55 protein-coding genes, 1 tRNA gene, 2 pseudogenes and 3 riboswitches (1 of these 61 running past the window's edge) are annotated in these 57,671 nt (G+C 35.4%); of the genes and pseudogenes, 36 read left to right on the forward strand and 22 right to left on the reverse strand.

What is annotated here, in order from left to right; translation table 11 throughout:
- Position 1 precedes the first annotated feature (1 nt).
- The 9 genes and pseudogenes from BAU23_RS24420 to BAU23_RS24455 all read left to right on the forward strand — a co-directional run bounded on the left by BAU23_RS24420 (position 2) and on the right by BAU23_RS24455 (position 10,935).
- A tRNA-Ala gene (locus BAU23_RS24420) sits at positions 2-68 on the forward strand.
- Between the two features lie 128 nt (positions 69-196).
- Positions 197-1,342: a glycerate kinase gene (locus tag BAU23_RS24425; protein WP_071735295.1), complete on the forward strand. Its 1,146-nt coding sequence runs from the start codon at positions 197-199 to the stop codon at positions 1,340-1,342.
- 268 nt (positions 1,343-1,610) lie between these two features.
- A complete protein-coding gene (gene rocF / locus BAU23_RS24430) occupies positions 1,611-2,504 on the forward strand; it encodes an arginase (RefSeq protein ID WP_000711584.1) in 894 nt (297 codons plus the stop codon).
- Between the two features lie 247 nt (positions 2,505-2,751).
- A complete protein-coding gene (gene cdaA, locus BAU23_RS24435; RefSeq protein ID WP_001115705.1) occupies positions 2,752-3,573 on the forward strand; it encodes a diadenylate cyclase CdaA in 822 nt (273 codons plus the stop codon).
- The gene (locus tag BAU23_RS24440) at positions 3,566-5,059 is read left to right on the forward strand and encodes a CdaR family protein (RefSeq protein ID WP_000359611.1); all 1,494 of its coding nucleotides are present in this window, start codon (positions 3,566-3,568) and stop codon (positions 5,057-5,059) included. The genes cdaA and BAU23_RS24440 overlap by 8 nt, the downstream gene beginning before the upstream one ends.
- On the forward strand, positions 5,052-6,398 hold the full coding sequence (glmM, locus tag BAU23_RS24445; protein WP_000521477.1) for a phosphoglucosamine mutase: 1,347 nt from the start codon (positions 5,052-5,054) through the stop codon (positions 6,396-6,398). Before BAU23_RS24440 ends, glmM begins: the two co-directional genes overlap by 8 nt.
- Positions 6,399-6,684: 286 nt before the next feature.
- Positions 6,685-6,869 (forward strand): annotated as a pseudogene (locus tag BAU23_RS31060) (hypothetical protein).
- Positions 6,870-6,881: 12 nt separating this feature from the next.
- Complete coding sequence (gene glmS / locus BAU23_RS24450) at positions 6,882-8,684, forward strand: glutamine--fructose-6-phosphate transaminase (isomerizing) (protein WP_000334146.1); 1,803 nt, start codon at positions 6,882-6,884, stop codon at positions 8,682-8,684.
- Between the two features lie 286 nt (positions 8,685-8,970).
- Positions 8,971-10,935 carry a S9 family peptidase gene (locus BAU23_RS24455; RefSeq protein WP_000864885.1) on the forward strand — a complete coding sequence of 655 codons (1,965 nt, stop codon included), beginning with the start codon at positions 8,971-8,973 and terminating at the stop codon, positions 10,933-10,935.
- 181 nt (positions 10,936-11,116) lie between these two features.
- Here BAU23_RS24455 and BAU23_RS24460 read toward each other — a convergent pair whose 3' ends face one another.
- Together BAU23_RS24460 and BAU23_RS24465 are read right to left on the reverse strand one after the other, a co-directional pair.
- Positions 11,117-11,623, reverse strand: coding sequence for a DoxX family membrane protein (locus BAU23_RS24460; protein ID WP_000236347.1), 507 nt, complete (start codon positions 11,621-11,623; stop codon positions 11,117-11,119).
- Between the two features lie 159 nt (positions 11,624-11,782).
- Positions 11,783-13,099, reverse strand: a complete 1,317-nt coding sequence (locus BAU23_RS24465) for a DUF5068 domain-containing protein (RefSeq protein WP_071735297.1) — start codon at positions 13,097-13,099, stop codon at positions 11,783-11,785.
- 500 nt (positions 13,100-13,599) lie between these two features.
- Between BAU23_RS24465 and BAU23_RS24470 the strand changes: the two genes are divergently transcribed.
- Positions 13,600-14,376: an SDR family oxidoreductase gene (locus tag BAU23_RS24470; RefSeq protein ID WP_071735299.1), complete on the forward strand. Its 777-nt coding sequence runs from the start codon at positions 13,600-13,602 to the stop codon at positions 14,374-14,376.
- Positions 14,377-14,424: 48 nt separating this feature from the next.
- On the opposite strand, the gene BAU23_RS24475 is transcribed toward BAU23_RS24470, so the two are convergent.
- The 4 genes from BAU23_RS24475 to BAU23_RS24490 all read right to left on the reverse strand — a co-directional run bounded on the left by BAU23_RS24475 (position 14,425) and on the right by BAU23_RS24490 (position 18,121).
- Positions 14,425-15,093, reverse strand: a complete 669-nt coding sequence (locus tag BAU23_RS24475) for a methionine ABC transporter permease (RefSeq protein WP_000527158.1) — start codon at positions 15,091-15,093, stop codon at positions 14,425-14,427.
- Positions 15,068-16,108, reverse strand: coding sequence for a methionine ABC transporter ATP-binding protein (locus BAU23_RS24480; RefSeq protein ID WP_071735301.1), 1,041 nt, complete (start codon positions 16,106-16,108; stop codon positions 15,068-15,070). The genes BAU23_RS24475 and BAU23_RS24480 overlap by 26 nt, the downstream gene beginning before the upstream one ends.
- Before the next feature lie 12 nt (positions 16,109-16,120).
- Positions 16,121-16,933, reverse strand: a complete 813-nt coding sequence (locus BAU23_RS24485; RefSeq protein ID WP_000756967.1) for a MetQ/NlpA family ABC transporter substrate-binding protein — start codon at positions 16,931-16,933, stop codon at positions 16,121-16,123.
- Positions 16,934-17,018: 85 nt separating this feature from the next.
- A riboswitch (SAM riboswitch) is annotated at positions 17,019-17,132 on the reverse strand.
- An 80-nt stretch (positions 17,133-17,212) separates the two neighbouring features.
- Positions 17,213-18,121, reverse strand: a complete 909-nt coding sequence (locus BAU23_RS24490; protein WP_000643845.1) for an NAD(P)-dependent alcohol dehydrogenase — start codon at positions 18,119-18,121, stop codon at positions 17,213-17,215.
- Positions 18,122-18,277: 156 nt separating this feature from the next.
- Here BAU23_RS24490 and BAU23_RS24495 point away from each other — a divergent pair, with 156 nt between their 5' ends.
- The 6 genes from BAU23_RS24495 (at position 18,278) to BAU23_RS24520 (ending at position 25,037) form a co-directional block, all read left to right on the forward strand.
- Positions 18,278-19,042, forward strand: a complete 765-nt coding sequence (locus BAU23_RS24495) for a hypothetical protein (protein ID WP_071735303.1) — start codon at positions 18,278-18,280, stop codon at positions 19,040-19,042.
- Positions 19,043-19,159: 117 nt separating this feature from the next.
- Positions 19,160-20,596, forward strand: coding sequence for an FAD-binding oxidoreductase (locus tag BAU23_RS24500; RefSeq protein ID WP_071735305.1), 1,437 nt, complete (start codon positions 19,160-19,162; stop codon positions 20,594-20,596).
- Positions 20,593-21,126: an MFS transporter gene (locus BAU23_RS24505; protein ID WP_000222371.1), complete on the forward strand. Its 534-nt coding sequence runs from the start codon at positions 20,593-20,595 to the stop codon at positions 21,124-21,126. Before BAU23_RS24500 ends, BAU23_RS24505 begins: the two co-directional genes overlap by 4 nt.
- A gap of 78 nt (positions 21,127-21,204) precedes the next feature.
- The gene (locus tag BAU23_RS24510; protein WP_000668929.1) at positions 21,205-22,923 is read left to right on the forward strand and encodes a DUF3981 domain-containing protein; all 1,719 of its coding nucleotides are present in this window, start codon (positions 21,205-21,207) and stop codon (positions 22,921-22,923) included.
- A 117-nt stretch (positions 22,924-23,040) separates the two neighbouring features.
- Entirely contained in the window at positions 23,041-24,300 is a 1,260-nt protein-coding gene (locus BAU23_RS24515; protein WP_000757491.1) for a multidrug effflux MFS transporter, read from the forward strand.
- A gap of 233 nt (positions 24,301-24,533) precedes the next feature.
- Entirely contained in the window at positions 24,534-25,037 is a 504-nt protein-coding gene (locus tag BAU23_RS24520) for a hypothetical protein (RefSeq protein ID WP_000756513.1), read from the forward strand.
- Positions 25,038-25,055: 18 nt separating this feature from the next.
- Here BAU23_RS24520 and BAU23_RS24525 read toward each other — a convergent pair whose 3' ends face one another.
- On the reverse strand, positions 25,056-25,271 hold the full coding sequence (locus BAU23_RS24525; protein ID WP_000371400.1) for a DUF3951 domain-containing protein: 216 nt from the start codon (positions 25,269-25,271) through the stop codon (positions 25,056-25,058).
- A 172-nt stretch (positions 25,272-25,443) separates the two neighbouring features.
- Positions 25,444-25,549, forward strand: a riboswitch (SAM riboswitch).
- A gap of 137 nt (positions 25,550-25,686) precedes the next feature.
- Between BAU23_RS24525 and BAU23_RS24530 the strand changes: the two genes are divergently transcribed.
- From BAU23_RS24530 to BAU23_RS24550, 5 genes are read left to right on the forward strand one after another with little or no spacing between them, the layout of a single operon-like run.
- Positions 25,687-26,604: an ABC transporter permease gene (locus tag BAU23_RS24530; protein ID WP_000289323.1), complete on the forward strand. Its 918-nt coding sequence runs from the start codon at positions 25,687-25,689 to the stop codon at positions 26,602-26,604.
- 16 nt (positions 26,605-26,620) lie between these two features.
- Positions 26,621-27,625 (forward strand): ABC transporter permease, encoded by a 1,005-nt coding sequence (locus tag BAU23_RS24535; RefSeq protein WP_000501527.1) that lies wholly within the window; start codon positions 26,621-26,623, stop codon positions 27,623-27,625.
- Positions 27,582-28,592, forward strand: a complete 1,011-nt coding sequence (locus BAU23_RS24540; RefSeq protein ID WP_000057275.1) for an ABC transporter ATP-binding protein — start codon at positions 27,582-27,584, stop codon at positions 28,590-28,592. Before BAU23_RS24535 ends, BAU23_RS24540 begins: the two co-directional genes overlap by 44 nt.
- Complete coding sequence (locus BAU23_RS24545; RefSeq protein WP_000205657.1) at positions 28,589-29,362, forward strand: ABC transporter ATP-binding protein; 774 nt, start codon at positions 28,589-28,591, stop codon at positions 29,360-29,362. Before BAU23_RS24540 ends, BAU23_RS24545 begins: the two co-directional genes overlap by 4 nt.
- Before the next feature lie 13 nt (positions 29,363-29,375).
- A complete protein-coding gene (locus BAU23_RS24550; RefSeq protein WP_000714124.1) occupies positions 29,376-30,986 on the forward strand; it encodes a peptide ABC transporter substrate-binding protein in 1,611 nt (536 codons plus the stop codon).
- 16 nt (positions 30,987-31,002) lie between these two features.
- Here the strand turns inward: BAU23_RS24550 and BAU23_RS24555 are convergent, their stop codons facing one another.
- Entirely contained in the window at positions 31,003-31,470 is a 468-nt protein-coding gene (locus tag BAU23_RS24555) for a YusW family protein (RefSeq protein WP_001221528.1), read from the reverse strand.
- A gap of 144 nt (positions 31,471-31,614) precedes the next feature.
- On the opposite strand from BAU23_RS24555, the pseudogene BAU23_RS30975 reads away from it, so the two are divergent.
- Positions 31,615-31,812: pseudogene (locus BAU23_RS30975) on the forward strand (ABC-2 transporter permease); the annotation flags it as partial.
- Between the two features lie 45 nt (positions 31,813-31,857).
- On the opposite strand, the gene BAU23_RS24565 reads toward BAU23_RS30975, so the two are convergent.
- From BAU23_RS24565 to proC, 4 genes are all read right to left on the reverse strand, one after another.
- Positions 31,858-33,498, reverse strand: coding sequence for a peptide ABC transporter substrate-binding protein (locus BAU23_RS24565; protein WP_071735308.1), 1,641 nt, complete (start codon positions 33,496-33,498; stop codon positions 31,858-31,860).
- Between the two features lie 407 nt (positions 33,499-33,905).
- Positions 33,906-35,546, reverse strand: a complete 1,641-nt coding sequence (locus BAU23_RS24570; protein ID WP_000726457.1) for a peptide ABC transporter substrate-binding protein — start codon at positions 35,544-35,546, stop codon at positions 33,906-33,908.
- Positions 35,547-35,678: 132 nt separating this feature from the next.
- A riboswitch (SAM riboswitch) is annotated at positions 35,679-35,783 on the reverse strand.
- Between the two features lie 154 nt (positions 35,784-35,937).
- Entirely contained in the window at positions 35,938-36,771 is an 834-nt protein-coding gene (locus BAU23_RS24575) for an aldo/keto reductase (protein WP_071735310.1), read from the reverse strand.
- A 1-nt stretch (position 36,772) separates the two neighbouring features.
- Positions 36,773-37,576 (reverse strand): pyrroline-5-carboxylate reductase, encoded by an 804-nt coding sequence (gene proC, locus BAU23_RS24580; RefSeq protein WP_071735312.1) that lies wholly within the window; start codon positions 37,574-37,576, stop codon positions 36,773-36,775.
- Between the two features lie 187 nt (positions 37,577-37,763).
- Here proC and pnuC point away from each other — a divergent pair, with 187 nt between their 5' ends.
- Positions 37,764-38,414, forward strand: a complete 651-nt coding sequence (gene pnuC, locus BAU23_RS24585; RefSeq protein ID WP_071735314.1) for a nicotinamide riboside transporter PnuC — start codon at positions 37,764-37,766, stop codon at positions 38,412-38,414.
- Positions 38,415-38,481: 67 nt separating this feature from the next.
- Here the strand turns inward: pnuC and BAU23_RS24590 are convergent, their stop codons facing one another.
- From BAU23_RS24590 to modA, 3 genes are all read right to left on the reverse strand, one after another.
- On the reverse strand, positions 38,482-39,333 hold the full coding sequence (locus BAU23_RS24590) for a GRP family sugar transporter (RefSeq protein ID WP_000353556.1): 852 nt from the start codon (positions 39,331-39,333) through the stop codon (positions 38,482-38,484).
- A gap of 300 nt (positions 39,334-39,633) precedes the next feature.
- Positions 39,634-40,308, reverse strand: coding sequence for a molybdate ABC transporter permease subunit (modB, locus tag BAU23_RS24595; RefSeq protein ID WP_002070208.1), 675 nt, complete (start codon positions 40,306-40,308; stop codon positions 39,634-39,636).
- Between the two features lie 5 nt (positions 40,309-40,313).
- Positions 40,314-41,120 carry a molybdate ABC transporter substrate-binding protein gene (gene modA / locus BAU23_RS24600; protein ID WP_001032234.1) on the reverse strand — a complete coding sequence of 269 codons (807 nt, stop codon included), beginning with the start codon at positions 41,118-41,120 and terminating at the stop codon, positions 40,314-40,316.
- 133 nt (positions 41,121-41,253) lie between these two features.
- On the opposite strand from modA, the gene BAU23_RS24605 reads away from it, so the two are divergent.
- Entirely contained in the window at positions 41,254-42,201 is a 948-nt protein-coding gene (locus BAU23_RS24605; RefSeq protein WP_000657119.1) for a helix-turn-helix transcriptional regulator, read from the forward strand.
- Between the two features lie 65 nt (positions 42,202-42,266).
- Here BAU23_RS24605 and BAU23_RS24610 read toward each other — a convergent pair whose 3' ends face one another.
- Positions 42,267-42,368 carry a DUF3948 family protein gene (locus BAU23_RS24610; RefSeq protein WP_001021632.1) on the reverse strand — a complete coding sequence of 34 codons (102 nt, stop codon included), beginning with the start codon at positions 42,366-42,368 and terminating at the stop codon, positions 42,267-42,269.
- A gap of 255 nt (positions 42,369-42,623) precedes the next feature.
- A complete protein-coding gene (locus BAU23_RS24615) occupies positions 42,624-43,490 on the reverse strand; it encodes a LysR family transcriptional regulator (RefSeq protein WP_000423045.1) in 867 nt (288 codons plus the stop codon).
- Between the two features lie 128 nt (positions 43,491-43,618).
- Here BAU23_RS24615 and BAU23_RS24620 point away from each other — a divergent pair, with 128 nt between their 5' ends.
- Both BAU23_RS24620 and BAU23_RS24625 read left to right on the forward strand, forming a co-directional pair.
- Entirely contained in the window at positions 43,619-44,587 is a 969-nt protein-coding gene (locus BAU23_RS24620) for a DMT family transporter (RefSeq protein ID WP_016128214.1), read from the forward strand.
- A 21-nt stretch (positions 44,588-44,608) separates the two neighbouring features.
- The gene (locus BAU23_RS24625) at positions 44,609-44,749 is read left to right on the forward strand and encodes a YrzO family protein (RefSeq protein WP_000894059.1); all 141 of its coding nucleotides are present in this window, start codon (positions 44,609-44,611) and stop codon (positions 44,747-44,749) included.
- Positions 44,750-44,809: 60 nt separating this feature from the next.
- On the opposite strand, the gene BAU23_RS24630 is transcribed toward BAU23_RS24625, so the two are convergent.
- Positions 44,810-44,905, reverse strand: coding sequence for a DUF3948 family protein (locus tag BAU23_RS24630; protein WP_001061781.1), 96 nt, complete (start codon positions 44,903-44,905; stop codon positions 44,810-44,812).
- Positions 44,906-45,241: 336 nt separating this feature from the next.
- Here BAU23_RS24630 and BAU23_RS24635 point away from each other — a divergent pair, with 336 nt between their 5' ends.
- On the forward strand, positions 45,242-45,847 hold the full coding sequence (locus tag BAU23_RS24635) for a lysophospholipid acyltransferase family protein (protein ID WP_000277793.1): 606 nt from the start codon (positions 45,242-45,244) through the stop codon (positions 45,845-45,847).
- 223 nt (positions 45,848-46,070) lie between these two features.
- Here BAU23_RS24635 and BAU23_RS24640 read toward each other — a convergent pair whose 3' ends face one another.
- Positions 46,071-46,166, reverse strand: coding sequence for a DUF3948 family protein (locus BAU23_RS24640; RefSeq protein WP_001060010.1), 96 nt, complete (start codon positions 46,164-46,166; stop codon positions 46,071-46,073).
- Positions 46,167-46,472: 306 nt separating this feature from the next.
- Here BAU23_RS24640 and BAU23_RS24645 point away from each other — a divergent pair, with 306 nt between their 5' ends.
- The 6 genes from BAU23_RS24645 (at position 46,473) to BAU23_RS24675 (ending at position 52,664) form a co-directional block, all read left to right on the forward strand.
- The gene (locus tag BAU23_RS24645; protein ID WP_071735316.1) at positions 46,473-47,450 is read left to right on the forward strand and encodes a LacI family DNA-binding transcriptional regulator; all 978 of its coding nucleotides are present in this window, start codon (positions 46,473-46,475) and stop codon (positions 47,448-47,450) included.
- 160 nt (positions 47,451-47,610) lie between these two features.
- Positions 47,611-47,940 carry a PH domain-containing protein gene (locus BAU23_RS24650; protein ID WP_071735318.1) on the forward strand — a complete coding sequence of 110 codons (330 nt, stop codon included), beginning with the start codon at positions 47,611-47,613 and terminating at the stop codon, positions 47,938-47,940.
- A gap of 117 nt (positions 47,941-48,057) precedes the next feature.
- Entirely contained in the window at positions 48,058-48,894 is an 837-nt protein-coding gene (locus tag BAU23_RS24655; protein WP_000248057.1) for a YitT family protein, read from the forward strand.
- Positions 48,895-49,032: 138 nt separating this feature from the next.
- Positions 49,033-49,389, forward strand: a complete 357-nt coding sequence (locus tag BAU23_RS24660; RefSeq protein ID WP_000728425.1) for a YxeA family protein — start codon at positions 49,033-49,035, stop codon at positions 49,387-49,389.
- A 746-nt stretch (positions 49,390-50,135) separates the two neighbouring features.
- Positions 50,136-50,969, forward strand: coding sequence for a TatD family hydrolase (locus tag BAU23_RS24670; protein ID WP_000871058.1), 834 nt, complete (start codon positions 50,136-50,138; stop codon positions 50,967-50,969).
- Between the two features lie 180 nt (positions 50,970-51,149).
- The gene (locus BAU23_RS24675; protein ID WP_071735320.1) at positions 51,150-52,664 is read left to right on the forward strand and encodes a DL-endopeptidase inhibitor IseA family protein; all 1,515 of its coding nucleotides are present in this window, start codon (positions 51,150-51,152) and stop codon (positions 52,662-52,664) included.
- Here the strand turns inward: BAU23_RS24675 and BAU23_RS24680 are convergent.
- A complete protein-coding gene (locus BAU23_RS24680; protein ID WP_071735321.1) occupies positions 52,653-54,302 on the reverse strand; it encodes a DUF2334 domain-containing protein in 1,650 nt (549 codons plus the stop codon). The two genes, BAU23_RS24675 and BAU23_RS24680, sit on opposite strands and share 12 nt — an antisense overlap.
- A 247-nt stretch (positions 54,303-54,549) precedes the next feature.
- Here BAU23_RS24680 and BAU23_RS24685 point away from each other — a divergent pair, with 247 nt between their 5' ends.
- On the forward strand, positions 54,550-55,083 hold the full coding sequence (locus BAU23_RS24685; protein ID WP_000713240.1) for a transglycosylase SLT domain-containing protein: 534 nt from the start codon (positions 54,550-54,552) through the stop codon (positions 55,081-55,083).
- An 11-nt stretch (positions 55,084-55,094) separates the two neighbouring features.
- Here BAU23_RS24685 and BAU23_RS24690 read toward each other — a convergent pair whose 3' ends face one another.
- Complete coding sequence (locus tag BAU23_RS24690) at positions 55,095-55,889, reverse strand: DUF4931 domain-containing protein (protein WP_000381032.1); 795 nt, start codon at positions 55,887-55,889, stop codon at positions 55,095-55,097.
- Between the two features lie 135 nt (positions 55,890-56,024).
- A complete protein-coding gene (locus BAU23_RS30000) occupies positions 56,025-56,153 on the reverse strand; it encodes a hypothetical protein (protein WP_002074188.1) in 129 nt (42 codons plus the stop codon).
- A gap of 420 nt (positions 56,154-56,573) precedes the next feature.
- Here BAU23_RS30000 and BAU23_RS30850 point away from each other — a divergent pair, with 420 nt between their 5' ends.
- Positions 56,574-56,708 carry an RAxF-45 family protein gene (locus tag BAU23_RS30850; RefSeq protein ID WP_079999070.1) on the forward strand — a complete coding sequence of 45 codons (135 nt, stop codon included), beginning with the start codon at positions 56,574-56,576 and terminating at the stop codon, positions 56,706-56,708.
- Between the two features lie 124 nt (positions 56,709-56,832).
- Positions 56,833-57,671, forward strand: partial view of a ribosomal protection-like ABC-F family protein gene (gene abc-f / locus BAU23_RS24700; protein ID WP_071735323.1) — the start only. Its footprint extends 1,048 nt past the window's final position; only the first 839 of its 1,887 coding nucleotides appear in the window; the start codon lies at positions 56,833-56,835; its stop codon lies off the right edge, out of view.

Genomic DNA, 57,671 nt, shown 5'->3' on the forward strand with positions numbered 1-57,671 from the left:
CTTAGCTCAGCTGGGAGAGCGCCTGCCTTGCACGCAGGAGGTCAGCGGTTCGATCCCGCTAGGCTCCATATAAATAGGGAAAGCTTACATCAAATGATGTAAGCTTTTTTTGTGTTTAAATTTTATTAGGAAAGGCAACTTTCATATTTGTCGTTTAAAATGAAGAAAAGGTGTAAATAAGGAACGGGGGATAATTATGAAAGTTGTCATTGCATCTGATTCATATAAAGAAAGTTTGAAAGCTATGGAGGTATGTGGAGCTATTGAAAGAGGTTTTGCAGCAGTTTTTCCTGAAGCAGAGTACGTTAAAGTACCAATTGGAGATGGAGGTGAAGGAACGGTCGAATCTCTTGTTGGTGCTACAATGGGGGAAATTATATCACTTAATGTGACAGGGCCGCTTGGAGAGAGCGTGCAAGCCTTTTATGGTATGTCTAAGGATAAGAAGACAGCATTTATTGAAATGGCAGCAGCGTCAGGATTACAACACGTTCCAATTGAAAAGAGAAACCCACTTATTACAACGACAAAAGGGACAGGTGAACTTATATTACATGCATTAGATCAAGGAGCGAAACACATTATTTTAGGACTTGGAGGAAGTGCTACAAATGATGGTGGGGCTGGTATGCTATCTGCTTTAGGTGCAAGGTTTATAAACAGGAAAGGTGAAGTAATAGAACCCTCTGGAGGGACATTACATTTGATTACTACTGTTGAACTTTCTAGGGTTGATTCACGCCTAAAGGATCTAAAGTTAGAAGCGGCGTGTGATGTAGATAACCCTTTAGTTGGAGCTAGCGGGGCATCTTTTGTATTTGCGAGACAAAAGGGTGCAAATGTAGAGATGATGAAAGAGCTAGATGAGAATTTAAAACATTATGCTAATATACTTAAACAACATGTGTCTTTAGATGCATCTGAAATACCAGGGGCGGGGGCAGCTGGAGGAATGGGAGCAGCTGTCGTTGCGGTGCTCAAGGGGCAGTTAAGAAAAGGAATTGAAATTGTATTAGATTATACAAATTTTGACAAGTGTATAGAGGGCGCCGATCTGGTTGTAACTGGTGAAGGAAGAATAGATGAACAAACAGCGTATGGAAAAGCTCCTGTTGGTGTCGCGAAGCGGGCGAAATGTCGTCATATTCCTGTAATTGCTATTGGTGGATCTGTATCCTCGAATTATACGACTGTTTACGAAAAGGGAATTGATGCAGTGTTTAGTATTACAGCGAGTCCAATGACATTAGAAGAAGCATATAAAAGGGCAGAAGAGAATATCGAAATGACAGCAAGAAATATTGCAGCAGTGTGGAAACTAGCATCAGAAAAACGCTTCTAAATGTAGAAGTGTTTTTTAATTCATTTATTTGATGATATTTTGCGTAATCCTGAGTGATGATGGAGAAAAGTGCGGATAAAAATATTGGCTGATAGAAAGGTCAGTTGTTTCATTAAGTTAACTTTATACATAGAATAGTCTTAAAATTTAGGTTTCAATGAGTGTACAATTGAATATATTGTATATCCATGCAGAAAAATGTCGAGTTGAGTCAGACTATATAAAAGATTTAAAATATTTAGGAAGGCATAAAAGGGGGATACTATCTATGAAAAAAGAAATCTCAGTTATTGGAGTTCCAATGGATTTAGGACAGATGCGTCGCGGGGTCGATATGGGACCAAGCGCGATCCGTTATGCAGGGGTAATTGAAAGAATTGAACAAATTGGATATGACGTTAAAGATTTGGGAGATATATGTATTGAGAGAGAAAAAGAAGTAGATGAAAATACAAAATTAAGAAACCTTACACAAGTTGCAACTGTATGTAATGAATTAGCAAGTAAGGTTGATCATATTATAGAAGAAGGTCGTTTTCCGCTTGTATTAGGCGGTGACCATAGTATTGCTATCGGTACGCTAGCTGGTGTAGCGAAACATTATAAAAATTTAGGTGTTATTTGGTATGATGCACATGGTGATTTAAATACAGAAGAGACTTCACCATCTGGGAATATTCACGGTATGTCACTTGCTGCAAGTTTAGGCTATGGACATCCGACGCTTGTAGACTTATATGAAGCATATCCAAAGGTGAAGAAAGAGAACGTTGTAATTATCGGTGCACGTGCATTGGATGAAGGAGAAAAAGACTTTATTCGCGATGAAGGCATTAAAGTATTCTCAATGCATGAAATCGATCGTATGGGCATGACGGCTGTTATGGAAGAAACAATTGCGTATTTATCTCATACGGATGGCGTTCATTTATCATTAGATCTAGATGGGCTTGATCCTCATGACGCACCAGGAGTTGGAACACCTGTAATTGGTGGTCTATCTTATCGTGAAAGCCACTTAGCGATGGAGATGTTAGCAGAAGCTGATATTGTTACATCTGCTGAGTTTGTTGAAGTAAATACAATTTTAGATGAGAGAAACAGAACAGCAACAACAGCGGTTGCTTTAATGGGTTCTTTATTCGGTGAAAAACTGAAATAAATGTAAGAAAAGCAACTGTGAAGTTGCTTTTTTTATTGGAAAATAGGCGTATAATAATGACTTATATTATACTGTAGGGTAAGAAAGTTTGACATCTTACCAATTTAAGCTAAAGGGGGCGTTTGTAATTGTCGTTTGTTTCATGTATGGTATAATTAACTAGTTGTTGGAAATACATACAGATAGAGCATAAAACAATATTTCAATATATGGATAGAATTGCTCGTAAGTAGGAGGAAGGGTTAGCATGCCTTTTGAAGATACGACCATTTTGAAATATCTTAGTACGGCATTAGATATTGCTGTTGTATGGTTTATTATATATAAGCTAATTCTTATAATCCGGGGCACGAAGGCTGTTCAACTTTTAAAAGGTATTACAGTTATTATTGTCGTCCGGATGATTAGTATTTTACTTGAATTGCATACGCTATATTGGCTAACGGAACAAGTATTAACGTGGGGATTCTTAGCTGTTATTATTATCTTCCAGCCAGAATTGCGAAGAGCACTTGAGCAGCTAGGACGAGGTAGCCTGTTTTCGCGTGTGGGAACTCACGAGGAAGATGAACCTGAAATTGTTGCAACAGCGATAGCGAAAGCTACGGAATATATGGGAAAACGTAGAATAGGTGCATTAATCACGTTGTCAAAAGAGACTGGGATGGGTGACTATGTGGAAACGGGTATTCCGCTGAACGCAAATGTGTCATCAGAATTACTCATTAATATTTTTATCCCTAATACGCCTCTTCATGATGGAGCAGTAATTATGCAGGGAAGTACAATTAAAGCAGCAGCATGTTATCTTCCGCTATCAGAAAGTCCGTTTATTTCTAAGGAGTTAGGAACAAGGCATCGCGCTGCAATGGGAGTTAGTGAAGTTACTGATAGTATTACAGTAGTTGTGTCGGAAGAAACGGGTCAAATTTCTTTAACGAAAAACGGTGAGTTACATCGTGATTTGAAGACAGAGCAGCTGAAGGATATGTTGTTAGCAGAATTTAGTAGGAACGAAAAAACGACTTCTTCGTCTTTATGGAATTGGAGGAGAAAGCGTCATGGATAAGTTAATGGAGAATCATTGGTTTTTAAAAGGAATCTCATTACTATTGGCGTGTATGCTTTTCATGTCAGCAACTTTAACTGAAAAAAATACGACATCGAGTATATTACCTTTCGTAAATGAAACGAAAGAAACATTAACTGATTATCCTATTACCCTTAAGTATGATGAAGAGAAATATATTGTAAGTGGTATTCCATCAGGTGGAGTCAAGGTGAAGTTGGAAGGTCCAAAATCAGCAGTTGCTACAGCAAAAGCAAAAAAACAATTTGATATACCAGTTGATTTGAGAGATAGCGAAAAAGGAACTTATGAAGTTTCTTTGAAAACGAACGGGCTTCCAGATGATGTGAAAGGAACAGTTCAGCCATCAACAATTAAAATTACTCTACATGAAAAAGCGAGAAAATACGTTCATGTAGACTTAAAATTATCAAATGAGGATCAAATGCCAGCGGGTTCTACTCTCGAAAAATCAAACATTAAACCTGATACTGTTGAGGTAGTTGGGACGAAAGAAGAAATCGAAAGTATTTCATCTGCTAAGGCGTATATTGATTTGAAAGGTGTTAATAAAACTGTTACAAAAACACCCGAAGTTACATTATACAATAAAGAAGGAAAACGTTTAAATGTAAGAACAAGTCCATCTAAAATTAGTGTAACGTTGAATGTGGCGACGCAAGCTACAGCAAATAACGTCGAAAAAACAGTTCCTTTAACATATTCGAAAAAAGGTAATTTACCAGAAGGTTTAGCTGTTACAAATATTAGTGTTGAACCAAAAGAAGTAACGATAGCAGGTCCAAAAGACATTTTGGATAATATACAATCTATAGAGGGGGTCGAGGTAGATCTTAGTCAATTGACGGATTCTACAACATTCGATGCCTCTGTTTTATTGCCAAAAGGTGTGACAAGTGCAAAACCAAATCAAGTGAAGGTTTCTGTAGGGGTACAAAAGGTAAAACAAACGAAAAGTAAAACTATAGATGGTATCCCGATTCAAAAAAATGGAATTCCGAATGATGTTACTGCTCAGCTACTTTCGCCACAAGATGGAAAGATAAGCGTTGATATTTCAGGAGAAGCAAGTATAGTAGATAAAATAACAGCTGCTCAAATAACAGCTGCGATTAATCTGCAAAATGTATCTCCGGGGACGAAGGATGTTTCTATTCAAGTGAGTGGTCCTGGTAATATTTCGATAGAACCAAAACAAAAAAGTGCTAAAGTCACAATTGTGAAGAAAGAAAAGCCAGATAAAGAAGTACAGGGTAATATTGAACAACCAGATCCAGCAAACGATAAAGAAAATCAAACTGAAAAACCAAAAAATCCTGAACCGGATCCAGAAAAGGATCAGGAAAAAGATAAAGACAAAGAAAAAGACAAAGACAAAGAAAAAGAAAATGGCCAAGAAACGAGCCAAGAACCAACAGTAGATAATCAAAAAGAGCACGAAAAAGGAGCGAATAATAATGGGTAAATATTTTGGTACAGACGGAGTACGCGGGGTTGCAAATAAGGAATTAACACCTGAATTAGCATTCAAAATTGGACGTTTTGGCGGCTATGTATTAACAAAAGATACAGATCGTCCAAAAGTAATTATTGGCCGTGATACACGTGTATCTGGACATATGTTAGAAGGAGCTTTAGTAGCAGGTCTATTATCAACTGGAGCAGAAGTAATGCGTCTTGGTGTTATTTCTACACCAGGTGTGGCGTATTTAACAAAAGCTTTAGATGCACAAGCGGGTGTTATGATTTCTGCATCTCATAATCCAGTACAAGATAATGGTATTAAGTTCTTTGGTTCAGATGGTTTCAAATTAACAGATGAGCAAGAAGCTGAAATTGAAGCATTATTAGACAAAGAAGTTGACGAGTTACCACGTCCAACAGGTACTAACCTTGGCCAAGTGAGTGATTACTTTGAAGGTGGACAAAAGTATTTACAATACATTAAACAAACTGTAGAGGAAGATTTCTCTGGTTTACATATTGCTTTAGATTGCGCACACGGTGCGACTTCTTCTTTAGCTCCATACTTATTTGCAGACTTAGAAGCTGATATTTCAACGATGGGGACTTCTCCAAACGGTATGAATATTAACGAAGGCGTAGGATCTACACATCCAGAAGTCTTAGCTGAATTAGTAAAAGAAAAAGGTGCTGATATCGGACTTGCTTTTGATGGTGATGGCGACCGTTTAATCGCAGTAGACGAAAAAGGAAACATCGTTGATGGCGATCAAATTATGTTTATTTGTGCGAAGTATATGAAAGAAACTGGTCAATTGAAACATAATACAGTTGTTTCAACAGTTATGAGTAACTTAGGATTCTACAAAGCACTTGAAGCAAACAATATTACAAGTGATAAAACAGCAGTTGGTGACCGCTACGTAATGGAAGAAATGAAACGCGGTGGATATAACCTGGGCGGAGAACAATCAGGTCACATTATCTTACTTGATTACATTACAACTGGTGATGGAATGTTAAGTGCACTTCAACTTGTAAACATCATGAAAATGACGAAAAAGCCATTATCTGAGCTTGCAGGCGAGATGACAAAATTCCCACAATTACTAGTAAACGTTCGTGTAACAGATAAAAAACTAGCATTAGAAAATGAGAAAATTAAAGAAATTATTCGTGTTGTAGAGGAAGAAATGAACGGAGACGGTCGTATTCTTGTTCGTCCATCTGGAACAGAACCACTTATTCGTGTAATGGCAGAAGCACCGACACAAGAAATTTGTGATGGGTATGTACATCGTATTGTAGAAGTTGTGAAAGCGGAAGTTGGAGCTGAATAATTTACCAAATTTGTTTTAAAAGGAGCACAAGAAGTGCTCCTTTTTCATATGTTTTATAGACAATGAAAAAAATTTCATTGACGATTTATATTGTTTGTTATAAGATTGTCTTGTTCTTTTTCTCAAAGGAAATATTGTAAATTATAAAAGCGCCAGAACTACAAGTAGTGTAGTTGACGAGGTGGAGTTTATCGAGATTTCGGCGGATGACTCCCGGTTGTTCATCACAACCGCAATCTTTTACTTAAAACATTAAGGTGACTTAGTGGACAAAGGTGAAAGTGTGATGAGAGAAAAGGAACGGATGAATACTAGCTGTATAAGTATATACGGACTTTAACCCAATCGAGAGGAAGGTGAAAGCCGTTACAAGCTTACAGGGCTAGCAATATGTAATCCGTTTTTTTAATATAAATAAATGGTATCGGACTATGTCGTTACATGTTCGCAAAGCAGTGTAAGCATTTGTAACGGCGACTAAACATGTGTGGAATCGTAGGATTTATTGGAGAGCAAGATGCAAAGGAAATTTTATTAAAAGGTTTAGAAAAGCTAGAATATCGCGGATATGATTCAGCAGGTATTGCAGTACAAGCAGAGAACGGTGTTATTGTATACAAAGAAAAAGGCCGTATTGCAAAACTTCGCGAAGTCGTAGAAGAGAATGTAGCAGCAAGCGTGGGAATCGGTCACACACGCTGGGCTACACACGGTGTTCCAAGCAAAGTAAACGCGCATCCGCATCAAAGTACATCAAAACGCTTTACACTAGTTCATAATGGTGTAATTGAAAACTATGAGTTAGTGAAAAAGGAATATTTACAAGATGTAACGTTCGTAAGTGAGACAGATACAGAAGTTATCGTACAGCTTATGGAACAACAAGTGAGCACAGGACTAAGTGTAGAAGAAGCGTTCCGTAATACGCTATCTCTTTTACATGGCTCTTATGCAATCGGATTACTTGATGCTGAAAATCCAAACATGATTTATGTTGCTAAAAACAAAAGCCCGCTATTAGTAGGTGCTGGTGATAACTTTAACGTTATTGCAAGCGACGCTATGGCGATGTTACAAGTTACAGATCAATTTATCGAGTTAATGGATAAAGAAATGGTAATCGTAACGAAAGAAAGTATTACAATTAAAAACTTACAAGGTGAAACGATTGAACGTGCACCGTTTACAGCGGAATTAGACGCAAGTGATATTGAAAAGGGAACGTATCCTCATTTCATGCTAAAAGAAATCGACGAGCAACCACTTGTAATCCGTAATATTATTCAAAAGTACCAAGATGAAAATGGCGAAATTGAATTAGATCAAGATATCCGTAACGCAATTTTAGATAGCGATCGCATTTACATCATTGCATGTGGAACAAGTTATCATGCAGGTCTTGTTGGAAAGCAATTCATTGAGAAATTTGCGAAAGTACCAGTTGAAGTACATGTAGCAAGTGAATTCTCTTACAACATGCCATTATTAACAGAAAGACCATTCTTCATTTACATTTCACAAAGTGGTGAAACAGCTGATAGCCGTGCAGTACTTGTGCAAACAAATGAAATGGGTCATAAAGCATTAACAATTACAAACGTACCTGGTTCTACGCTTTCTCGTGAAGCTGATTATACACTTCCGTTATATGCGGGACCGGAAATCGCAGTTGCATCGACGAAAGCATACACAGCACAGCTTGCAGTACTTTCAATCTTAGCGGCTGACATTGCAAAAGCAAAAGGTGAGGTTCTTGATTTCGATTTAACACACGAATTAGGACTTGTAGCAAATGCAATGGTAGTACTTTGTGATCAAAAAGAAGAAATGGACGCATTAGCAAAACAATTTTTAGCAACAACGCGTAACTGCTTCTTCATCGGACGTAGCGTAGACTTCTTCGTAGGTTTAGAAGGTGCGTTAAAACTAAAAGAAATCTCTTACATCCAAGCAGAAGGATTTGCTGGAGGAGAATTAAAACACGGTACAATCGCCTTAATCGAAAACGGTACACCAGTTATCGCACTTGCTACACAAGAGCACGTAAACCTTGGAATTCGTGGTAACGTGAAAGAAGTAGTAGCACGCGGAGCTAACCCATGTATCATCTCAATGAAAGGCTTAGAAATGGAAGGTGACAGCTTCGTATTACCAGCTGTACACGAAGCACTAGCACCGCTAGTAGCAGTTATTCCATTCCAACTTATCTCATACTACGCAGCACTTCACCGCGAGTGTGACGTTGATAAGCCACGTAACTTAGCTAAGTCTGTTACTGTTGAGTAGGAGATTGGTAGGTTAATAAATATAGTTGTGGATTTGAAATAAATTTACGAATTTGTATCCCTTTAGATATGTAATCTAAAGGGATATTTTTGTGTCGAAAAAGAACATCTAAAATTGCTAAGTGGATGGCACTCTACTAATGAAAGGTTTACTTTATCGGCTTTAGAACGGAACTACTTTTATTTATCTGAATTTTCCGTTACTATTTTAAGTATCCGTGAACAATTTTCTTTATTACGACAAAAAGAGACGATAGATTCATGGACATTACAAGGGGGCTTATTATATGAAAGTGAAAGCAAAAACATATTTAAGTATAGAAGAGATTATTTCATTACCGTCCTTATCAAGTGCAAACGTAAGTGATGATGGCAAAAACGTAGCATTTGTAAAAAAGTCAGCTAACTGGGAAGACAATACGTATAGAAATCATGTATGGATATATGAGAAAGATAAAGGGCAGAGTTACCCACTAACAGATGGGGATATAGATAGTACACATCCATTATGGTCTCCAGATTCTAAGACTATTGCATACCTTAGCCCAGGCGGTGACGGAGCTAATACAAATCAGATCTTTGTTAAGTCAATAGACGGTTGTAGTGAGGTTCAAATGACTGGTGAGGAAGAAGGGATTAGTACATTTAAATGGGATCCCATGGGTAAAGGTTTTTATTATGTTGCACAGTCAAAAGAATGTGAGGAAATACAGAAACGTAAGGAACGATATGGAGATTTCCATCATGTAGGTAAGGAACATCGGAATAATTGTTTATACTACATTGAAATAGAAAAAGTGAAACAAAATGATAAACAGGAACGGAAGGTTAGCGGTCTTTATCAATTAACGGAGGGTAAGGATTTTTATATACATAACTTTGATATTTCAAATGATGGGACAAAGGTTGTATTTATAGCTACACCAAGCCTAAACGATTATATGAATGGTGATCTATACATATTAGATGTTGAAGCTGAGGAACTACAAAAGATGAATGTAGATAAGTTGTTGGGCGGGAGCGTTTGCTTTTCTCCTGAGGGCAGCAAAATATGTTACTCAGCAAGCATAAGGGAGAAGGAGTACTATAGAAACCATATACAAGAAAGTATATTAGAGATATATGATATGAATACTGGGGAGGTAATTCAGCCTCTAACAAACTTTGATAGTACGGTTATGCCATTACAGTGGACAGATAAGGGGATTTTAATTAGATGGCAGGATAAAACTAATTATCTCATTGGGTTGCTATGTGAAGATGGGACTGTGGAAATGTTAAGTGACAAAGTAGATGGCTTTATAATGGATGCTTCTATAACAAGGGATGGAAATCATATATCCTATAATAAGGCTATTACAAATGAAACCTTTGAAATCTATTTAGACGATAAAAAAATAACGAATGAAAATAGCTTTTTTGAAGGAAAGCTTAAAAGTAATAGGGAAATAATCTCATGGAAAAGTAGTGACGGTCTTGAAATAGAGGGTGTTTTATCGACTCCAGTAGAGTTTGACACAAATGAAAAATATCCCTTATTAGTAGTAATCCATGGTGGTCCGGCTTGGGCATCCTTCCCAATATTTTCAGATTGTTTTAATGAAAAATATCCTATTGAGCAGTTTATCGAAAAAGGCTTTATCGTTTTAGAACCAAACTACAGGGGAAGTTCTGGTTATGGTAATGAATTCTTAAAAGCAAACTATAGAAAACAGGGGATTGCTGACTACGAGGATGTTATATCTGGAGTGGATAAACTAGTTGAAAAAGGGATTGCAGATAAAAATAGAGTAGGGGTTATGGGATGGAGCAACGGAGGATATATATCAGCTTTCTGTTCTACATTTAGTAGTAGATTTAAAGCTATTTCAGTTGGGGGCGGAATTACTAACTGGAGTACCCATTATGTAAATACAGATATCCCTTACTTTATTAGAATGCATTTAGGAAATACTCCATGGAATGATCCAGATATATATACGAAAACATCACCAATGACATATATTAAATCAGCCTGTACGCCCACTTTAATCCAACATGGCGAAAAGGATGCAAGGATTCCAACTTCCAATGCATATGAGCTATATGAAGGGTTAAGGGATATGGAAGTTGATACAGAATTAATTATATTTAAAGGAATGGCATATAGTCCTGATCAGCCGGGAATGAATGTAGCTATTATGAAACAGAATCTGATGTGGTTTTCACACTATATTCTTGGGGAAAGTATGAAAGATTTTAGGGTTTTATAATGGCTTGTTTTAGTCTTTAAGCTTTTTAGATGCTTGAAATAAAGTCGTACACATTTATCCGGTTATATATGATTGAGTTTAACATTTCGGATAAGGCAAACTGTGAAATATTTTGGTGTAAATAAGAAAAGAGCCTGAATGTAGGCTCTTTTCTTATTTATATTTAAAAGGTGAACTGTTCTTATGCAGTTTTACTTAATTTATATGCTTCACGGTTATTTTTTTTGAAAAGTTTTGGGAAAACATAACCATCTAATCCAATACGCCCAGCATTCTGTCCTGCAACTAAAATGAACATAGTTAAAATAAGTAGGTTTGGGTTTACACTAACAGTTCCGCTTAATAAAAATGAAAGGTTCATTATGATGCCGAAAAATGCAGCTGTTTTTGTTAATCCACCTAAAATCAAACCTAGTCCTACTAAAATTTCTCCCCATTGAACTAAAAAGCTAAATAGGTCTGCGTTTGGAAGAACAAAATGTTGAAGAAAATCTGCCCACCAACCTTGTACTGCAGGGTGGTCACCTGATGCTTGAGCGATAGCTCCTTTTAGAAAACCACTTGCATCAAAAGACTGTCCAAAAACTTTTCCTATTCCAGCAGCGAGCCATGCATATCCTATGTAAAGTCGTAAAAATAATAATATGAAAGTAGCGCGTTTATCAGTTCTTAAAAAATTGATAACCATTGAAATCCCTCCAATGTATTGTATTTACATGTTTATTATTTATCCATTGTGAATAAATTCACAATGGATAAAGTGTGAACAAAAATGGTGTTTTTATAAAATAAAAAAGGCATATAACAATCATATGTTATATGCCTTTTCTATTATATGTTTAGTAATTTATTTAGGTAATGTAAATTTAACTTTTTTACCTTGTGAAATATCTTTAGCTTCTTTATTTCTCATAGGTCCTAACTCAATCTCAAAGCTTTTTTCTTTCCAAATCTTTTCGTACTGCTCTTGATCTAAAATATATACTTGCAGCAATTCTCCAGATGTTCCAGTTTTAACTGCAGCGTTATAGTCGTAATTTAATAGCATACCTTCATTAATCGTATATTGTGTACCATCATTCACTCTTAATGTAGAGCTTATAGGAGATAGTGAAACGTCTTGAGCATCTTTGTTATCAAGCTTGAATTTTACTGTTAACAGAACAAGACCGTTTTTAAAATTTGCAAAGCGTGGAGCTTCGACGGAATTTGGTGTGAATTGAGTGAATTGGTATCCGTCTAATGTAACATTAACAGCACCTAATTCTTGGCTGTTATTAATACTTGATTTCTCTTTTAACATTTTTTTATCGCCCATGTTATTAGCTGTAGCTTTATCTTGGTAGAAAGTGTTATCTGTTGCAACCTTTTCAGCACCTTGTTTGTTTAAACTTAATGAAAAGCTTCCAGGACTTCCGATTGGAGCATCAAATTTTCCTTTATTAGCTTGTGCAGTTGGGACTGTGACTGAGACCGTTGAGAGATTTGAAATTTTTGCTAGATCATCTTTTCCGAATGGATAAGCGATATAACCAGAAATAGTTTCTCCTGCTTTTACTAAGTAATCATTCGTTGGAGCAAGCTTAGTTGGTAGCTGATCTTCTGTTGGAATTAAATCTCTATAGTTACTATATGCTTTCTGAGCACCAGTAAATGACATGTCCAATGCTGGCATATAATAAATATCTTTAGCTGAACTATTTTTTACGCTGTAGTTCACAAGAATAACTCCGCCCTCTGTTTGACGATTAAACGGAATGTCGAAGTTTGTATGGAATCCATTTAATTCAACTAATGTATAACCATTCATTGTTACTGAAACATCTTCAGCTTTATAGACTTGTGGTTCCTTATTTTCAAAAAGAACTTTTGTTTTACCACCTGTTTCTTTTTCCATATAGGAAATCAGCTTAGAGTAATCGCTTGAGCTAGTAGCTGTATTTTCAGGCTTTTTATCTTCAGCTTTTTTATCTTCAGCTTTTTTATCTTCGGATTTTTTTTCTTCAGGTTTATTTTCTTTCGTTGTATCCGTTTTTTCTGTTTTGTTTTCTTGCGTTACATCTTCTTTTTGTTCTTTATTTGTCGTATCGCTTTGACCACAGCCAGTTATTACAAAAGCTGCTACGATTAGTGTAGAAAATAAAGAAAGTAATTTTTTTGACATGTTTCTTCCCCCTATTTGTTTAAAACCAGTTGGGTCTGTATAATCAGACCCTTTATATCTCTCGCATTAGCCCCACGTTTTATTATAAGAAAGTGAACCAGTATTTACCAGTGTTTTTCTGATTGTTTTTATTATTTTGATATCTTAATGGTTATTTTTAATAGAAACATAGTTAAAGCTTATATAGGTAATTACAATATTTTTCCGCCAAAAGAGAGAGAAGATTATCTTTTCTATTTTAAATATTGAATCTTTTTGTTAGAGTAAATAATAGAGATATATTGAAAGGGGACAAAGACTCGATATGCGTACGAACTTGTAATGATTAGAAATTAGATAGATGAATTTTTCTCTCGTAAGTGAGGGTTTATTTAGTTATCTATGAATCATTCAAGGCCTGCATATTTAGCTTGTACATCCCTTTTGTAAGGATAGATGCCTATGTGGGGAAATTTATATCTCTTATATAAAATATGCGCCCTTTAACTTTGGAGGAGTATATGATGAATCAATTAAAAAATAAAGTAGCTGTTGTTACAGGTGTAAGTCGTCTAGACGGTATAGGAGCAGCTATTTGCACAGAGTTAGCAGAGGCTGGATACGATATATTTTTTACGTATTGGACAGAATACGATAAAGAGATGCCTTGGGGCGTTGATGAAAATGAACAAATACAATTAAAAGAAGAGTTGATACAAAACGGTGTCAAAGTATCGAGCATGGAATTAGATCTAGCTCAGAATGATGCGCCAAATCAGCTTATAAATAAAGTTACTGAACAACTAGGGTACCCTCATATATTAATTAACAATGCAGCGTATTCCACGAATAATGATTTCTCTAATTTGACTGCCGAAGAGTTGGATAAGCATTACATGGTAAATGTTCGCGGCACTACATTATTAAGTAGTAAGTTTGCTCAAGGATTTGATAAAAAATCTGGCGGTAGAATTGTTAATATTACTTCGGGGCAATTTAAAGGGCCTATGGCTGGAGAACTAGCCTATGCAACAACGAAGGGAGCTATTGATGCTCTCACTAGTACGTTATCAGCAGAAGTGGCTCATTTAGGGATAACGGTGAATGCAATTAACCCAGGTCCAACTGATACGGGTTGGATGACTGAGGAGATAAAGCAAGGATTAAGACCGATGTTTCCTTTCGGCAGAATTGGTGAGCCAAAGGATGCAGCAAGACTTATTAAGTTTTTAGTGAGCGAAGAAGCCGGGTGGATTACAGGACAAGTTATTCATTCAGAAGGTGGATTTAAGAGATAAGTTTATAAATAAAAAGGAGGTATCTCATTTCAGTGAGATACCTTCTTTTTAATCTTTCTTCAATCTTCGTGCTATACCATTTCCTAATGACTGTAATCCTTGAACGAGAATGATTAAAATAAAGACTGTTGCATACATTACTTCAGGTTCGTAGCGTAAATGTCCGAATCGATATGCGAGATCACCGAGGCCTCCAGCACCTACAAGTCCAGCCATTGCTGTTGCACCGATTAAGCCAATTGTTGCGATTGTTAATCCAAGTACGAGAGACGGACGAGCTTCTTTAACCATAACGTGCCAAATGATTTTTATAGTAGAGACTCCCATTGCTTGATATGCTTCAATGACACCGCGATCCACTTCTAATAAAGCAGTTTCCATTAAACGTGCAATATAAGGGGCTGTAAATACGACAAGTGGTACGATAACACCTTGCACGCCAATGGACGTTCCCATTAGAAACTTTGTGAAAGGTAAAATAAAGAATAATAGAATGATAAATGGAAGAGAGCGAATGACATTAATAATTGTATTAAGAATAGGATAGATAACTTTATTTTCTCGCTGTCCACCAGGTCTCGTTAAAACAAGTGTGACACCGAGTGGTAATGCAATAAGAATAGAGATAAGTAGTGAAATAGATGTCATTTGAAATGTTTGAATTGTTGCTTCCCATATTACGTTACCCCACTCATCCAAAAAGGACTTGTTTCCCATAATCTGTTCTACCTCCTTCTACGATGATCCCTTGTTCTTGTAAAAATGATAAGGCACGGTGTACTTCATTTTTTTCGCCTTGCATATGAACGGTCAGTTTCCCATATGCCTCATGTTTTAACTGCGTAATATTGCCTGATAAAATATTCGGATATACTTGAAAACGTTTTGTAGCGACAGCTAACGCTGGTTCTCCTGAAGCGGTTCCTATAAATGAAAGTGTTACAATTTCCCCAGTGCTTTGTAGTTCTTTCTGTACCTCTTCTGGAATTTTAGCTGCAAATGCGCTATTTACAAATTTCTTCGTTGTTACATGTTGTGGATTTGTAAAAATGTCCTTCACAGTCCCGCTTTCAACGACAGATCCATGTTCCATTACAGCAACTCGATCACATATACGCTGGATGACATTCATTTCGTGTGTAATTAGCAAAATCGTAATTCCGATTTCTTCGTTGATCTTTAATAATAAATCAAGAATAGAATCGGTCGTTTCTGGATCTAATGCGCTCGTTGCTTCATCACTTAATAAAACTTCAGGCTCATGAGATAGTGCGCGAGCAATCGCTACACGTTGCTTTTGACCACCAGATAATTCGCTTGAATAGGCATCTTTTTTATTAAAGAGATCAACAATACGTAAATACTTTTCTACCCTTTTTTCAATTTCATTTTTGGGAAGACCAGATAGACGTAAGGGTAGTGCGATGTTTTCATAAACGGTAACGGTTTTAAGTAAATTGAATCCTTGAAAAATCATGCCGATCTTTTGTCTTGCTTTTGCGAGTTCTTTTGTTGATAAGGTTGTTAAATCTTGTTCATTTACAATGATATTTCCTGTCGTTGGTTTTTCTAATAAATTTACACAACGAATTAATGTACTTTTGCCAGCGCCACTATATCCGATGATTCCAAATACTTCGCCCTTTTTTACTTTAAGGGAAGTTGATTTAAGGGCCTCAACATTCCCTTTTTTTGTTGTAAATACTTTGGAGACGTTTTTTAATTCAATCATTATAGTCAGCTCCTACCAAGACGGTAAAACAGAACCATCGAATTTTTTCTCAATGAAATCTTTTACTTCTTTAGATTGATAAGCTTTCTTTAATTTGTTTACAACAGCATCATCTTTATTTTCAGTACGAACAACGACCCAGTTCACATATGGTGAATCTTTTCCTTCACGGAAAATAGAATCTTTCGCTGGACTTAATTTTGCACCTAATGCAAAGTTTGTATTAATTGCAGCTGCCTTTACTTCACTTAGCTGTGTTGGTAATTGAGATGCCTCTAATTCAACAATCTTTAAATTTTTTGGATTTTCAATTACATCTTTTGCAGTCGCTTTTTCTGTAGCCTTTGGATCAACTTTTAAAACCCCTGCTTTTTCAAATAGCTTTAAAGCACGAAGCTCATTTGTTGGATCATTTGGGACAGCGATTGCATCGCCCTCTTTTAATTCTTTTACATCTTTTAAGCTTTTAGAATACACACCCATAGGGAATGTTACTGTGGAAAATACTTCAGTTAATTTCATATTACGTTCAGCTTTAAATACGTCTAAATAAGATTTAGTTTGATAGCTATTTACATCAAGGCTTTTTTCATCTAAAGATACGTTCGGCGCTACATAATCATTAAATACCTTTACATCAATTTCGAGACCATCTTTTGCGGCAACTTCTTTCACCTTTTCAAAAATTTGTTCATGCGGTCCACCTGTTACACCAACGGTAATCTTTTTCTCATCTAATGCTTTTACCTCTTTATCAGAATTAGCACCACATGCACCTAACAATAATACAGCTCCACTTACAATACTTAATAATACCTTTTTCATCTATAATTCCCCCTTAATATACGTTCCAAAATAAAAAGCACCTCTCAAAAATAAGAGAGGTGCCGAATAGACGAAATAGGTTCCTCTCTTATCTTCCAAAACGAAAATCGTTCTGCAGGAATTAGCACCTTAGCTTATACGTTATAAGCTCGGTTGCCGGGCATCATCGGGCCAGTCCCTCCGCCACTCTTGATAAGAGTATGTGTATGTAGTTTTTAAATATGGTACTAATAGTAAATCTTACAAAAAGAATTGTCAATGGTATTTTCTGAATATATTTTATTTTAAGGTAATGGAAACATTCCCTTTTTTATGCCCTTTTTCTACATATATATGAGCTTCTGGAATTTCTTCTAAGCGATAAATTCTATCAATAACAGGTTTTAAATTTTCTGTTTCAGTTAATTTTTTTAGTAGAATCATATCTTCTTTACTTACTTTTGCCATCATTCCGTTAACAGATACATATTTTCCATTGGGCGTTAATACTTTTTGACAAAGGGATCTTTTAATTTTTCCAACTGCATCAAATATAATATCGTAGCGTTCAGCTCGCTTTGTAAAATCTTCTTTCGTATAATCAATTACGTGATTAGCTCCTAAAGATTGCACGAGTTCAAAGTTTGAATTACTACAAACAGCTGTAACGGTCGCGCCAAAATATTTAGCAAGTTGTACGGCAGCTGTTCCTACTGAACCAGATGCGCCATATATAAGTACTTGTTGCCCTTTTCTTATACGTCCTTTTCTCAGGAAGTGTAAAGCTGAAGTTCCGCCAAAAGGAATAATGGCAGCTTCTTCATACGTCACATTGGTAGGTTTTAATGATATCAATCCGCTTTCATGCACACATGTATATTCTGCATAACCACCGACATTAAGCTCTGTTAATGCGAAAACTTGGTCTCCTTTTTTAAATTGAGTTACATCTGTTCCTATTTCTTCGATTTCACCAGATAGCTCGACGCCGAGTATAGGTTTTCTTGGTTTTTTAAAACCTAATATAATCCGCATAGGAATCCAAAATAAAAGGGGGCTATTAAAGCCGCGCATTCTACAATCTCCAGTTGTTACACTTGTTGCGTGAATTTTAACTAATACTTCATTCTTTTTTGGAGTAGGTTTCTCTACATCTTGAAGTTTGAGAACATTAGGTGGCCCATACTTTGTGCAAATAATTGCTTTCATAATGACCTCCTGAATTTAGTTGTTTTTATTTACATCATATTTAAGTATTTCTTTAAACATGTTGTTATTCGAGAAATAAAGTGAAATAGAAATATTAAAAAGTATATAGATTTCAAAGGAAAATAGATGATATCCTTTTGGAAAGGAGGAGAAATTATGAAAAAACTTATTTTAACTTCTAGTATGATCCTTGCAGTTATTTTAGGTGTAGGGTGTAGTAATGAGAAAACAACAAAGACGGATGAACCGAAAAAAGCATCGGTTCAAAAAGAGAAGGAATTAGCAGCGAAAGATGTTTTCAAGAAAGCGAATGAAGCTTTTAAAAATGAAGAACATGTAACGATGACATATGATGTAGGGATAAAAGCTGAAGGAACAGAGATGGAGCTGCTAAAGGCTAAAATGCAATTAGAGCCAAAGAAAAAGAATTCTCGTTCTGAAATGAATGTTTCTGGTACAGAGGTTGTAGTGTATGCGGTGGATGGTAAAGTTGCTGGTCAGGTGAAAAATCCTAATACAGGAGAAGTTATATCTGTACCGGAGGAGCAATTAAATGCTAGCGGGATGAAAGCAACTCAAGATATTGTAGATAATTTAGAAGTGCCAGCAGTAGTTTTAGATAAAATGAAGATGGAGAAAAGCGGAGATAAATATAAGCTGACGTTTATATTAAAAGGGCAAGAAACAGAGAGTATGTTAACTAGCATGGATGAAACGCAGAAGAAAATGCTACAAGCACAAAATGCAAAGATAGAAGAAGTGGATGCAGAATACATCATTACAAAAGATTTTAAATATGAATCAGCGAAGATAGATATGATTATGAGTAGTAATGGTAAGGATAAGGCACACATTATTACGAATGCAAAATATACATCGTACGAAAAGTTTGAGCCAATACAGCTGCCAGCAGCAAAGTAATAGTTTTGATGAGGGAGGGACCTAAAATAAAGGGTCTCTCTCTTTTTGTTAATACCTTCTTCGTAGGAAAGTAGGTACAATATGAAGAGGAAGAACGTTAGAAGAGGAGAGTGCCATTTGAAAAAAAGAAAGATAGCAGCTGTTATTGTAGCGTATACAGTGTTGCTCGCGACATCTATATATACATACAAAGAGCAACTGGATCATCCTATTATGAGTGATGTAGGGAAGTTACTTCCAACGAAAATTAAACGTGTTGAAAATGCTGAAGATGAAAGTTCATTAAAAAAGTTAGTGCAAGATGCAACTGTTTCTGGAGAGAAGATTTCTATTGCAGGTATGCAACATAGCCAAGGCGGACAGACGTATTATCCGAACGGTACGATGCTTGATATGAAAGGGTATAATGAAATATTAGAATTCGATCCGGAGAAGAAGAGGATTAGGGTGCAAAGCGGTGTCACATGGAATGACATTCAAAAGAAAATCAATCCATATGGTCTTGCAGTTCAAGTGATGCAATCTCAAAATATTTTTACTGTGGGTGGTTCATTAAGTGTAAATGTACATGGGCGCGATATTCGTCATGAAGCATTGATTGATACAGTAGAGTCGTTCAGATTGTTAATGGCAGATGGTACGGTGCGTAATGTAAGTAGAGAAGAAAATGCTGATTTGTTTCCGTATGTAGTTGGGGGATACGGATTGTTTGGTGTAATTTTAGATGTGACGCTACAGTTAACAAACGATGAATTGTATGAAACGCATACGAAGGTACTAGATTATAAAGAATACTCTTCATACTTTAAGAATAAAGTACGAAGGGACGAGAATATACGCATGCATTTAGCACGTATTTCTGTTGCCCCAAATTCATTTTTAAAAGAAATGTATGTGACAGATTATGTACTATCAGAAGATCAGCAGAAGCTGAGAGAGTACAGCAAATTAAAAGAAGAAAATATTATAGCTGTGCCGAAATTCTTACTTGGGTTATCACGTTATAGTGACTGGGGAAAGGGCGCATTTTGGGATATACAAAGAAGTTATTTTGAACGTACAGATGGTAAGTACGAAACGCGAAATAACGTAATGAGATCTGATAGTGCTTTTATGGAATACGATAATCCAAACTTGACCGAAGTTTTACAAGAGTACTTTATACCGATAGATGGTTTTGCAGAGTATATAGATGATTTGCGAAGTGTTTTAAATGAAGAGGAATTAAACCTTCTTAACATTACAATCCGCTATGTAGAAAAGAATGAGAATGCGGTGCTATCTTATGCGAAAGATGATATGTTTGCGCTTGTGCTTCTAATTAATCAAGGGCGTTCTGAGGATGAAATAAAGAAAACAAAAGTGGTCATTCAAAAGATGATTGATGTTACATTAAAGCATAATGGAAGTTATTATTTACCGTATTATTCTTATCCGGCAAAAGAGCAACTAAAGAAAGCATATCCTCGTATAGAAGAATTCCTTCAGAAGAAGAAGGAAGTAGACCCAGAGGAAAGGTTTGTGAATTTATTTTATAAGGAGTATAGCAAATGACATATAGAAGATTTGTAGCGTCACAAAGCATAATTATGATGGCGGGAAGTATGGTATTTCCTTTTTACATTCTATTGCTTCGAAATGTTGGGAATAGCTTCTCGCAATTTGGCTGGGCGTACGGCTTATTTGCCTTAACTTCAGCTCTAGTATATCCGTTAGTTGGAAGAACCTCTGATAGAGTAGGTGATAGAAAGTTATTAATTATATACGCCTGGTCTATGGCTATATTAATGCTTTGTTTTCCTATTGCAACAGAAGTTTGGCATGTATACATTCTCCAAATTTTAATGGGTATTTTAGGTGCTGTGCAGCGTAATACGGAGAAGACGTCGTTAGCACGAAAGGTAGAACAGAAAAAAGCTGGTTATGAAATTGGAAAATATCATGTGTGGACATCGGTTGGAGGAGCAGTAGCAGTTATTGCAACGGGATATTTAGTAGATTTCTTTACGATTGGCACCATTTTTTATATAGCATCTATTTTATATGCAGTGAGTGGAATTGTATTAAGTAGCAAAAAAATATAATCATACCCATTTTTACCTGATTACCCTTTATTTGTTATACTTATGGAGAAGACAAAAGAAAAGGGGACATTGCCTTTGATGAAATTTATAGTTTTAGCTATTCTCACTTTGTTTTTGATTCCATGGACTAGAAGCGGTAATAAAATTCGCGCGGTGGATAAAGGAGGAAATGAGAAAGTTGTAAAGGGTAAGAAATCATCTATTTTAGTTATTCCTGTTTTATTTTGGATAGGTATTGCAATCTATGAATATTTCTGGCTAATTGATGATCGAGCAGATTCTATTCTTACTCATTATTCTGTTGCAGTAGCGGTTTTAATTGGGCTTGTTTTATTTTCACAAGAGCAGGTAGGGAAATTAGAAGGTACATTAAAAGGACTTCTAATGTTTGTTTTACTCGCAAGTTACGGCTATTTTGGTTATTTGCACGATATAGTAATCTCGCAAAAGAAATATGATTCGGTCGTGAAGGTAGAGAAAGATATTTCAGAGACATTTACTGAAAATGACCAACCGTTTACAGTTCCGCCTAAAACAGCGGAAAATAAAATGAAAAAGGTATTTGGTGATATTCCGAAAGTAGCTTATTTTGAGCTAGGGGAATTAACGCCACAAATGGTAAATGGTGAAGCCTTGTATGTAGCACCGATAGAAGTTTCGGGATTTTTTAAAGCGCGTAAGGCAGGAACAATACCAGGTTACGTAACAATGTCAGGTACAAATCCTGATGCGGAAGCGAAATTACATCTTGGATATAAAATGAAGTATGTACCAAGTATGTTTTTTGGTAATAAATTAGAACGTGCTGTTCGAAAAGCAGAGCCAGATTTAGTTTTTAAAGGGAAACCCAAATTTGAAGTTGATGATAAAGGAAAACCGTATTATACAATGACATACGGTGAGTTTATTTCAGGAAGATCAGGGTTTGAAGTAGAAGGCGTTGTCGTTGTTGATGCACAAACAGGTGATGTGAAGCGATATGATAAAGGGAATGCACCTAAATTCGTTGATGGTGTATTAAATCATGAAACAGCATCTACGTTAAATACGTACTTCGGAAAATACATTCACGGATTTTGGAATACGAAATTCTCACAAACTGACATGAAGATTCCGACTGAGTGGGGGACGAAGGAGGGCGTTACACCTATCTTCGGAAAGGATGGTAAACTGTATTACTTTACAGACTTTACCTCTCCGAAAGAAGGAGTAGATTCTGCTCTCGGTTACTCATTAGTTGATGCACGTACAGGAAAGTTGTATTACTATAACGGAAAAGAAGTGAAAGGAATTATGGACGGTTCGGCTGCTACAGAAGTAGTAGATAATTCCTTTAAGAGAGAGAAATGGCATGGAACAATGCCAGTTATTTATAACGTATACGGTAAGCCTTCTTGGATTGTACCAGTTATTGATGACGGCGGGTTAGTACGTGCTCATACTGTTATATATGCTTCTAATGCAAAAGTGTTTGCGTCAGGTTCGACGCAAAAAGAAGCGCTTGAGAACTATAAAAATGCGCTAAGCGGAAGTGGTGATTCATTTAGACCGACTTCAAATGGGAAAGAAGCGCAAAAAGAAGGCACTGTACAACGTGTGTATAAAGAAAAATCAGGTGAAAATACGATTGTGTACGTACTATTAGAAAATGAGCAAAAAGTATTTATGGTACCAGCGAAGAAATTCCCATATGCAATGTTTACAGAAGTAGGAGATCCAATTCAAATCACATATTTAGACACAGGAGAAACGATGGCATCTGTATCTAAATTTACAAATAGTAATTTGAAAAAGTAAAGCGATAGAGATTCTATCGCTTTTTTTACATTATTAAACAGGAAAATACAGTATACTTGACGTATATTTATGTTGTAACTATAATTGTTACGATTCGACATTTATATGAAAGGGTGAATGAAAAAAGTGAATGGAGTTAATCACGAAGTATATAAACCTGTAAAGACAAACAGGTTATGGATGATTCTTGTATTAGGGACACTTACGGCAATTGGGCCATTATCGATTGATATGTATTTGCCATCTTTACCGAAGTTAACAGATGATTTACAAACGGGGGCATCTCTTGCGCAGCTTACATTGACAGCTTGTTTACTTGGGCTTTCAGTGGGCCAGTTATTTGTTGGTTCAATTAGTGACATTTACGGAAGACGCAAACCTCTTATTATCGCTCTTATTATTTATGTTGCTTCTTCTTTACTTTGTGCTGTTGCACCATCGATTTGGAGTTTAGTGCTTTTACGTTTCTTACAAGGTGCTTCAGGGTCTGCTGGTATCGTTATATCACGTGCAATGGTACGCGATATGTATTCAGGTTCTGAAATGACGAAGTTTTTCTCACTGCTTATGTTAGTAAACGGAGCAGCGCCTATTTTGGCACCGATTATTGGAGGGCAATTATTACAGTTCACATCATGGCGCGGCGTTTTTATCGTTCTTGGAGCAATTAGTGTATTCATGCTAATATCAGCTACTTTCGTATTACGTGAAACATTACCTCTTGAAGAAAGAGAGACAGGTGGATTATCAGGAACGCTTGCAACATACGGAAAGCTTCTGAAAGATCGTTTATTTATGGGATATGCATTGTCGCAAGGATTAGTAACAGCAGCAATGTTTGCTTATATTTCTGGTTCACCGTTCGTGTTGCAAAATATATACGGGGCATCACCACAACAGTTTAGTTTGTTCTTTGCAATTAACGGTATTGGTATTATTATTGCTAGCCAAGTTACTGGCCGCTTAGCGGGGAAAGTTAATGAGAAAACTTTATTTGTTGCGGGTATTATTATTGCGGCTGTTGGCGGTCTGTCGTTACTACTTACAATCGTATTAGGAATAGGGCTAATCGGTGTTTTATGCTCGCTATTTCTTGTTGTATCAAGTGTTGGGGTTGTATCAACAACCGGCTTCTCGTTAGCGATGAGAAATCAAAAACAAGCAGCAGGAACAGCATCAGCTTTACTAGGTTTATTACAGTTTATTTCAGGAGCACTTGTAGCACCGCTAGTAGGTATTGGTGGAAGCAATACAGCACTTCCTATGGGTGTTGTTATAGCTCTTTGTGAAATTGGTGCTGTGTTATGTTATTTATTCATGGCAAAAAGAAGTGAAAAGCAGTTTGAACTGCAACAAAGACAAAATTTAGAGGCTTAATTCATAAAAAGAGCTGATTCAAACATGTTTTGAATCAGCTCTTTTTTCATTTCTTTGAAATAACTCATGCAAAAGTTACTTGCATAAAGTGACGATACTGTGACAAAAATGTGGGTATATATATTAAGAAATCATCTTAAGTACAAAATTTAGGATGTTCTCGGTATAATAAAACAAGTGGAGATAAAAGAAACTATAATTAGAAGTAGCTGTAGATAAAAGGAGAATTGAAGATGAAGAAGGTTTTGGGTATTGCTGTAATGGGAGGTATGCTCCTTCTAGCAGGGTGTAATGGAAATAAAGATACGAAAGAACCGAAAGAAAAGGTAGAGCAATCTACTGAACAAACAGAAGAGATGAAAGAATACCTTGCAGTACATGAAAAATATGATATAAAAATGAACAAAGAAATCAATAAAGCATTACAGTTATTTGAAGTGGCAAAAGAAAAGGGCGGTAAGGAAATAACGAATGCTAAATATAAGGAAGACGTGCAAAAGGTAACAACGAGCATGTTAGAAGATATTGATCATATACGTAAAGAAATTCGTGTTCCAAAGTCGAAAGAGCAAGAGCATGAGGTATATGCTGGTTTCTTGGATGAATCGGAACAAGCGATGAAAAAATTACAGAAGTTAGCTAAAGAAGAAGATTCATCGTTGATTCGTGATATAGAAATTAACTTTGCAACAGCATCCACATACTATAAACGTTTTCAAACAGAGGCCCAAAAATAACCTTGCGCATGCGCAAGGTTATTTTTTCTTCTTACCATCTCCGTCTTCATCCTCGGATACCAATACCTTCTGTTCTTCGTGAAATTCCGAAATTGTTTGTCCAGTAATATTATCGAATGGAGTATAAAAAGAAGTGATACGTTTCTTCTTAATGAAGAGTTTGTAGAAGCCGATGGTTACGAGTATGACAATTGTTAATGGCAATCCTATGGTGGCTAGAAGTAAGGGATCCATCTTATAAACTCCTTTAAAGTAATTAATTTTATTATAGGTTAAAGTAGTGACTTTAAGAAATAATACCATTAAAAACTGATTTTTCTAAATATATCCAATTTGATTGACTTTTCTTTTTTTCAGAATTATAATTCGAAATATACAATTTGAACCAAATAATAATATAGCAATTTACTTATCCAGAGAGGTAGAGGGACTGGCCCTATGACACCTCAGCAGCGGGTTCTGTAGTAGGAACACCGTGCTAATTCCAGCAAGCAAGGCTTGAAAGATAAGTGATGGGCATAGTTTTATTAAGCCTTGATCTTATTTTTTAAGATCAAGGCTTTTTGTGTTTTAAGAAGTGGAGAAGGAGTAATGGGAACAAATATGTCAATAAAACAAAGTAAATTCATTTGTTTAGGGGGGTATTGAAGTGTATGTTATTAAAAAACTATCGGTTATGGTATTTACACTATGGGTTATTACGACAGTAACATTTTTAATTATGCATATTATTCCAGGGGATCCATTTTCGTCAGATGCGAAAATCTTTCCTGAAGAAGTGATACAAAACATGAGAGCGAAGTATCACCTTGATGAACCGTTATGGAATCAGTATGTTGCTTATTTGGATGGGGTAGTTCATTTTGATTTTGGTGAATCTGTTCAATCGACAGGTCAAGGTGTATCGGAAATTATAACAACCGGTTTTGGACCGTCAGCAATTATTGGTTTACAAGCACTTGTTATTTCATTGTTAGTCGGAATTGCCGCAGGTACATTTGCCGCGCTATATCATGGGAAAGTGATTGATTATAGTGTGAGCTTGCTTGCGATTCTCGGTATTTCCATTCCTAGTTTTATTTTAGCGCCACTCTTTATACAAGTATTCGCCATCCAATTTGAATTACTACCAGTGGCGTCTTGGGGAACCTTCGAGCATACTGTATTACCTTCCTTCGCATTAGCGTTAGGACCAATCGCGGTTATTACAAGGTTTGTTCGCTCTAATATGATTGAAGTGTTGCAGAGTGATTATATTAAGCTAGCGAGAGCGAAAGGTATACCAATTAAGAAAATCATTATAAGACATGCTCTTCGAAATGCAATTGTTCCGGTACTTACATTTGTTGGCCCATTAATGGCTGGACTTTTAACAGGAACTTTCGTTATTGAAAAAATATTTTCAATTCCTGGTTTAGGAAAATATTTTGTAGATAGTATTTTTAACCGAGATTATCCGGTAATTATGGGAACAACCATTTTCTATAGTTCGCTATTAATTGTATGTATTTTTATTACAGATATCATTCATCGTATTGTTGATCCGCGTATTCGTTCTATTACGTAAGGAGGGGAATGTTTAAATGGGGGCTTATGAAATTAATGACCAGTTATTAACGAATGAAGAGAAAAAAGAATTAACGATAAATAAAGATCAGCAAACGATTAGCCGAAAAAAGGAAGTGTTTCGTAAGTTCATATCAAACCCTATAGCAGTTTTAGGGGCAGTGACGTTATTACTAATTATTGTTTTCTCGCTTATTGGCGAAAGTTTAACGTCATTTACTGCGAGTGAACAAGTAAAAGAAGCAACTAATTTACCGCCTAGTAGTGAGCATTGGTTCGGAACAGATGATTTAGGAAGAGACATATGGGCGCGTACTTGGGCTGGTGGGAAAATTTCACTAACAGTTGGATTGGTAGCAGCAGCTCTTGATATAGGGCTCGGTGTACTTATCGGAGGGTTCAGTGGATACGTGAGAGGGCGTAATCGTCTTGGAACGTTAATTGATGAGTGGATTATAAGAGGAATTGAAGTGTTATACGGTATCCCATATTTATTAATTGTTATTTTATTATTAATCGTTATGAAACCAGGACTTTTTACAATTATAATCGCCCTTGCGTTAACGGGATGGATTGGCATGGCACGTCTCATTAGAGCGCAAGTCTTATCTTTAAAGCAAAGAGAATTTGTTATCGCAGCAGAGCGATTAGGTACATCTCATATGAAAATTATATATGGGCATTTAATTCCAAACTTAACGGGGATTATTATCGTAAATTTATCATTTACAATTCCAGCAGCTATTTTCTCAGAATCATTTTTAAGCTTTATCGGACTTGGAGTACAATCACCAGCGGCAAGCTGGGGCACGATGACGAACGATGCACTTGGGACGTTACTAAGCGGAGAATGGTGGCAACTATTCTTCCCGGCAATCATGATTGCACTCATCATGTTCGCATTTAATGCAATTGGTGATGGTTTGCAAGATGCGATTGATCCGAAAATCGTAAAACGTAATCGAAAGGAGAAAAAACATGGCACAAATCTTATCTTTAGAAAACGTAACGTTGGCCGTTGAAAAAGAGAATAGTAAGCAAGCAATTGTGAAGCATGTTTCCTTTTCTATTAACGAAGGTGAAATAGTTGCACTTGTCGGAGAAAGTGGTTCAGGGAAAAGTGTTACAGCACAATCAATTATCGGCTTAAATCAAGAGTCAATTCATATTGATGATGGAAATGTATCTTTCCAATCAAAGGAATTAACTAATTTACAAGAATCAGAATGGAATCAAATTCGCGGGAAAGATATTTCTTTTATCTTTCAAGACCCGCTTTCATCTTTAAATCCGACGATGAAGGTCGGAAGGCAAATTACAGAAGTAATTTTGCAGCATGAAAAGAAATCGAAGAAAGAGGCAAAAGAAATTGCAATTAACTTACTAAATGATTTAGGCATACATGAAGCAGAGAAACGCTTTGAACAATACCCGTATCAGTTAAGCGGTGGTATGAGGCAACGTATTTGTTTGGCCATTGCGTTTTCATGTCACCCGAAGCTCGTTATTGCAGATGAACCTACAACGGCATTAGATGTAACGATTCAAAAGCAAATTATGGGGTTATTAAAAGAGCGAAAAGAAAAACAAAATACGAGTATTTTATTAATTACTCACGATTTGGCGCTTGTACGTGAAGTAGCTGACCGGGTGGTAGTTATGTACGGGGGCCGTGTTGTTGAAAAAGGGACGATACAAGAAGTAATAGGTTCACCTAAGCATCCGTATACAAAAAGTTTATTACAAGCAATTCCGAATATGGACGATTCCGAAAAAGTATTACGTGCTATAGAAGGAACGACACCTTCCATTGAAACGTTAAATAGCTTTGGTTGTCCTTTTGTAAATCGTTGCCCAGAAGCGATAAAAGAATGTATTCATCGCTTCCCAGAGAGAACGACATATTCTGAGGAGCATAGCTCACATTGCTGGCAACATATTCTGGAGCATAATAAACCGAAATCAAAAGAGAAGGTGAATGCCTCATGACGACAGATTTAATTACTGTTAAGCAAGTAACGAAAACGTATGGAAGTAAACATAAGGAAATCGCAGCGTTAAAAGATATATCACTTTCTATCCCAAAAGGAACAACGCTTGGCATTATTGGAGAAAGTGGTTCTGGAAAGACAACACTTGGAAAATTAATTGCTGGAATTGAAAAGCCAACATCTGGTGAGATTGATTACAACGGTCAAGTTGTTCATAAGCTGAAATCAGCGAATAAACGCAATTTCTTACAGAGAGTACAGTTCATTTTTCAAGATTCCACAGCTGCATTAAATCCGCGCTGGAAAGTGCGCGATATCGTAACAGAAGGCTATATTTCATTCGGTTTAGGCGATAAAGGATTGAAAGATAAAGTCGCAGGTGATGCACTAGAGCGTGTTGGATTAGATAGACGATATATTGATCGATATCCACACGAATTTAGCGGAGGACAACGTCAACGTATTGCCATTGCAAGAGCGCTATTGTGTGAGCCAGAAGTATTAATCCTTGATGAACCAATTTCAGCATTAGATGTTTCATTGCAAATTCAAATTGTACATTTGCTGCAAAAGATTCAAAAGGAACAAGGCTATACATACTTATTTATCGCGCACGATTTGCCGATGGTTCACTATTTATGTGAAAAAGTGGCTGTCCTATATAAAGGAGAACTTGTTGAATTTGGAAATACGGACGAAGTATTCCGTAATCCACAACATTCTTATACGAAAACATTATTAGCATCAACACCAAAAATTTCAGGTTAAAGGGGAATGTAAAATGAAGAAGTTTTTATTATTTGTCATTATGACCGTATTAGCAATTACTTCTGTCGCTTGCGGTAAGAAAGAGACGCAAAAGGCGAGCGCTGGTAAGGGAGAGGGAGATCGGTTAGTAACGAATATTAGCAGTGATCCTTATACGCTTGATTCTGCCATTGCGACAGATAGCACGTCGGGTTACATAATTGGACAGTTGTTTTCAAGTTTATATACGCAAGATAGTGATGGGAAATATCAAAATGAATTGGCAGAGAAAGAAGAAGTAAATGCTGATGGAACTGAATATACAATTCATTTGAAGAAAGATATTAAATGGTCAGATGGTTCTCCTATTACAGCAAGTGATTTTGAGTTCGCATGGAAGCGATTATTAAACCCGAAAACAGGTTCTATGAATGCGACAGAAATGTATTTTATTAAAGGTGCAGAGGCATATAATACTGGAAAAGGTGAAGAAGGACAAGTTGGTATTCAAGTTGTTGAACCTCAAACATTAAAGGTAACACTTGAACACCCAGTTGCTTCTATTAAACAAAAATTAGCAAGTTCATTATTTATTCCATTATCTAAAAAATCAATTGATGATAATAATAAATTAAAAACAGATCCAAAAGAGTTAATTACAAACGGACCATTCACATTAAAAGAATGGAAGCATAACCAAGCTATTACAGTACAAAAAAATAAAGAATACTATGATAAAAAGGTAACATTAAAAGAAATTGAGTTTCGTATTATTCCAGATTCTAAAACAGCGTACCAATTGTACAAGTCAAAAGAATTAGATTTACTAAGTGGTTTACCACAAGAGATGATTGAAAAAGAAAAAGGGAACAAAGAATATAAGCGTGTTGCAGGATTTTCATCTTATATTTATTCGTTTAATGTAGAAAAAGAGCCGTTTACAAATGCAAAAGTACGTAAAGCATTTTCATTAGCAGTTGATCGTAAGTTTATCGTTGAAAAACTGTATAAAAATAACGCACAAGAAGCATATGCATTCGTTCCAGAAGGAGCAAAAACACAAGGTGGTCGTGATTTCCGTAAAGAAAAAGGCGATTACGTAAAATTCGATTCAGCAGAAGCGAAAAAATTATTAGAAGAGGGCATGAAAGAGCAAGGTTGGTCTACATTACCTGAAGTAACATTAAAATTCACTACAGATACACAACATAAAAAAGTAGCAGAAGCAATGCAAGAAATGTTTAAGAAAAATCTTGGTGTAGATATTAAATTAGAAAATAAAGAGTGGAAGAGTTACATCGACACATATAAGCAAAGTGATTTCCAATTAGCTTATATGGGATGGGGCGGCTCTCTATTGGATCCGATTACTAAACTAGATTTATATGCAGGTGATGGTCCAAACAACTATGCAAAATGGCATAATAAAGAATTTGATGCATTAATCAAAGAAGCAGAAGTTGAACAAAACGAAGATAAGCGTTTTGACTTATTGCATAAAGCAGAAGATATTATGTTTGATGATACACCATTAATCCCAATTATTTTCCCAAGTGCTTCGTATTTACAAAAATCATCAGTATCTGGCGTCCAATTCATTATTGGGTCTAGTCCAGAACTAAGATATGCAAAAATAAAGAAGTAGGCAATCGCCTACTTCTTTATTTTATTTCTCTTTTATATTCTTTTTTCGTTCCATCAGAGAAGACAACTTCTAAATCGAATTTTTGGTAGTCTTTATCAAGTTTGAACACGTTTACTACTTGATCAATTACTTCTTGGTCAGGAGTATCTTTATCAAATTTTAATTCTTGTAGAAGTGGGCTTAATTTTGTAATAGCCTCGTCGCCTGTTAATTTTACATCTGCTTTATGGTCTTCAACCTTTGCTTCCATTTTTTTATCGGCTGCTACATTTTTATAATCAGCTTCGTAGTCTTTCTTCGTATCTTGATAGTCTGCTTTTAAATCAAATTCATTAAAGTTTAGTTTTAAATCTGCAGGAGCCTCTTTTTTTGCTTCTTCAGTCGTTTTCTTATTAGAAGTTGTATCTTCTTTTGCAGGAGCTTTACATCCTGTTAATGCAGGTACTAGCATAAGTGCTAATAAAGCTGATAGTAAAATTCTCATTATAAATTCCTCCTTATGTAACTTCTTTCTATACAAGTTTTTCCTAATTTCATGTAATTATGTATAAACCAAATGAATTATTTACTTAAGGGGGACACATGCTTATGTATTAATTAAATTGAAAAAATGGTATGTATATAGGCATTTCAAACAATCGGCGAATTATTTCCCGCAACATATGCAGCAAATGGCTATTATACAATAATATTTGGAGGAGTTAGTTTAGAGGAAAATATTATTTCATTATTAGTTATTATATTGGTTACACAATTGGTAGCAGTAATTACTGTATCTATAAAAGGAATAGTAAAGAGAAGAAGTCATGTAGTTAAAGAAGTATAAAATAAAAAAGGTATCCTTCATGGGATACCTTTTTACTAGCGTTTATTATTTTGCAACTTCTGTCCATTTGTAGTTAAACTCACCGCCGAAGTCAGTTGTTACAAGTCCTTTAATGAATCCGCGTTGTAGATAAGAGCGACCTTGTTGGTATAAAGGAGCGACAGCACCATCTTGTAATAGGATTTTTTCAGCTTGCTTCATTGCTTCAAAGCGAGCCTTTTCATCACCAGCTAAATCTGTTTTCACTTTATGAATGAGCTCATCGTACTCTTTGTTAGAGTATTTATCGAAGTTATAAGCACTATCTGTTGTAAATAAATCTAAGAATGTAATTGGATCAGCGAAGTCAGGGCCCCAGCCATCAATCCCAATTTCATAATCACCACTTAATAGTAGTTTCAACTGTTGTTTACGTGGTTGTGGTTTTAAATTCACTGTTAATCCATCTAGGTTCTTTTCTAGTTCACCTTTTAAATATTCACCAGTCTTTTTAGCTAGAGCATTATCGCTTGTTAATAGTTCAATTGTTACTTTGTCAGTACCAAGTTCTTGCTTTGCTTTTTTCCAGTTTTCTTTCGCTGTTTTCACATCATCTTTGACTAGATTTCCGTTTTCTTTACGGAAGTCATTACCGTCTGGACTTTTTGCGAATTTCGCAGGAACCATTCCTTCTGCTGGGATTGCACCGTTATTTAAAATTGTTTCTACGTACGCTTTTTTATTCATTGCACCGTTAATAGCAAGGCGTGCATGTTGATTTTTTAATACTGCATTTTTCTGATTTAGTCGTAAGAATTGAATGCCGACTTCAGCGCGTTCCTTGAAGTTTGGATCACCTTTATATTTATCAACAAACTCCGCAGTTAAAGCAACACGGTCAATTTGTCCTGAATCATATAAGTTAACTTCTGTAGACTTATCTTTAACGACATTGAAGTTGATTGCTTCTAATTTTACAGTTTTAGCATCCCAATAGTTAGGGTTCTTCTTCAATTGGAAGCTTTGTTCGTGTTTCCAGTTATCTAATGTGAAAGCACCATTGTAAATTAAATGATTTGTTTCTAAACCGTATTTATCGCCTTGAGATTTTAAATAGTCTTCATTAATTGGTAAGAATGTTGAGAATGTCGTTAAGCTTAAGAAGTAGGGAACAGGACGATCTAGTTGTACTTCTAAAGTTTTGTCATCAAGAGCTTTGATGCCTAATTGATCAACTGGTAATTGTTTTTGGTTTATTTGTTTTGCATTCTGTATATCGAAGAATAAGAATGCATATTCAGCTGCTGTTTCAGGGTTTACGGCACGTTGCCAAGCGAAGACAAAGTCTTTTGCTGTTACAGGAGTACCGTTTGACCATTTTGAATCACGCAGGTGGAATGTATATTTTGTTTTATCGGGACTTACGTCAACCGACTCAGCAACACCAGGAATCGGTTTATTATCTTCTCCCATTGCATATAAACCTTCGAAAACATTTCGCATTACGTTCATGGATTCCCCATCCGTTGCTTTTGCAACATCCATTGTTGGAATTTCTGAAGCAAATGATAAGTTAATCGCTTGTTTATCAGGTGCTTTATCGTTCGCTTTTGCTCCGCCTGCATTATCTTTATTTCCCCCGCAAGCAGTTAGTAGTAGACTTGCCCCTAAAACAGATGCAACAACAGGTACAACTTTTTTCTTCATTGTTCTTTCCTCCCTAAATGTGTTGTTCGTAACGTCATAATGTCCATGTCTTGAAGTGTAGCTATAGAAGAAGAGAAAACCTATTCTAAATATGTGTATATAGGTAATCAGGTGTTCTATATGTATATACATGTTGAACTATAATCTGGCGTTATATGTTTCAACTTTGTAGACATTATATTTTGATGGTTAAATATTTTGTTTCTTTGATTATTTAGAATATTAACACTGGAAAGAACTATATGTCAATAATAAAAATAGATTGTTAATTTCTTAGAATAATATATTAAAAAAGCAGATTTCCTCGTATTGGGGAACCTGCTTTTAATATGTTTTGCTAAAAAAACAATTGGTACGGGCTAATAATCAGTGGGGATGAAGAAAAAACCACTGATTAAAGTTTCACTTTATTTTTCAATTTTTGCCCACTTGAAGTTTAATTGGCCTGCAAAGTCTACTTGTACAATTCCTTTCACATAAGAACGTTCTAAATAAGATTCGCCTTTTTGGTAAAGAGGAGCGATAACAGAGTCTTTAAATAATATTTTCTCGGATGCTAGTAATGCGTCCCAGCGAGCTTTTTCATCACCAGCTAAAGTTGTTTTCACTTTTGCTATTGTTTCATCGAATTCCTTATTAGAGTAATGGTCTAAGTTGTAAGGGTTATTCGTTGTAAATAACTCAAGGAATGTAATTGGATCCGCAAAGTCAGGGCTCCAACCGTCAATTCCAATCTCGTAGTCACCTTTTAATAAAAGTGAAACTTGTTGTTTACGTGGTTGCGGTTTTATATTTACTGTTAAGCCATCTAAATTCTTTTCTAGTTGTCCTTTTAGGAACTCACCAGTTTTCTTCTCAAGGTCACCATCACTTGTTAATAATTCTAATGTTATCTTTTCAGAACCAAGTTCTTTTTTTGCTTTTTTCCATAATTCTTGTGCAGATGTTGTATCAACTTTTGTTAAATCGCCGTTTGCAGTACGGAAGTCTTTTCCATCAGGCCCTTTTGCAAAGTTTTTCGGCACGAGACTCAAGGTTGGTGTAGAGCCGTCATTTAATAACGTATTTACAAAGGATTTTCGATCAATTGTTTGAGCAATTGCTTGGCGTGCAGAAACGTTTTGAAGTACTTTGTTTTGTTGATTCATACGTAAAAACTGTACCCCTACGTTTGGGCGTTCTTTAAAGTTAGCATCCTTTTTATATTTATCAACGAAGTCAGATGTTAGTTTGATACGATCTAATTGTTTTGACTCGAATAAATTTACTTCTGTAGATTTTTCTTTTACGACGTTAAAATTGATTTCTTCCAGTTTGACAGTATCTTTATCCCAATAGGTAGGGTTTTTCTTGAATTTAAAGCTTTGTTCGTGCTTCCAATCGTTTAGTGTAAAAGCTCCGTTGTACAAGATTGTATTATCTTCTAAAGCGTACTTATCACCTTGTGCTTTAAAGAATTCCTCGTTAATTGGTAGAAATGTTGGGAACGCTGTTAAGCTAATAAAGTACGGAACAGGACGTTCTAATTCTACCTCAAACGTATGGTCATCAATTGCTTTTACACCAAGTTGATCGGCTGGAAGTTCTTTGTTGTTAATTTTTGTTGCATTTTTAATATCAAAGAATAGAAATGCGTATTCAGAGGCTGTCGCTGGATCAACAGCTCTTTGCCAAGCGAAGACAAAATCTTTCGCTGTAACAGGAGTGCCGTTTGACCATTTTGAATCTCGCAGGTGGAATGTGTATTTTGTTTTATCGCCACTTACTTCATGAGATTTTGCAACACCAGGGACAGGTTTGTTACCTTCACCAAGATTATACAAACCTTCAAATACATTTCTCATTACTTGACCAGAATCAGTATCTGTAGCACGAGCTGTATCCATTGTTCGTATTTCAGTAGGTGAAGATAGGTTTAAAACCTGTTTACTAGGTGCCTCGTCTTTTGCATTTGCTCCGCTTGCTTCGTTTTTATAACTACCGCAACCAGTTAATAAAATACTTACTCCTACAACTGATGCAATACCGGGTACAAACTTCTTTTTCATTTGATTTTCCTCCTAAATAATTAAGTTTGGATGATGATGAGGGAAATGAAAAATAAAAAATCCCTCTTTTCGTATTGAGAAAGAGGGATTTTTACGTACAAGTTATGCACCCGTATATAAACGAAGTCCCTCATTCTATCTTTCAAGCACAAAGCTTGCAGGAAGTGGCACAGTATTCAAAATGAACCTGCTGCCGAGGTTTCAAAGGGCCAGTCCCTCCACCTCTCTTGATACAATGAGTAAACAAATAAATTTTATTAATTTTTGTGTTTCTTTGATAATTCAAAATCTTACACCTTAGATAATGAAGTGTCAATCAAATGGAATATAGTTTAAATTTTCAGTTTTATTAAAAATAAAAAAACCACTGCATATGGCAGTGGTTTCCCTATTAGAAGTTAAAGTTATCCGGATCTGGACCAACGCGGTGATTTTCATTTAAAGCTTGAATTGCTTTCATATCATCCGAGCTTAATTCAAAATCAAAGATGTTCGCATTTTCAATGATGCGGTGTTCTTTAATTGATTTAGGAATCGTTACAACTTCATTTTGTAGATCCCAGCGTAGAATCACTTGTGCAGTCGATTTATTATATTTTGTAGCAATTTCTTGTAATGTTGGGTGATCTAGTAGTTGTCCTTGCATTAATGGTGACCAAGCTTCAAGTTGAATACCATGCTCTTTACAGAAAGTGTGCAATTCTTCTTGTGCTAAACGTGGATGGTATTCCACTTGGTTAACCATAGGCTTAATTTCAGCAATTTCAAATACGTCTTGTAAGTGGTGAATGTGGAAATTACTCACACCAATTGCACGAACACGGCCGTCTTTATAAAGTTTTTCTAACGCTTTCCATGATTCAGTATATTTCCCTTTTACAGGCCAATGTACTAAATATAAATCTAAATATTCTAGACCTAATTTCTCTAATGTAGTTTCAAATGCTTGAAGTGTTGTTTCATACCCTTGATCGCTATTCCATACTTTTGATGTAATAAATAATTCTTCACGTGAAACACCTGCTTCACGAATCGCTTGTCCAACGCCTTCTTCGTTTTGATAAATTGCTGCAGTATCAATGCTGCGATAGCCATTTTTAATAGCTGCTTTTACAGATTCAATTACTTCTGAACCATCTTCTACTTTAAAAACACCTAAACCGAACCAAGGCATTTTTACGCCGTTATGTAATGTTGTGTAGTCGTTTAAACTTGTTAAAGTCATATTAATTCCCCCTAGCTTTTTTGTTTGTTGCTTCTACTGCCTTTTGAATTGCCTCTGAAAAATTATATTCATATAAAGCTTTGAGACCTTCAGCTGTGGAACCGCCTGGTGTTGTTACTTGTTCGCGGAGGTTAGCTGGATCTTGCGTTTGTTCAAGCATAGAAGCAGAGCCAGAAATCATTTGAATGACAAGGTGTTTGGCAGTTGCTTCATCGACTCCATAACTTTTTGTTGCTTCAATTAAGCTTTCAGCAAAGTAATAAAGGAAGGCTGGTGCACTTCCAGTAACTGCAGTAAGCTGATGAACTTCTTCCTCGGTGCAAAGTTGCGAAGTACCAATGCCTCTTAAAAGCAGTTGCAGGGTTTCTTGATGCATCTCGGTTACTGATTGTCCCATTGTATATAAGGAGATAGACTTTCCAATTTCAGCAGCTGTATTTGGCATAATCCAAGCAACGGGTGTTCCCCCGGGAAGTCTTTCTTCTAAATAAGATGTGCCAATGCCAGCAGCTACCGTTACGACAAGTTGATTCGATAGTAACGGAGATAACTCTGCTAATAATTCTTCATGTGCAGAAGGCGGCATTGCTAAAACAATCGTATCAACAGATGTAACATGCTGCTTCCAATCTGTTGTAGTAGACACATTATATCGCCCTTGTAATTGTTCTAGCTTTTCTACGTTGCTTCGGTTAGAAACAATAATTTCTTCGATGTATTCTTTGCTTGTTTTAAGTAATCCGGAAAATATAGCTTCTGCCATACGACCAGCGCCAATAAATAGAATTCGATGTTTAGTTAGCATATCCTTTATTCCTTTCCAGTGGAGATATGTTATAAAAAACGATACCATTTTTAAGAGAATTTTGTAAAAAGAAAAGACTTACCGTAGATGGAATGGATAACGAGGAGGAGGGAATTCATGGTAAAGGGGAGAGCTATTCCTTATACTGGTGATAGGGAATTTATTATACATCTGGGGAGAGATGATTATGGTCAGAAGTCCACTTTTTTTATTCATTTCTAGTATTATTTGCGTATTGGTTGGATTTTATATTCAATCGAGTTATATTGAAATTTTCGCATCGGTTATGGGGATTATTAATGTTTGGTTATTAGCGAGGGAAAGGGTATCTAACTTTTTGTTTGGCATGATTACGGTTGCGATATTTCTGTATATTTTCATTACGCAAGGTTTATATGCAATGGCAGTATTGGCAGCCTTTCAATTTATATTTAATGTATATGGTTGGTATTATTGGATTGCACGTAGTGGGGAGGAAGAGGTAAAAGCAACAGTTCGTTTAGGTGTAAAAGGGTGGACTATTTATATAATCTTTATGTTAGTTGCTTGGATTGGTTGGGGCTATTATCAAATCCGTTATTTAGAATCAACTAGTCCATATTTAGACGCTTTAAATGCTGTACTAGGATTAGTAGCTCAATTTATGCTAAGTCGAAAAATTTTAGAAAACTGGTATTTATGGATTTTGTATAACGTGGTTAGCATTGTGATTTATATTTCCACAGGTTTATACGTCATGCTAATATTAGCTGTTATTAATCTCTTTATATGTGTAGCTGGTTTGCTAGAGTGGAAGAACAACTATAAAAAACAAGTGCATGTAAATAATTATATTTAGAAAACAATTGGAAGAGAAAAACCCCTGAAGCACATATACTTCAGGGGTTTATTAATAGAATATAAGCTTATGCTTTCGTCATACCAAGCAATACAGCGCCACCGATAATTAAAACACTACCTAGTGCAATAAAGATCAATTGACGTTTTGTTTTCTTTTCGCCTAAGAATACAATCGCACCGAATGTTGAGATAACGATTCCAGTTTGAGATAATGGGAAGCTTGTTGCTACTCCGACACGTGGTAATGAAAGAAGTAAGAATAAGTTTCCAGTTCCCCATAGTAAACCAGATAAAGCATTACGCATTGCATATTTGTTAAATGGTTTATGTTTAGATGTCAGTACAACCGCACCAACAAACATACCAACTGCTTGTGGTAAAATAGCAGACCAACCATCGATATTATACCAACGAATAATAATTACATATACAAGGTAGCCGAAAGTAGAAACAATTAAAGTAAGAAGTCCTTTTTTCAATTGTCCTGGTGGCTGTGCATTTTCTTTGTCGTCTAGTGATGTGAATACAACACCAACTACGATTAATAGGATTGCAATCGTTCCCAGAACAATCGTTGTTGTAGTAGTCCACTCACGGAAAGCGATAACCCCAAAGATAGAAGTTGCAACAAGTTGCATACCAGTAGAAATCGTTACAGTAGTTGAAACACCTAATTTTTCAACTGTTTTTAATTGGTTTACTTGTCCTAAAGCCCAGAATAAACCTGAAATAAAACCAACAATTAAGACTGTCATTGTTAAAACTGGTTGAGTAAATACATACATAACTGTTGCGAAGAATAGAGCACCGATTGTCATACCTACCGTTTGGCTATATGCACCACCGCCCATTTTTACGCTTACTAATAAGATGTTTCCCCATGCGATTGCAGGAAGAAGCGCTAATAAAATGTCCATTACAAGACTCCCTTCGGTTTTCTATACCAATATAATTACATATCGTTCTAACGATCGGTAATGCCCCACTAATAGAGTAGAAGATTACCGATCGCTAAAACAGGATGAAGAACTTACGATATAAATGCGTTTTCATTTCTTCATTTTTTGAAACACCTCCATATAATAACAGGAAATTGCCTATTTTAGAAAGTGAATTCAAATAAAATGTATATTTTAATAAGGGGTAAAATTCAGTTATTTCCCGGCGGTATATTTTATTTCCTGAGAAATAAAGAAGCAGCTTCGAAAAAAGCTGCTTTAAGAGTTAGTAATTCTTTTATTAATAAGCTGAATACATAGCAGAAATAGGAGTGACATACTAATAGTAATAACTACAAGTGTCCAGGCGAGTTGCATATTACTTGCATCAATCGCCATATAAATTGCAGTTGGGATAGTCTGTGTTTTACCAGGAATGTTCCCAGCAAACATGAGTGTAGCACCAAACTCACCGAGCGCACGAACAAAGCTCAAAATCATTCCGCTTAGTAAGGCAGGAAATGCAAGTGGGAGTGTAACGTGCAGGAAAACTTGATATTCACTCGCACCAAGGTCACGAGCACTTTCTTCAATTTGTACATTTGCAATAGAAAATCCTGTTTTTGCTGATTGGTACATGAGTGGAAATGCAACGACTGTAGAAGCAATGATAGCAGCAGTGGATGTAAACATAATAGACTGCTGAAATAATGATTCTATCCACATTCCAATGGGACTATTATTTCCAAAAATGATAATGAGAAAAAAGCCGATTACAGTTGGCGGAAGTACCATTGGTAATAAGAAAATAGTTTCTAGTATTACTTTATATCTCCATGAGGAGCGTGCTAGCGCTCGCCCGATAATCGTCCCTAAAATTGTAACGATAATGGTGGCGCATGCAGCTACTCGTAAAGATAGAAAGATTGGTGACAAAATAGCATCAAAGCTCATGGCAATTATGATAGGACTGTAAATCCATATTTTTTAAAGATAGATTGTGCATCTTTTGACTGCAAATACTCATAAAATGAAGTCGCCTCTTTCTTGTGCTTAGATTCTTTTATAACACCTAAAGGATAGTGAATTGGCTCATGAGAGGTAGCTGCTGCTGTCTCACCAATCTTTACTTTGTCTGAAATAAGAGCATCCGTTTTGTATACGATACCAGCATCGACATTGCCTGTTTCTACATATGTTAACACTTGGCGAACGTCTTTTGTAAATACGACTTTATTTTGAATGTCATTCCAAATATTTTCATGTGTGAGAGAAGCCTTTGCGTATTTTCCCGCAGGTACGGATTCAGGTGTACCAAGTGCAATTTTCTTGATTTTTTCATCTTTTAAATCTTGGAATTTTGTAAGAGAACTATCTTTTGGGACAACTAGAACGAGTTCATTCCCAAGAAGATTTTTCCCTTCTTTTTCATCAATGAATCCTTTTTTAACAAGAGTTTGAAATTTATCTTCTGCTGCTGAGAAGAATAAATCAGCAGGCGCACCTTGTTCAATTTGTTGTTGAAGTGCACCAGAAGCACCGAAGTTAAAAGAAAGTTTAATATTAGGTTCTTTTTCTTTATATTTTGTTTCAATTTCTTTTAGTGCATCTTGTAAGCTTGCAGCAGCGGATATAGTAAGTTCTACTGTTTTTCCTTCTTTAGCAGTTGATTTCTCTTTCTTTTCTCCGCTTGTACATGCAGCACTAAATATAAGAAGAAAAGAAAGTATAAGTGCCCCAATGGATCGTAATGTAAATTTGTTCATAAAAAAGTCCCCTTTCATTTTGACACATTTAATTATAACTAAATATAACTAATTATAACTAGTTATAATTGAATATAATTTGAACATATAGCTATTTTGAAAAAATAGGAGAAATATTCTTTTCTTTGTTACAATGAAAGAAGAAAGTGAGGAATCGTCTATGGATCATCATTCCTACACAACGGAAGAAGTAGCAAAGCGATTAAAAGTATCAAAACTAACTGTATACGACTTAATTAAAAAAGGAGAACTGCCTTCTTATAGAGTTGGTAGACAGATGCGCATTGATGCAGCGGATTTAGAACAATATATAAAGCAAATGAAAACTGGTAAGGTGCAAGTTGTTCCTGTAAAGAACGATGGTAATAGTACCTCGAATACATGTATTATTAGCGGGCAAGAACTAACGTTAGATATGTTGGCAAAACATATAGAAAATCGTATGCCAAATTCTAATATATTAAGAGCGTATCAAGGTAGTTTAACGAGTTTAGTGAAGCTGTACCAAGGAGAAGGAAGTGTCGTTAGCCTGCATTTGTTCGATGGGGAAACGGGTACGTATAATGTTCCTTACGTAAAACGTATTTTAGTTGGACAACCATGTATTATGATTAATTTATTATCAAGAAATGTAGGGTTTTATGTGCAAAAAGGGAATCCAAAAAATATAAAAACATGGGCTGATTTATCTCAGTCATCTATACGATTTATAAATCGAGAAAAGGGTTCCGGTATTAGGGTATTAGTGGATGAGCAATTGCGAATTCGAAAAATAAATAAAGAAGATATTAGCGGTTATGAATGGGAAGAATCGAATCACCTTGGTGTTGCTTCGCAAGTTGCGAATGGAAAAGCTGATGTTGGAGTAGGGTCAGAAAAGTTTTCGCAAATTGTAAATGTAGACTTTATTCCAATAATGAAAGAACAGTATGATTTAGTAATTTTGAAGAATAAAGAAAATGAAGAGCTTATTGAGTTTATGAAAGACATTCTGCAATCGGAAGAATTTCATAATGAATTAAAAGCAATTGGCGGATACGATATGACGAAAACAGGTCAAATTATATATGAAACAAACTAAAAAGCTGCTTGTCTATAAGACGAGCAGCTTTTTCTATATATAAAGGGGTTTGGGGAAGCAAAGTGTTAAACGAGACTTTGAGCAAGTGTGTAAATGAAAGCTGTAAGAAGAGTTGCTCCACTTGCAAGTCCGATAAAGTCTGATTTGTTAAATGTAATGATGTTCATAATAATCTCTCCTTATTTGTTTAATGTAGTTGCAACTGCTTTTGCATCGACAAGTGCGGATAGCACCATGCCCATTGTATTTAAAAATTTGTTTGATTTCATTTTGTTTATCATGCGTATCCGCTCCTTTTCGAATTGTTGTTGCCCTGCTTTATGTCTTAATTATAGGAAATATGATCGCCTGCAACTATCGAATTAGCTTACGGAAGACTTACACTTTTGTAAGAAAAAAAGACATTCGTGTAAGAATGTCCTTCAAAGCATATTGATATGATGATGCTCTTCAATTGTTTTTAAAAAGCTACGCATTGAATTCGTCATATAGCTATCTTTACGGCGTATGAAAACCGTTGAAATACTACCGTATTTTTCAGGGATTGCATGACAATGTACCTTACCAGCTTTAGAAAGATGGTGGACAGCAGACTGCGGTACGAGTGTAATACCAAGGCCGAGTGCAACACTGTTTAGTATTGTTTCTAATATATTAAATTCCATAATTCTTTTTGGCAGCAAACCTTCATCTTTAAGCCAACGTTCTAGCTTGGAACGGTATCCACATCCTTGATTAAAAACGAGTAGGGGCGTCGTAGTGAATTCTTCTATATGAAAAGCTTTATTTTGTGTAACAAGCATTAGTTTTTCGGTACTAACATCGTATTGTTCAATTAGTGGATGTTTAATAGGCCCTGATATAAATGCACCATCTAATTGGTGATCGATTACTTCTCTAATAAGTTCTTCTGTTAGACCAGCTTGTAATGATAAATCAACATTTGGATAGCTCTTATAGTAAGAAGACAAAATGGTAGGCAATGTGCTTACTGTTTCGACTGTACCAATTTTTAATATACCAGATGGTGTTTCGCTATCTAAAAACACTTGTTTTAGCTCTTCAACATCTTGCAAAATTTTATGAACATAAACGAGCATTTTTCTTCCTTCAGCCGTTAAAGTCATGCCTCGTTTATGACGGTAAAAGAGCGGTGTTTTTAGCTCGTTTTCTAATTGTTTAATACGTGCGGTTACATTTGATTGTACGTAATTTAATTCCTTTGCTGCGCCACTTACACTACCTTGGTCGGCAACGCTCTGGAAGATTTGTAAGTCTCTTAATTCCATAGTACGATCCTCCTTGATGTTAACTATCATTATAAGTGATAGTTAACATCATTTTGAATCATTTTACGTGATATATTTTTTCTTTTACAATTCTCTTTGTGCAAATAGAAAGAAGCGGGGGGATTATGGTGAGAAGAGGTCAAATGATAATAGGGGCTTTAGCATGTTTAATTGCAAGTATGTCATGGGGAGCAATGTTTCCGGTTGCTGATCATGCGTTAGAATACATAGATCCATTTTATTTTTCACTTATTCGCTACGGAGCGGTGGCGATCGTATTGATTGTATTGTTGCTAATGAAAGAAGGTAAGAAGGCATTTCGCTTAGAGGGAAGAGGAAAGTTACTCGTCTTTTTTGGAACAATGGCGTTTACCGTATATAATGTATTAATTTTTCTAGGACAAATGTTAATGGGGAAATCAGGTGTAATGGTAGCTTCTATTATGGAGGCGCTGATGCCGATGATTTCAATTTGTATTTTATGGGGATATAAAAATATAAAGCCGAAGAAGTATATGATAACGAGCATGATTATCGCGTTTGTAGGGGCTATATTTGTTATTACGAAAGGTGATATGAGTTTCTTTTTAACATTGAAAGATAACATGTTTTCGCTAGCATTTATATTTGTTGGTGTTGTAGGATGGGTAATTTATACGATGGGTGGTCAAACGTGTAGCGATTGGTCAACATTACGCTATTCTACTTTGACGTGTGTATTGGGTACAACTGTCACAGGGATGATAACTGTAGTCATTACAGTGCTTGGATATGTATCTGTTCCAAGTATGGAAACGATTTCTATTGTGAAGTATGATTTGTTATTTATGATGACATTACCAGGTATCGTAGCACTACTTGCTTGGAACTACGGTGTGAAAATCTTATCATCCATTAATGGTATTTTATTTATTAACTTTGTGCCAATTACTACTTTAGTTATTATGATGATGCAAGGGTATAAAATAACAACATTTGATATTGTAGGAACATTATTTGTTATTGCAGCGCTTATTCGTAATAATGTTTGTCAGAGAAAAGAAGAAAATGCAAATAAACAAATGTTGCAAGAAAAGCAATTGCGCCAAGCTGTTTAATAGGCAACTGGAGGATTTTATATGTTAGAAAGTTTATTGTTTTTCTTTGCTGCTGGAGTTGCCTGCGAGCTTGCGGCAATTAATCGAAACGGTCGTAAGAATATAAAACAACAAGCTGAATTGATACAGCTTTTAAGAGAATTGAAGGAAAGAAAAAATTAAAAAGACGACCGGGCATAGACGGTCGTCTTTTTCTATATAAAGGGGAAAGGGGACACAAAGTTATACAAGCGTTGCGGCATAAATAAAAGCAGTAAGAAGAATTGATCCGCTAGCAAGTCCTAAAAAATCTAATTTGTTAAAAGTCAGGTTATTCATTATAAATTCTCCTTACTTGTTTAATGTAGAAGCAACAGTTTTTGCATCGATAAGAGCGGAAAATACCATGCTCATTGTATGTAAGAAATTGTTTGATTTCATTTTGTTCATCATATAGATCCGCTCCTTTTCGAATGGTTGTTGTTACTTTCTGCCCTAATTGTATAAGATAGTGGAGGAGGTCACTATCGAATTAGCTTACAATAAACTTACACTTTTGTAAGAATTGAAATTTAACAATAAATACTTATTTTTATTACCAACTCCTAAAACTTAGTGTTATAATCGTTGTAAGAAAATGATTATACTTCGGATATTCAGAAAGGAACGAAACAAATGTATAAACCAATTACATTTTCGTTGAAATATATATTTAAAATGGCTGGGAAGGTAGAAGTGCAAGGGAGAGAGAAATTACCGGAAGATGGCCCTTACGTTGTTGCGTGTACACATACAAGTTTTATGGATGTTTTAATGTTAGCGGCAGGAATGTACCCAACCCAAATTCATTACATGGCAAAAAAAGAATTGTTTGAAGGGAAATTTAAAAATTGGTTTTTTAAAAATGTAAATGCATTCCCTGTAGACCGTGCGAATCCAGGGCCAAGCACATTGAAAATTCCATCGCGTTTATTAAAAGAGGGAAAGGTAGTAGGTATTTTCCCGAGTGGAACGAGATCATCAGAAGATGTTTCATTAAAAGCTGGGGCTGTTACGATTGCAATGCGTTCTAACGTTCCATTAATACCAGCAGCTTATGTTGGTCCATCAAGTGTAAAAGAATTGATAAAAGGAAAAAAAGCGCAATTAGTTTTTGGAGACCCAATTCAAATTGATGCTGAAGAACAAATAGATCGAAAAACGGCTATGAAAATGATGACAGATCAATTAAATGAAAAGTTTGAAGAACTAAAGGAAGCTCTTCAATCAAATCAAAAGTAAGAAAAGACGACCGAGCATAGACGGTCGTCTTTTCTATTACTATTTATATAAAGTGAAACTTTAATCAGTGGGGGTTTTGTTCATCCCCACTGATTATTAGCCCTCATCAATCGGGATTTTACAGGCAGTTGATCTCCCGCCTAACTTCCTCGCATTCGCCGAATTCTGAGGTGGGAGTCTTACTGCCCGTTAAAGCGGGATAAAGGGGAAAGGGGACACAAAGTTACACAAGCGTAGCAGCGTAAATGAAAGCAGTAAGAAGAACCGAGCCGCTAGCAAGTCCTAAAAAATCTAATTTGTTAAATGTGATGTTGTTCATAATATATTCTCCTTACTTGTTTAATGTAGAAGCAACAGCTTTTGCATCGATAAGAGCAGATAATACCATGCCCATTGTGTTTAAGAAATTGTTTGATTTCATTTTGTTCATCATATTAGATCCGCTCCTTTTCGAATGGTTGTTGCTCTGTTTCTGACTTAATTGTATGAAATATAGCGGAGAGTCACTATCGAATTAGCTTACAGGAAAATTACACTTTTGTAAGAAAAACGAATGAAGGTGTCATGATGAGAAGATTTGACATATGTTCATGTGATTTATTAAGTTAAAAGTAGAGGTGAGTGTATGGCTAATATTAAAGATATTGCAAAGATGGCTGGGGTTTCAGTTACGACTGTTTCGAGGGTATTAAATGATCATCCATATGTAAGTGAAGAAAAAAGGAAAGTTGTTTTAGAAATAGTTGAGAAATTGAATTACTCACAAAATGCAAATGCTGTTCATTTATCAAAAGGGAAGACGAATATTGTTGGTGTGATTTTACCTTATATTAATCATCCGTGTTTTGATGCAATGGTGGGTGGAATGATGGACGTTGCGTTAGCTCATAATTACAGGGTGCTTCTTTGTCAAACGAATTACAATAAAAAAGAAGAAATGAAAAGTTTACATATGTTGAAAACAAAGCAACTAGATGGTTTGATCATTTGTTCTCGTGCGAATGAGTGGGAAATTATAGAGCCTTATGCAGCGTATGGGGCGGTTATTGCTTGTGAGGATAATGATATTGAAAGTATATCGAGTGTATATACAGATCACTTTAATGCCTTTCAATTAGGGATGAGTTACCTTATTGAAAAAGGTTATAAGAAGATTGGATATTGTACGGGAAGAAAGTTAGGACCAAGTAGTAAGAAACGTTTTGATGCGTATAAACAACAGCTACAATTAATAGATGAAGAAGTGATGGAAGATTGGATTTTCACAGAATGCTTTACATTAGAAGATGGTGTAAGAGTTGCGCATCAATTTAAGGAGATGGAGAATCCGCCTGAAGCATTAATAGTGGCAGGAGATGAGGTCGCTATTGGGATCATGACAGAAGTTAATAAACTAGGTATTAAAGTTCCTGAAGATTTAGCGATTATTGGTTTTGATAATCAACCGATTTCTCAAGTTTTACAACTGACAACTATTGACCAAAATTTAAAGGAAATAGGTAAGACGGCTTTTGAAATGTTTTACAGACGAGTGAGTGATGAGGGTTCTAAACAAGAAAAGATGGAAATTCCGTATAAACTTGTGGAACGCTCTACAGTTTAGCGATAATCCGTTATGTGTATAATCACATAACGGATTATTTTTTGAAATGTCTTTGACAGGAAACGCATTTCATACTTTATAAAAGAGTTACACCGGTTTGTAATAATCCATGGATTCTTTTCAAGTGTTAAAGCAATGAATAGAATTTGGAGGGATATGTATGAATGAACTTTTATTAAGTATGAAAAAGTATGTAGAGGATGATGAACAAATTTTAGCATTTGTGATAGGGATATTTGAGAAAGATGATTTTACCTTATCATATCGGCATGGGATTTTCGTTGCTACTACTAGACGTCTCCTCTTTTATGGAGAAATTCCGTACTATCCATCAACATTTGAAGTGTATTCGTATTTGCATATAGATGACATAAATTTTCATCCGCAATTAGTGTTTACTTGTAATCAGGAAACGGTAACAGCTAAGTATATTCAGAAAGGTAATGTGGAGCGATTTGTCCGTACAGTTAGAGCGAATATGAATAATTAATCACCCCTTTGTTTAAACATAATATCTTGGTCTTTGTGAGGAAAAATGCGGAATAAAAACAACTTCTAAACCTCTAGGAGATAGTGATACAATGTCAAATGGGGGGAGGTATGAACTATGGTTAATCAACGTATAAAAGAGATAACATTAATTACAATTGGTTCATTGTTATTCGCAATCGGTATTAATTATTTTGCAATTCCAAACCGTTTATCAGAAGGTGGCATTATTGGTGTAACGGTTGTTACGTATTATTTATTTGGTTGGTCGCCAGGGATTGTCAATTTTGCTATAAATGCAATTTTACTGGCTGTTGGTTATAAATTTTTTGATAAGAAAACGATGGTTTATACAATTTTAGGGATTGTAGAAACATCCTTGTTTTTATATGTTACGGAACATATTGAGTATCATGTAAATAGTGATACGTTATTAGCGGCTCTATTCGCTGGCTTATTTGTAGGTATCGGATTAGGGTGTATGTTCAAAGCTGGAGGTACATCAGGAGGGTCGGCAATTTTAGCGCAGTTAGCAAATCAATACTTAGGTTGGAGTGTTGGTAAAGGCGTACTTATTATTGATATCATTGTAATTGCCGGTTCTGTATTTATAATAGGGCAAGAAAAGGCAATGTATACACTCGTTGCTGTATTTATCGGAGCGAAAGTAATTGATTTCATTGTAGAAGGAATGGATACAAAAACAGCTGTTACAATCATTTCAAATCAACCGGATTTAATACGTGAAACTATTACGAAAAACATGACGCGCGGTGTCACTGTATTAGAGGGGCGTGGCGGATATACTGGTAAAAATAAAGAAGTATTATATATTGTTATTAATAAACAAGAGCTTGTTAAGTTAAAGCAAGTTATTAGCCGAGTAGATGAAGATGCTTTCGTTGTTATTCACGATGTACGTGATGTACTTGGTGGTGGCTTTAAAGCGAGCTAAAAGGTGAACGAGTAAATTCGTTCGCCTTTTTTAATTCTTACAAAAATGTAAGTGTAATGTAATGAGATTCAATAGTAGATTTTATTCCTTCTTTTTAAAATGGATGTATATATATCCTGCGGAGGAGGAATGTTTAGTATGAAGAAAAAGATGATCACTACTATAATAGCGATGATAGTGATAGTAGTAATGTTACTGCCTACGAAACTTGGACCAGTTATAGATAAATATAATCCACTTTATAAGACGAAAGAATATTATACGGTTGTGAATACAATTGGTCAGCATATTGGTGATGAATGGTATGAATATGAATTTATTGCATTTGACGAACGTGGAAAAGAACAAAAAATAAAGAAGACCGTTAAGCATATGTTAAAGAGAGATGAAGCATTAAAAGTGTATGCAAAAGGACGCTACGGCGAGACGATTGAAGAAATTGAAGCTGTAAATATTCCTATTAATGCGAAGAGTAAACTTTTAACGACGAGATAGCGGATTATACCCCCACCTATTTTTTGTCGAAAATAAAAATACTAGGTAGGGGTATTTTGAAGCGTATGAAAAAGCCTTAGTCCATATGGACTAAGGCTCTTTTTATTATATAAAGGGGAAGGGGGTACATTGTAGTAGCATGAGTGAAAGGTATAAGAAGAGCCGGCTACTAGCAATGTAATTTGGTTATGTGAGTGTTCTTCTTATTTGGCTTACTTTCTAACTTTATTGTACGAAATATAGGTAAGGGAAACTATCGAATTACATTACACATAGCTTACAAACATGTAAGCCTTCTGTAATGTAATTCGATGGTTAATAGATAGTGAATTTCATATAGTGTAACTAGAAAGTCTCACTGTATTACTTTCTGTTTGTAATGTTAATGAAGAATAAAAAACCAACTAATTTTGAATAGCCCTCATCTCTATTTAGATGAGGCTCTTTTTTAAACCTTACAACATTGTAAGGTTTACGTAAGTTAATTCGATAGTAATTTTGTCATATTTTTTGCATAATAGATACAAATAGATAAAAAATAATTAGGGATATAGTAAGAAGGGAGAAAACTGGGATGCGTAAAGAAGAAGTAGTGAAGTTTCCAATTAAAGATTTCTGTAGCTACTTTACTGTTGCCATAGTATGTATTGGATTATTTGATATAATAACAAATTTAATTGTTAACTAATATAGATGATAAAACAAGAAGGGAGACCCTTTCTTGTTTTTTTTATGGGGGCATAAAGATGAAATGGATTGATAGCCATATACATGTTGATCAATATGAGAATGAAGAGAAAAGTAGATTACTTATAGATGTGGAAAACAGTAAAGAGATACAAGGGCTTATTGCAGTATCTATGAATTATCAATCATGCCTAGAAACTTTATCTTTAGCAAAGCGATATCCTTTTGTACATCCAGCAATAGGTTTTCATCCGGAGCAACCGATTCATAAAGAGGAATGTGAGCAAATTTATAAATTAATTGAAGATCATGTAGAGAAAATCGTTGCGATTGGTGAAGTGGGCTTGCCATATTATTTAAGGAAAGAAGATGAAAATATTGCTATCGATCCATACATAGCGGTGTTAAAAAAGTTTGTGGAACTAGCTAGTAAATACGATTTACCAATTATATTGCATGCGGTTTATGAAGATGCTGACACTGTATGTGATTTTCTTGAAGAATATAAAGTTTCACGTGCACACTTCCACTGGTTTAAAGGGAGTGAAGAGACAATGAAACGGATGATGAGGAACGGTTATTATATTTCTATCACACCGGATGTTTTACATAAGGAGAAAATTAGAAAAATCGTTTCGTATTATCCGCTTGAATATATGATGGTAGAAACAGATGGCCCATGGGAATTTCAAGAGGGTGTTATGACGCATCCGACAATGATTCGAGAGGTATTAAAGGAAATTAGTGTTATAAAAAACATATCTGTTGATGAGGTTACAGAAACAATATACGAAAATACAATTCAATTTTACCCCGCATTAACGGGCAGTAGGACCCCCACCTCAAAGTTCAGTGAAAGTAGAGAAGTTAGGCGGGGGTCGGGCTGTCCGTAAAAGCTCGATTGGTGAAGGCTAATAATCAATGGGGGATGAACAAAACCCTTACTGATTAAAGTTTCACTTTATTCGAAAGGATAGGAGAGTCACTCTTATCCTTTTTGTTATGGATATTTTTTCTAATATTTTCTATAATTTATCATATGTTTAATTTGATGAAGGAAGCAGGGGGAGAAAATGGGGGAAGCATATAAAAAGATAGCTATTACGATTATGACCGGAGCGCTGTCGCTTGCGATGTTTGGGTGCGAATCAGAAAAAAAGGCGACAAATACAAACGTAGCACAAGAAAATAAGGAAGAACAAGTGGATCCAATAGTTGAAAAACAGATGAAAGAAAATGAGAAAAATGGGAATGCAGTTGGAAATAGTTCTAACAAAGGAAAAATGGCAGAGAGTAATGGATGGATTTACTATGCGGTAAATGGTGATAAAAATACAGGAGGCATTTATCGTACGAAGGATCAATTTCAAACATCAGAACTTGTAGTAAAAGGTGTGGATGCTTCTTACATAAATATAAAAAATAAATCTTTATATTTTATTCATACAGATGAAGATAGAAATGCGGGACTATCTTCTTTAATGAAGTATGATATATCTTCTAAAAAGCTGGATACGTTAAAAGCAGATACAAATTATGTTTATATAAAAGACCAAACGTTATTTTACCAGAAAAAGTATTCTGAACATGGTGGTTTTGATATTGTAGGGATTGTAAAAATGGATTTGAAAACAGGGCAAGAAGAGGAAGCTGCATTTAAAAACTCTGGCTGGTCTCGAACGATAGACGATAGTATTCTACATTGGAATAAAAATCGTGGAACACAAGTGACAAAAGACAATCAAACTTGGTCAAAAGAAAGTTATGCAACAATATCTAGTGCGACTTATAATAATGAAAAATTATATGCTGTTGTTGATTTTTCGTTACCTTTTGAAGTAAATCAAGCTGAGCATGGTATATATGAGATAGACACTCAACAAAATAATGAAAAGTTATTGGTAAAGGACGCCTTGCAAATGAATGTGAAAGGTGATACTTTTTATTACTTGAAAAATGATGGAGTGTATAAGAAGAAAATTAATGGTGGAAATGAAAAGGTAATTTATAATAAAGCAATAGAGCCAACTAAATCCTATTTATATTTTGTAGCAGGAGATATGTATCTCTATACAGATAATGGAACTATTTTGAATCTAGATACAAAGAAATCAAATGAAGTACAAGATAAGAAGCTAGCAGATGACGCTATGTTACAGAAAGTATGGAATGCACAGAAGGAACTTACCAATATTCAAATGGCCGCACTAACAGGAAACCCAAAACGAGTAGAGGATTTTTCATACGGGGAATTAGTGAATCCTATTTATAATACGAAGGATACTTTAGAGATTACGCTATCTACGTACTTCTCAAAATCATTTATAGCAGAGTATATGAAGAGTAAGTATATTAAAGAGTTAAATGGAAAAATGCACTATGTTATTGGAGATCCAGGGTCAAGAGCAGGAACTAAATTTACAAAAATTATTTCTGCCGAGTTAAAGGATGGAAAAATAAAAGCGCAGGTAGAAACGTATAATGACTATGATAATGTAACGGAAAAGGTAGAAGTTGAATTTATTTATGAAAATAATCAATGGGTTATTAATAACATGCCGCGTTTTGGTTTTATATTAGGATTCTAATTTTTTCGCACGTCTTAATAATAAAAGAAAGACAATTATAATGAACCCAATTATAAGGAAGAACCCATATTGTTTTATATAATCCATTATGTCATTCGCACTTGTTGGTTTTTCAACGTGAATGCCGTCTTTATTAGTAGTAATATAAATATCTTTCATTTTTACTTCATTCGTTTCTTTTTGTAAATTAATCCACTCTATGTTTGGAATGCTTTCCAGTTCTTTTAATACTTCTTTTAATGGTGTAACACCTAAGTAAGGGTGATAAAATGCACCGATAATTCCATCGGATAATTTTTCGATAGATACAGCACGTTCTTTCATTTTTGCTATAGCTTGTGGTTTATCCCCTTCAATAAAGCCAACAGTTTCAGGAATTAATTTCATCCCATGTAAAAATGACGGTGTACTTATATAAGCCGGTGAGTGCATTGATTTCCAAGTTGTATCGTTTAGTTGTAGTTGTCCTACATAAGTTGAAAAATATTGTGATAGTATTTCATATCCTTTTTGAGACATTGTATAGTGCGGAGCCTCAAAGGCAACTGGATATAATTTCGCTTCTACAAGCTCTGTAATCCCTTTTTCAATATGATCTTTCGTATATTTTTCTTCGAAGGCTTTTCCGTTTTCTACGTATTTATTATAGTCTTCTGTAGACTGAAAATCTTCTTTTGTCTTGGGTTTTTCATGGTTTGGTTGGCGAATTGGTTGATCTGTTTTTACATCCCAAAACTCAAAACCTTCGCCAGTTTCACTATCATAAAACTGATGGGTGTAACCATGCATAACGATAGAACCGCCGTTATCTTGCATAAAGCGTAAAACATCGACTAATTCAGAGTTATCCTTTAAATGTACTGTTTTTCCTGTGTCGGGATCTTTGTAAACAGGGATAACAGTAATCATATAAGGAAGGTTTTTCTCTTTTAGTAATTCAGCAATTTCTTTTAATTGCTTTACATTTACAGCTGGATGAACGTCTTCAAGACGTAAATAAGCTGAAGTTTTATTTGTCATCGGCTTTTGTTCAAAGTAAGAAAATAGCATTTCACCGACGTAATGAGACATCCAATCGAAAAGGTTTGGAGTTGCAACGTAATATGATGTTCCTTGGTGAACGATTAACGGATGGTTTCCATCGGCACTCAAGGCATAAGCAAGAGTTGTTCCTTTTGCTTCAATTTTCTTCATTAAGCGTTCTTCTTGTAATTCATTTTTTAATTTGCGTGTCGGATATTCTATAGTATGAGTTCGTATATCAGTTTCATCCGAGGTAATGAACGAAAAACGATTAGATAATTGCTCAACATTTTGACCTAAAACTAATACTGGACCTGAGAAGCTTTCCAGAAATTGTTTTACTTCAGTAGAAAGATCTTCTTTTTTCTCTCCTATATAAACGATATGTGTATAAGAAGATGAGTTAGTAATTTCATTTATCTCTTTTAAACTTTTTACTGTTATATCTTTTGTAAAGTGCCCTAACTGAGTATTAAGGATTTGTACATTGTTTGTAACTGTATTATTTTCTGTACTATATAAAATAAGTACCTTTGGTTTTGATGATGTTTGTGCGGATGTGTGTACAGGTATGAGTAGTAAAATACTGAACAAGAGTATTAGGCATTTTTTCATTTTGTGTGCTCCTATTCTATATGTAGAATTCAATTTACAATTATATACAAGAAATAAGTTATAGTCCATGTAAGTTACATTTTTGCACGTATTTACCAACTGTTTTTTCACAAAATCGGTCTAAAGCATGATGATAATATGTATAGTAATTTGCTATGATGGAAGAGTAAGAGAACGATAGAATGTAGGTAATTGTAAAGGGAAAGCTGAAAGGGGACAAATTTCAGCGGAGAAAGAGGTAGAGGTAGTGAAGAAATTCTTTGTAGGATTTTTAGTTGTTCTTGGAGTGTATTTATATTTCCAAGAGAAGTCTGAAGGAATGGATAAACTAATAAATGAGACAAGCTATGTTGATTCAGAGGAAGCAAAACAGATGAAACAAATTATTATAGAGGAAGCAAAGAAAGTAAACCTTCCAGAATGGATACCTCTTACAATTGCCGAACATGAAAGTAGGCTAAATCCAAGAAGTGTTGGAGATAACGGAACTTCATTCGGATTGTTTCAATTGCACCGCGGTGGTGGGCTTGCACCGGATAATTTAACTGATGAAGAGTTGAAAGATCCGCGTACAAATGCGCAAATTGCAATGCCACACTTACTGAAAGGGTATAAGCGCGGGGTGCAAAAGGGTTTGACTGATTTTGCATTACTGAAATATATAGCAAATACATCAGGATGGCCAGGGAATCTAGGGCCAGAGTGGACGGATAACAATATGAAGTATAACGTTGGATTAGAAGATGTATATTATCGGAATAAAGGCGTAATAAAAGAGTAGGTTTTCGACACCTACTCTATTTTTTTATGAATAATTTTGTCTTCTTGTTTCATGAAATATTGCGCTAGTTGTATTTTCACCTCTTCTAGTTTTGTAGAAACTTGTGGTATTTTATATCCTACATACAATGGTGAAACGACAAACCTAGGAACAACTTTACAAATGATTTTTCCATTTAGATGATAGAAGAATAAGTTATAACTACTACATCCTTTATGGAAATCTGTCAGTATGTAACGTACAGTTTGCTGAATATAATTTGCCATTTCATCTATAAATGCAATATCTTCAATGACTATGTTAAATTCAGTAAAGCCAATAATAGGACGCTCTGAAATATTGAGTTCAATACGTTCGTTTTTTTGTACAATTACTCCTTGGAAATTTTCCTTTTCTACGTTTTCGAGATAGTCTACATATTTCATTCCGATAATTTGCATGTGTGCATGGTGCAAACTGCCACCTGAAAATGGACCATGATTTTTATATAAAATCACAGATGCAAATTCCTCGTTATTCTGTAAGTTTAACCAATGGTGAATAGAGAAACGAATTAGTTTTCTCATATGTTCTTCTGTATATGTTCCGATATGATCTTCACAATTATCTGTTTCGATTAGCACTGTTTGAAAGGTATCTTTTAATGTAGGGAATTTATTTTTTAACCAAATAATAGAGCCCTCAGCTGCTAAAATATCCGTTAAATTTTCTCTGTCACAAAAAGGACATGCAGCGCTTCTGTTCCGAATGCTTTCTGGTTTTTGTTTACCGATATCGTTTAAAAAATATAGTTGTTGTGTATCCATTTGTATATATGCCCCTTTAAAATATGTGTAAAAATCCCGCTTAATACATTCGGGAAAAGGAGGAGGAAATCCTTTAAAGGGAATAGGGAAAAATAAAAGACAAGATATCCTCATTACAATAGGGTACCTTGTCTTTTATTTTTTCTTCAATAGTGTGTATGGATAATATAGAGCATTTGCATTTTGTTTCTTTTTTCTATTTTTTATTGTGTATAAGGCAATTGCCGTACTTGCGATTACAATAATGGCTTTCTTCATATTCATATACCCCTTTTTATTGTTGGTTTAATTCTTGGCTAACTGCTTTTGCGTCGACTAAAGCGTGTAAAATCATTTTCACCATGTTCATCATATTCCTTCACTCCTTTTTATAGTTCGTTTAGTTCTTTTACAACTGCTTGTCCGTTCACTAATACCTCAAAGATTGCTTTTACGATTTCTTTCATCATAATTGTTTTCCTCCTTGTTTTTGTCTCTCTTGTTTATACCTTTATTGTATAGGGAGGCATCTTTTCGTACTATCGCTTTCCATTACGTGAACATAACAGTTTTGTAAGATTTGATGTCACTTATTGAAATGTTTAGTCTATCTTCATTATTTTCAGAAAAATGACTATTCAAACATGAAATGGGAAAGTATAATAAAGAAGTAGTATTAAATTCCGTACGAAAGGGGTGAATGAGATGAAACGTTCTTTAGCTGCACGTGCCAAATTTTTAGATTATATCTATTTTTGTCGTGCGATTTTTCATGATGTAGTTGTTAACGGGATACGTATGCCCTTTTTTAACAATTGCATAGTAGCTATTGAACGATAGAAGTCTCTTCACCCATTTTTGATAAACGTGTGAAAAGGGAGCTATTTGGCTTCCTTTTTCTGTGCCAAAAACCATGGGGAATGTTTCTTTCCCATGGTTTTTTATATTGAGAGGAGTACGGAAAATGACAATTTGTAGTGTAAATAATGTAACGAAATCTTTTGGTGGAAACATCGTATTTGAAAATATATCGCTTGAAATAAAGAATGGTGAACGTATTGGATTAGTTGGTCGTAACGGTAGTGGGAAGACAACTATCTTGCAAATTCTAACAGGAATGGAGAGTTTGGATGCGGGAGCCATTCATATGAAGAAAGGTACATGCATCGGTCATGTAGCACAAATTCCAAAATTCAATAATGAAATGAATGTATATGATGTATTAAGCTCCGCTTTTAAAAAGGAAAAAGAGTTGGAGATAGAAATGCATGCTTTAGAAAAAAATATGGCGGAAGAACAGGAAGCATCTGCTTTACAAAAATTGATGGAGAGATACGGAGTAATTCAAGAAAGGTACGCGTTTCTCGGTGGCTATGAAATAGAAGCGAATATTATGAAGGTAGCAAATGGTCTACAGGTGACGGAACTGTTTCCACGATCATTTATGGAGTTAAGTGGTGGAGAACAAACAAAAGTAAGTCTTGCGTACATGCTATTGCAGAAACCGGATTTACTTCTATTAGATGAACCAACCAATCATCTAGATTTATTTGCCGTAGAGTGGTTAGAGCAATTTCTAAAAGAATATACAGGAACAGTTATGGTCATTTCGCATGATCGCTATTTCCTTGATGAAGTTGTAACGAAAATTTTTGATTTAGAAGATGGAGAAATTCACGTATATCATACGAACTATTCCCAGTTTGTTGAGGAAAAGGAAGAACGGTTGCTTCAAGAATTTCAAGCGTATCAAGAACAGCAAAAGAAAATAAAGAAAATGAAAGAAGCAATTAAGCGTCTACG

It is taken from the genome of Bacillus nitratireducens, assembly GCF_001884135.1.
Lineage (GTDB): Bacteria > Bacillota > Bacilli > Bacillales > Bacillaceae_G > Bacillus_A > Bacillus_A nitratireducens.

Bases quoted from the DNA above. Each gene is read 5' to 3' on its own strand.
- BAU23_RS24425 (WP_071735295.1), top strand. From the start codon at position 197: ATGAAAGTTGTCATTGCATCTGATTCATATAAAGAAAGTTTGAAAGCT.
- rocF (WP_000711584.1), top strand. From the start codon at position 1,611: ATGAAAAAAGAAATCTCAGTTATTGGAGTTCCAATGGATTTAGGACAG.
- cdaA (WP_001115705.1), top strand. From the start codon at position 2,752: ATGCCTTTTGAAGATACGACCATTTTGAAATATCTTAGTACGGCATTA.
- BAU23_RS24440 (WP_000359611.1), top strand. From the start codon at position 3,566: ATGGATAAGTTAATGGAGAATCATTGGTTTTTAAAAGGAATCTCATTA.
- glmM (WP_000521477.1), top strand. From the start codon at position 5,052: ATGGGTAAATATTTTGGTACAGACGGAGTACGCGGGGTTGCAAATAAG.
- glmS (WP_000334146.1), top strand. From the start codon at position 6,882: ATGTGTGGAATCGTAGGATTTATTGGAGAGCAAGATGCAAAGGAAATT.
- BAU23_RS24455 (WP_000864885.1), top strand. From the start codon at position 8,971: ATGAAAGTGAAAGCAAAAACATATTTAAGTATAGAAGAGATTATTTCA.
- BAU23_RS24460 (WP_000236347.1), bottom strand. From the start codon at position 11,623: ATGGTTATCAATTTTTTAAGAACTGATAAACGCGCTACTTTCATATTA.
- BAU23_RS24465 (WP_071735297.1), bottom strand. From the start codon at position 13,099: ATGTCAAAAAAATTACTTTCTTTATTTTCTACACTAATCGTAGCAGCT.
- BAU23_RS24470 (WP_071735299.1), top strand. From the start codon at position 13,600: ATGATGAATCAATTAAAAAATAAAGTAGCTGTTGTTACAGGTGTAAGT.
- BAU23_RS24475 (WP_000527158.1), bottom strand. From the start codon at position 15,093: ATGGGAAACAAGTCCTTTTTGGATGAGTGGGGTAACGTAATATGGGAA.
- BAU23_RS24480 (WP_071735301.1), bottom strand. From the start codon at position 16,108: ATGATTGAATTAAAAAACGTCTCCAAAGTATTTACAACAAAAAAAGGG.
- BAU23_RS24485 (WP_000756967.1), bottom strand. From the start codon at position 16,933: ATGAAAAAGGTATTATTAAGTATTGTAAGTGGAGCTGTATTATTGTTA.
- BAU23_RS24490 (WP_000643845.1), bottom strand. From the start codon at position 18,121: ATGAAAGCAATTATTTGCACAAAGTATGGGCCACCTAATGTTCTCAAA.
- BAU23_RS24495 (WP_071735303.1), top strand. From the start codon at position 18,278: ATGAAAAAACTTATTTTAACTTCTAGTATGATCCTTGCAGTTATTTTA.
- BAU23_RS24505 (WP_000222371.1), top strand. From the start codon at position 20,593: ATGACATATAGAAGATTTGTAGCGTCACAAAGCATAATTATGATGGCG.
- BAU23_RS24510 (WP_000668929.1), top strand. From the start codon at position 21,205: ATGAAATTTATAGTTTTAGCTATTCTCACTTTGTTTTTGATTCCATGG.
- BAU23_RS24515 (WP_000757491.1), top strand. From the start codon at position 23,041: ATGAAAAAAGTGAATGGAGTTAATCACGAAGTATATAAACCTGTAAAG.
- BAU23_RS24520 (WP_000756513.1), top strand. From the start codon at position 24,534: ATGAAGAAGGTTTTGGGTATTGCTGTAATGGGAGGTATGCTCCTTCTA.
- BAU23_RS24525 (WP_000371400.1), bottom strand. From the start codon at position 25,271: ATGGATCCCTTACTTCTAGCCACCATAGGATTGCCATTAACAATTGTC.
- BAU23_RS24535 (WP_000501527.1), top strand. From the start codon at position 26,621: ATGGGGGCTTATGAAATTAATGACCAGTTATTAACGAATGAAGAGAAA.
- BAU23_RS24540 (WP_000057275.1), top strand. From the start codon at position 27,582: ATGGCACAAATCTTATCTTTAGAAAACGTAACGTTGGCCGTTGAAAAA.
- BAU23_RS24545 (WP_000205657.1), top strand. From the start codon at position 28,589: ATGACGACAGATTTAATTACTGTTAAGCAAGTAACGAAAACGTATGGA.
- BAU23_RS24550 (WP_000714124.1), top strand. From the start codon at position 29,376: ATGAAGAAGTTTTTATTATTTGTCATTATGACCGTATTAGCAATTACT.
- BAU23_RS24555 (WP_001221528.1), bottom strand. From the start codon at position 31,470: ATGAGAATTTTACTATCAGCTTTATTAGCACTTATGCTAGTACCTGCA.
- BAU23_RS24565 (WP_071735308.1), bottom strand. From the start codon at position 33,498: ATGAAGAAAAAAGTTGTACCTGTTGTTGCATCTGTTTTAGGGGCAAGT.
- BAU23_RS24570 (WP_000726457.1), bottom strand. From the start codon at position 35,546: ATGAAAAAGAAGTTTGTACCCGGTATTGCATCAGTTGTAGGAGTAAGT.
- BAU23_RS24575 (WP_071735310.1), bottom strand. From the start codon at position 36,771: ATGACTTTAACAAGTTTAAACGACTACACAACATTACATAACGGCGTA.
- proC (WP_071735312.1), bottom strand. From the start codon at position 37,576: ATGCTAACTAAACATCGAATTCTATTTATTGGCGCTGGTCGTATGGCA.
- pnuC (WP_071735314.1), top strand. From the start codon at position 37,764: ATGGTCAGAAGTCCACTTTTTTTATTCATTTCTAGTATTATTTGCGTA.
- BAU23_RS24590 (WP_000353556.1), bottom strand. From the start codon at position 39,333: ATGGACATTTTATTAGCGCTTCTTCCTGCAATCGCATGGGGAAACATC.
- modB (WP_002070208.1), bottom strand. From the start codon at position 40,308: ATGAGCTTTGATGCTATTTTGTCACCAATCTTTCTATCTTTACGAGTA.
- modA (WP_001032234.1), bottom strand. From the start codon at position 41,120: ATGAACAAATTTACATTACGATCCATTGGGGCACTTATACTTTCTTTT.
- BAU23_RS24605 (WP_000657119.1), top strand. From the start codon at position 41,254: ATGAAAGAAGAAAGTGAGGAATCGTCTATGGATCATCATTCCTACACA.
- BAU23_RS24610 (WP_001021632.1), bottom strand. From the start codon at position 42,368: ATGAACATCATTACATTTAACAAATCAGACTTTATCGGACTTGCAAGT.
- BAU23_RS24615 (WP_000423045.1), bottom strand. From the start codon at position 43,490: ATGGAATTAAGAGACTTACAAATCTTCCAGAGCGTTGCCGACCAAGGT.
- BAU23_RS24625 (WP_000894059.1), top strand. From the start codon at position 44,609: ATGTTAGAAAGTTTATTGTTTTTCTTTGCTGCTGGAGTTGCCTGCGAG.
- BAU23_RS24630 (WP_001061781.1), bottom strand. From the start codon at position 44,905: ATGAATAACCTGACTTTTAACAAATTAGATTTTTTAGGACTTGCTAGC.
- BAU23_RS24635 (WP_000277793.1), top strand. From the start codon at position 45,242: ATGTATAAACCAATTACATTTTCGTTGAAATATATATTTAAAATGGCT.
- BAU23_RS24640 (WP_001060010.1), bottom strand. From the start codon at position 46,166: ATGAACAACATCACATTTAACAAATTAGATTTTTTAGGACTTGCTAGC.
- BAU23_RS24645 (WP_071735316.1), top strand. From the start codon at position 46,473: ATGGCTAATATTAAAGATATTGCAAAGATGGCTGGGGTTTCAGTTACG.
- BAU23_RS24650 (WP_071735318.1), top strand. From the start codon at position 47,611: ATGAATGAACTTTTATTAAGTATGAAAAAGTATGTAGAGGATGATGAA.
- BAU23_RS24655 (WP_000248057.1), top strand. From the start codon at position 48,058: ATGGTTAATCAACGTATAAAAGAGATAACATTAATTACAATTGGTTCA.
- BAU23_RS24660 (WP_000728425.1), top strand. From the start codon at position 49,033: ATGAAGAAAAAGATGATCACTACTATAATAGCGATGATAGTGATAGTA.
- BAU23_RS24670 (WP_000871058.1), top strand. From the start codon at position 50,136: ATGAAATGGATTGATAGCCATATACATGTTGATCAATATGAGAATGAA.
- BAU23_RS24675 (WP_071735320.1), top strand. From the start codon at position 51,150: ATGGGGGAAGCATATAAAAAGATAGCTATTACGATTATGACCGGAGCG.
- BAU23_RS24680 (WP_071735321.1), bottom strand. From the start codon at position 54,302: ATGAAAAAATGCCTAATACTCTTGTTCAGTATTTTACTACTCATACCT.
- BAU23_RS24690 (WP_000381032.1), bottom strand. From the start codon at position 55,889: ATGGATACACAACAACTATATTTTTTAAACGATATCGGTAAACAAAAA.
- BAU23_RS30000 (WP_002074188.1), bottom strand. From the start codon at position 56,153: ATGAATATGAAGAAAGCCATTATTGTAATCGCAAGTACGGCAATTGCC.
- BAU23_RS30850 (WP_079999070.1), top strand. From the start codon at position 56,574: ATGAAACGTTCTTTAGCTGCACGTGCCAAATTTTTAGATTATATCTAT.